The 41,546-nt window shown below is 29.4% G+C and carries 39 protein-coding genes and 3 tRNA genes (1 of these 42 running past the window's edge); 32 read left to right on the forward strand and 10 right to left on the reverse strand.

Features of this window, described 5'->3' with window-relative positions:
- The 18 genes from BM335_RS13605 to BM335_RS13685 all read left to right on the forward strand — a co-directional run.
- On the forward strand, positions 1-1,353 hold the 3' portion of the coding sequence (locus BM335_RS13605) for an FAD-dependent oxidoreductase (RefSeq protein WP_090229209.1). 45 nt of this gene lie to the left of the window's left edge; 1,353 of the gene's 1,398 nt are visible here — the last part of the coding sequence; its start codon lies off the left edge, out of view; its stop codon occupies positions 1,351-1,353.
- A 38-nt stretch (positions 1,354-1,391) separates the two neighbouring features.
- Positions 1,392-3,446 carry an HD family phosphohydrolase gene (locus tag BM335_RS13610; RefSeq protein ID WP_090229214.1) on the forward strand — a complete coding sequence of 685 codons (2,055 nt, stop codon included), beginning with the start codon at positions 1,392-1,394 and terminating at the stop codon, positions 3,444-3,446.
- A gap of 101 nt (positions 3,447-3,547) precedes the next feature.
- Positions 3,548-3,631: transfer RNA gene (locus BM335_RS13615), tRNA-Ser, on the forward strand.
- A 13-nt stretch (positions 3,632-3,644) separates the two neighbouring features.
- A tRNA-Pro gene (locus BM335_RS13620) sits at positions 3,645-3,719 on the forward strand.
- 27 nt (positions 3,720-3,746) lie between these two features.
- Positions 3,747-3,820: transfer RNA gene (locus tag BM335_RS13625), tRNA-Arg, on the forward strand.
- 678 nt (positions 3,821-4,498) lie between these two features.
- Entirely contained in the window at positions 4,499-5,182 is a 684-nt protein-coding gene (locus BM335_RS13630; RefSeq protein ID WP_090229217.1) for a DUF4386 domain-containing protein, read from the forward strand.
- A 300-nt stretch (positions 5,183-5,482) separates the two neighbouring features.
- Entirely contained in the window at positions 5,483-6,709 is a 1,227-nt protein-coding gene (locus BM335_RS13635) for an amidohydrolase family protein (RefSeq protein WP_245780674.1), read from the forward strand.
- A gap of 46 nt (positions 6,710-6,755) precedes the next feature.
- Positions 6,756-6,977 carry a beta-lactamase family protein gene (locus tag BM335_RS15925; RefSeq protein WP_245780675.1) on the forward strand — a complete coding sequence of 74 codons (222 nt, stop codon included), beginning with the start codon at positions 6,756-6,758 and terminating at the stop codon, positions 6,975-6,977.
- Positions 6,978-7,808 carry a serine hydrolase domain-containing protein gene (locus BM335_RS13640; protein ID WP_245780676.1) on the forward strand — a complete coding sequence of 277 codons (831 nt, stop codon included), beginning with the start codon at positions 6,978-6,980 and terminating at the stop codon, positions 7,806-7,808.
- A 25-nt stretch (positions 7,809-7,833) separates the two neighbouring features.
- On the forward strand, positions 7,834-8,178 hold the full coding sequence (locus BM335_RS13645; protein WP_090229297.1) for a 5-carboxymethyl-2-hydroxymuconate Delta-isomerase: 345 nt from the start codon (positions 7,834-7,836) through the stop codon (positions 8,176-8,178).
- A gap of 133 nt (positions 8,179-8,311) precedes the next feature.
- The gene (locus BM335_RS13650; RefSeq protein WP_090229300.1) at positions 8,312-9,175 is read left to right on the forward strand and encodes an ABC transporter ATP-binding protein; all 864 of its coding nucleotides are present in this window, start codon (positions 8,312-8,314) and stop codon (positions 9,173-9,175) included.
- A gap of 11 nt (positions 9,176-9,186) precedes the next feature.
- Positions 9,187-12,360, forward strand: a complete 3,174-nt coding sequence (locus BM335_RS13655) for an ABC transporter permease/M1 family aminopeptidase (protein ID WP_245780677.1) — start codon at positions 9,187-9,189, stop codon at positions 12,358-12,360.
- Positions 12,361-12,397: 37 nt separating this feature from the next.
- Entirely contained in the window at positions 12,398-13,486 is a 1,089-nt protein-coding gene (locus BM335_RS13660) for an alpha/beta hydrolase family protein (RefSeq protein ID WP_090229447.1), read from the forward strand.
- On the forward strand, positions 13,486-13,953 hold the full coding sequence (locus tag BM335_RS13665) for a GNAT family N-acetyltransferase (protein ID WP_245780678.1): 468 nt from the start codon (positions 13,486-13,488) through the stop codon (positions 13,951-13,953). Before BM335_RS13660 ends, BM335_RS13665 begins: the two co-directional genes overlap by 1 nt.
- A gap of 5 nt (positions 13,954-13,958) precedes the next feature.
- The gene (locus BM335_RS13670; RefSeq protein ID WP_090229308.1) at positions 13,959-14,420 is read left to right on the forward strand and encodes a nuclear transport factor 2 family protein; all 462 of its coding nucleotides are present in this window, start codon (positions 13,959-13,961) and stop codon (positions 14,418-14,420) included.
- 22 nt (positions 14,421-14,442) lie between these two features.
- On the forward strand, positions 14,443-15,102 hold the full coding sequence (locus BM335_RS13675; protein ID WP_090229311.1) for an SDR family NAD(P)-dependent oxidoreductase: 660 nt from the start codon (positions 14,443-14,445) through the stop codon (positions 15,100-15,102).
- Between the two features lie 158 nt (positions 15,103-15,260).
- Complete coding sequence (locus BM335_RS13680; RefSeq protein ID WP_143102430.1) at positions 15,261-15,515, forward strand: hypothetical protein; 255 nt, start codon at positions 15,261-15,263, stop codon at positions 15,513-15,515.
- Between the two features lie 98 nt (positions 15,516-15,613).
- The gene (locus BM335_RS13685) at positions 15,614-16,519 is read left to right on the forward strand and encodes a carbohydrate kinase family protein (protein ID WP_090229317.1); all 906 of its coding nucleotides are present in this window, start codon (positions 15,614-15,616) and stop codon (positions 16,517-16,519) included.
- A gap of 17 nt (positions 16,520-16,536) precedes the next feature.
- Here the strand turns inward: BM335_RS13685 and BM335_RS13690 are convergent, their stop codons facing one another.
- From BM335_RS13690 to BM335_RS15765, 8 genes are all read right to left on the reverse strand, one after another.
- On the reverse strand, positions 16,537-17,169 hold the full coding sequence (locus tag BM335_RS13690) for a Crp/Fnr family transcriptional regulator (RefSeq protein ID WP_245780679.1): 633 nt from the start codon (positions 17,167-17,169) through the stop codon (positions 16,537-16,539).
- Positions 17,170-17,198: 29 nt separating this feature from the next.
- A complete protein-coding gene (locus tag BM335_RS13695; RefSeq protein WP_090229322.1) occupies positions 17,199-17,828 on the reverse strand; it encodes an NAD(P)H-dependent oxidoreductase in 630 nt (209 codons plus the stop codon).
- Position 17,829: 1 nt separating this feature from the next.
- On the reverse strand, positions 17,830-18,561 hold the full coding sequence (locus BM335_RS13700) for a GNAT family N-acetyltransferase (protein ID WP_090229326.1): 732 nt from the start codon (positions 18,559-18,561) through the stop codon (positions 17,830-17,832).
- Between the two features lie 7 nt (positions 18,562-18,568).
- On the reverse strand, positions 18,569-19,018 hold the full coding sequence (locus BM335_RS13705) for a DMT family transporter (RefSeq protein ID WP_090229329.1): 450 nt from the start codon (positions 19,016-19,018) through the stop codon (positions 18,569-18,571).
- Between the two features lie 12 nt (positions 19,019-19,030).
- The gene (locus BM335_RS13710) at positions 19,031-19,432 is read right to left on the reverse strand and encodes a DoxX family protein (protein WP_090229334.1); all 402 of its coding nucleotides are present in this window, start codon (positions 19,430-19,432) and stop codon (positions 19,031-19,033) included.
- Between the two features lie 12 nt (positions 19,433-19,444).
- Positions 19,445-20,065, reverse strand: a complete 621-nt coding sequence (locus BM335_RS13715; protein WP_090229338.1) for a hypothetical protein — start codon at positions 20,063-20,065, stop codon at positions 19,445-19,447.
- Between the two features lie 76 nt (positions 20,066-20,141).
- Entirely contained in the window at positions 20,142-20,648 is a 507-nt protein-coding gene (locus BM335_RS13720) for a Crp/Fnr family transcriptional regulator (protein WP_317041043.1), read from the reverse strand.
- A 438-nt stretch (positions 20,649-21,086) separates the two neighbouring features.
- Entirely contained in the window at positions 21,087-21,338 is a 252-nt protein-coding gene (locus BM335_RS15765; protein ID WP_177219219.1) for a hypothetical protein, read from the reverse strand.
- A 47-nt stretch (positions 21,339-21,385) separates the two neighbouring features.
- On the opposite strand from BM335_RS15765, the gene BM335_RS13730 reads away from it, so the two are divergent.
- Positions 21,386-21,625 carry a hypothetical protein gene (locus tag BM335_RS13730; RefSeq protein WP_090229345.1) on the forward strand — a complete coding sequence of 80 codons (240 nt, stop codon included), beginning with the start codon at positions 21,386-21,388 and terminating at the stop codon, positions 21,623-21,625.
- Positions 21,626-21,805: 180 nt separating this feature from the next.
- On the opposite strand, the gene BM335_RS16005 is transcribed toward BM335_RS13730, so the two are convergent.
- Both BM335_RS16005 and BM335_RS13735 read right to left on the reverse strand, forming a co-directional pair.
- Positions 21,806-22,027, reverse strand: coding sequence for an RraA family protein (locus BM335_RS16005; protein WP_218157822.1), 222 nt, complete (start codon positions 22,025-22,027; stop codon positions 21,806-21,808).
- Entirely contained in the window at positions 21,928-22,314 is a 387-nt protein-coding gene (locus BM335_RS13735; protein ID WP_218157820.1) for an RraA family protein, read from the reverse strand. Before BM335_RS13735 ends, BM335_RS16005 begins: the two co-directional genes overlap by 100 nt.
- Before the next feature lie 94 nt (positions 22,315-22,408).
- Between BM335_RS13735 and BM335_RS13740 the strand changes: the two genes are divergently transcribed.
- From BM335_RS13740 to BM335_RS13800, 13 genes are all read left to right on the forward strand, one after another.
- Positions 22,409-24,727 carry a chondroitinase-B domain-containing protein gene (locus tag BM335_RS13740; protein WP_090229348.1) on the forward strand — a complete coding sequence of 773 codons (2,319 nt, stop codon included), beginning with the start codon at positions 22,409-22,411 and terminating at the stop codon, positions 24,725-24,727.
- Between the two features lie 58 nt (positions 24,728-24,785).
- On the forward strand, positions 24,786-27,050 hold the full coding sequence (locus tag BM335_RS13745; protein ID WP_090229353.1) for a heparinase II/III family protein: 2,265 nt from the start codon (positions 24,786-24,788) through the stop codon (positions 27,048-27,050).
- A gap of 90 nt (positions 27,051-27,140) precedes the next feature.
- Complete coding sequence (locus BM335_RS13750) at positions 27,141-29,426, forward strand: alginate lyase family protein (protein WP_090229356.1); 2,286 nt, start codon at positions 27,141-27,143, stop codon at positions 29,424-29,426.
- 11 nt (positions 29,427-29,437) lie between these two features.
- The gene (locus BM335_RS13755) at positions 29,438-29,797 is read left to right on the forward strand and encodes a cupin domain-containing protein (protein ID WP_090229367.1); all 360 of its coding nucleotides are present in this window, start codon (positions 29,438-29,440) and stop codon (positions 29,795-29,797) included.
- A gap of 477 nt (positions 29,798-30,274) precedes the next feature.
- Positions 30,275-33,328 (forward strand): SusC/RagA family TonB-linked outer membrane protein, encoded by a 3,054-nt coding sequence (locus BM335_RS13760; RefSeq protein ID WP_090229372.1) that lies wholly within the window; start codon positions 30,275-30,277, stop codon positions 33,326-33,328.
- Positions 33,329-33,358: 30 nt separating this feature from the next.
- Positions 33,359-34,735 (forward strand): RagB/SusD family nutrient uptake outer membrane protein, encoded by a 1,377-nt coding sequence (locus BM335_RS13765; protein WP_090229375.1) that lies wholly within the window; start codon positions 33,359-33,361, stop codon positions 34,733-34,735.
- 32 nt (positions 34,736-34,767) lie between these two features.
- The gene (locus tag BM335_RS13770; protein ID WP_090229381.1) at positions 34,768-35,622 is read left to right on the forward strand and encodes a PKD domain-containing protein; all 855 of its coding nucleotides are present in this window, start codon (positions 34,768-34,770) and stop codon (positions 35,620-35,622) included.
- Positions 35,623-35,646: 24 nt separating this feature from the next.
- Positions 35,647-36,558 (forward strand): polysaccharide lyase family 7 protein, encoded by a 912-nt coding sequence (locus BM335_RS13775; RefSeq protein WP_090229386.1) that lies wholly within the window; start codon positions 35,647-35,649, stop codon positions 36,556-36,558.
- A gap of 183 nt (positions 36,559-36,741) precedes the next feature.
- Positions 36,742-37,446, forward strand: coding sequence for a FadR/GntR family transcriptional regulator (locus BM335_RS13780; RefSeq protein WP_090229390.1), 705 nt, complete (start codon positions 36,742-36,744; stop codon positions 37,444-37,446).
- 191 nt (positions 37,447-37,637) lie between these two features.
- Complete coding sequence (locus BM335_RS13785; RefSeq protein WP_090229394.1) at positions 37,638-38,927, forward strand: MFS transporter; 1,290 nt, start codon at positions 37,638-37,640, stop codon at positions 38,925-38,927.
- Between the two features lie 31 nt (positions 38,928-38,958).
- Positions 38,959-39,723, forward strand: a complete 765-nt coding sequence (locus tag BM335_RS13790; protein WP_090229397.1) for an SDR family NAD(P)-dependent oxidoreductase — start codon at positions 38,959-38,961, stop codon at positions 39,721-39,723.
- 10 nt (positions 39,724-39,733) lie between these two features.
- Positions 39,734-40,774, forward strand: coding sequence for a sugar kinase (locus BM335_RS13795; protein ID WP_090221646.1), 1,041 nt, complete (start codon positions 39,734-39,736; stop codon positions 40,772-40,774).
- A 109-nt stretch (positions 40,775-40,883) separates the two neighbouring features.
- The coding region (locus tag BM335_RS13800; RefSeq protein ID WP_090221647.1) for a bifunctional 4-hydroxy-2-oxoglutarate aldolase/2-dehydro-3-deoxy-phosphogluconate aldolase at positions 40,884-41,546 on the forward strand (663 nt) is incomplete at its 3' end.

Below are 41,546 nucleotides of genomic sequence, written 5' to 3' on the forward strand. Positions count from 1 at the left end.
GGAGGTTCTATATCAGGCTCGGAAGCTGCTAATGTGTTGGCTCAGAATGGATTTAGAGTAGTAGTTTTTGATATGAATAAGTTGCCATATGGTAAAATAGAAGATGGTTTACCAAATTGGCATGTAAATTTAAGAGATCGGCAAATTGCTGAAATAGATTCAAAATTGGATCAAGAAAATATTCGATTTGTACCATGTGTAAAGATTGGAAATGATATTGATTTTATAGATTTAGTAAATAATTGGGGTTTTTCGGCAATTATTTTAGCAAATGGAGCTTGGCAAGATAGAACACTTCAAATTCCTTCTACCGAAAAATTTATTGATAGAGATATTATTTATCAAAATTCATTTATTAATTGGTTTAACCACAAACATGAGCATGATTATTTTGGTAAAAATTATTTTATTAAAAACAATACGGTTGTAATTGGTGGTGGTTTAGCATCATTAGATGTTATAAAAGTAGTTATGATTGAGTTGGTTAAAAAACAATTGTATTTAAAAAAAGGGATTGATATAGATCTATTTACGTTAGAAAAGGAAGGTATTTTAGATATTTTGCAAAAAAATAATACCACATTAAATGAATTAGGAATAAAAAAAGCAACATTGGTTTATAGACGAACTGCAAATGATATGCCTTTAAAATCTCCAAAAGATGAGCGTATTGAAAGTGTTGAAAAAGCAAAACTAGTTTCAGAAAAGTTGTTAAATAAATATGTTGAAAAATATCAATTCAATTTTATTCCGTTATCAATTCCTGTTAAATTAAGTGAAAAAAATGGAAAACTTTCAGGTTTAATTTTACAAAATGTAGAAATTATAAATGGAAATGTAGTTCCTATTGAAAATAGTTTTAATAAAGTAATTTGTGAAATGTTAATTTCATCTATTGGTAGTATTCCTGAGAAAATAGAAGGTTTAAATTACACTAATTCTTCTTTGAAAATGAGAGATGAGAGAGATTATCATGTGTATGGATTTGAAAATGTTTTTGCCATTGGAAACGCTGTTACTGGTAGAGGAAATATTCAAGAATCTAAACAACACGGAAAGCAGATGACTGAAATTATTATAGATAAACATTTAACTGAAGATGCCTTTGAGAAATGGTTAACAAATCATAACAATCAAATAAAAAGTAAGGTTAAAAAACAATTAAATTCTATAATTGAACAAATTAAAATACAAGAAATTAAATCCGAAGAAATAACGCAAGAAATTTTAAATAAAACTGCAGCTATTCATAAAAAATTAAATTATACTACTTATAAAAATTGGATTTTTAAAAATACGCCTATCAGATTAGAAGATATCTTAAAAAATAAAGATGATTGCAAATGTTCATAAAATAATTATTGCTATTTTTGAAATGCAAAAATAACTTCGTGAAAAACACTATAAATAAATTACTTGTAAACCACTCCTTATTTTACAAAGCACTTTTATATGTTGCTACAGTAATTTTAGTTGTGTATTTATTTCCTAAAAGTGGACATTTTAAATATGAATTTCAAAAAGGAAAACCTTGGCAATATGAAAATTATTATGCTCCTTTTGATTTTGCCATTCAAAAAACACAAGAAGAAATAGATAAAGAAATACTTGAAACCAAAGAATTTTCTAAACAATATTTTTATTATAATGAAGACATTGTTGCAAATGTAAAAGCAACAATTAATGAATTGGTTGAAGAAGTAGTTTCAGCATCAGATCTTTCTAAAGTTGAAAAAAATACTTTAATTGAAAAGTCAAATCAAATTATTGAAAAGGTTTATGAATTCGGGTATTTAGAGAGTTCTAGTGAGCAAAAAAATGAACAAACTATAATTACCTTACGAAAAGGGAATAAAATTCAGGAAATTCAACTTCATAAAATATTTTTATCAAACCAACTATTAGATTTTATTCAGGCAGAAATCGGTAAAGAACCTTTCAATGAAACCGAAATTACTGTTATTAATATAATACATAAAGAGCTAAAACCAAATGTAAGTTTTGATGAAAGTTTTACTCAAAAAGTGTTGAATGAAAATTTAAGCAAAATATCATATACAAAAGGACTTGTGTCTGAAAATGAACGAATTATTTTTAAAGGAGATATTGTTGAAGGTAAAAAATTTATGATTTTAACGTCGTTAAAAAATGAGTTTGAATCGCAAGTTTGGAGTAAATCTAATTATAATTGGATTGTTACAGGTTACACATTATTAGTCGCGTTATCCTTTTTAATGATATTTTTATTTTTAAGAAAATATCGTTTAGATATTTTTGAAAATAACACCAAAGTATCGTTTATATTTTTCAATATAATTTTAATAATATTACTAATTACATTTATAGTAAAGTACGATGCAAAGTACGTTTATATTGCACCAATAGTGATATTGCCATTAGTTCATAAAGCTTTTTTTGATGCTCGTTTAGGATTATTTACACACGTTTTAACAGTATTATTGTTAGGTTTTATAGTACCTAATAGTTTCGAATTTATTTTCTTACAAATTATAGCTGGGATTGTTACAATATTAACAATTTCTGAATTGTACAAAAGAGCCAATTTATTTATATCAGTATTGCAAATTACCTTTGTATATTTTGTAGCGTATTTTGCATTCTCTATAATTCAAGAAGGAAATGCACAAAACTTAAATTATGAAAAATTTGTTTACTTTGTTTTAAACGGAGCTGCTACATTATTTGTTTTACCGTTAATTTATATATTCGAAAGGTTATTTGGTTTAGTTTCAGACGAATCGTTAAAAGAATTATCCAATACTAATTCAAAATTATTAAGAGAATTAGCAGAAAAAGCACCTGGAACTTTTCAACATTCTTTACAAGTTGCAAATTTATGTGAAGCATGTGCAAATGAAATTCATGCAAACGCAATGTTGGTGAGAACCGGAGCATTATATCATGATATAGGAAAAATGCTAAATCCAATGTATTTTACCGAAAACCAAACAACTACAGTAAATCCACATAGTGATTTAACGCCAAAAGATAGTGCGCAAATAATTATTGACCATATTATAAATGGTGTAGAATTAGCTAAAAAAAATCATATACCAGACAGAATAATTGATTTTATAAGAACCCACCATGGAACAACATTAGTTTATTATTTTTATAAAAAAGAAGAACAATTTGTAGGTGGTAAAGTTGAATTAAACGATTTTCAATATCCAGGACCCATACCATTTTCAAAAGAAACCGCCATTTTAATGATGTGTGATTCGGTTGAAGCAGCTTCAAAAAGCTTAAAAACACCTAGCTCACAATCTATTGATGAGCTGGTTGATAAGATTGTAAATAAGCAAATGGAAGATGGTCAGTTTATGAATGCAGATATTACTTTTAAAGAATTACAAACCATTAAAAAGGTGTTAAAGAAGAAGTTAAAGAATATTTATCATTTGCGAATTGAATACCCAGAATAAATAAACTTATTTATTCTGTAAAAAAAGTAAAAAAATGTTGTGTAAATGCTTTTCTAATGCTACATTTGCACTCGCAAAAATAAGTTCATAAACATATTTTAGGAGAGGTGCCGGAGTGGTAACGGAGCAGATTGCTAATCTGTCGACGGGTAACTGTCGCCAGGGTTCGAGTCCCTGTCTCTCCGCTTTTTTTATTTTCGGGGTGTAGCGTAGCCCGGTTATCGCGCCGCGTTTGGGACGCGGAGGTCGCAGGTTCGAATCCTGCCACCCCGACAGATAACCAGGATTTTTAATCCTAATGGTCGCGTAGCTCAGCTGGATAGAGCATCTGCCTTCTAAGCAGACGGTCACAGGTTCGAATCCTGTCGCGATCACAATTGGTTGAGTTAACCAAAAAAACTAAGTGCTATTGCATAGTTAAAACGCTATGTTTTAGCACTTTATTTTTTTAACTCAATAAATCCAATTTTTTAAATGAACACTTCAGAAGCGATCACTTTGTAAATCCGTAACTGTATTTTTTTCAATTGGTTACGTTTTTTTTGTTTTGCTAAATTCACAACGGCTTCACAACTGAAATAGCTTTTAAAATGAGTTAATGAGTGTTAATTTATTTTTTAATAAATTATTTTTAGTTATTTTATTAAAAATTTATCTATGAAAAAATACAACTCTAATTCCTATATTAATAAATTAAAAATCTACGAATTAAAAGTAGTATTGTTTAATAAAAAAAGTTCACCATTACTAGAACGTAATCTCTTAGAATCTTCATAAACTTTTTACTTCATTTCTATTGCTTTCTGAAAATCATTAATATTTTCTATAGTTTTTGGCTGTTTTTTTTATTTTAGATATTAAATTATTTAAACCGCGTTTTTACCTTTTAATTCTCATTTTTTTCTTTGTTTTAAGTTGCGAAAAAAACAAATAAGTGCACAAATGCCAAATTTCAAAAGAAGATGAATGCTGTAGCTTGTTTTTATTAACTAAAGTCAATTAAATCTAATTTATTTGCCAGTAATTTTGCATAAAATTTAATATGTGAAATTATGAAACAGATAGCGAAAATTTCTGGTGTAGCGTATATAATGATTTTTCTAGCTGGTTTTTATGCCAATTTTGCGGTGCTAGAAAATCTTATAGATAGTGATGATATGCAGATAACAACAGTAAATTTCATTAATAATCATTTACAATTAGGGTATGGATTAATTGGTTTTATTATTATGTTATTTTTTGATGTATTATTGGTTAGGTCTCTTTTTGATTTGACAAAATCAATAAGCAAAAATATATCTTATTTAGCTTCTTTTTTTAGGTTATTACACGCTGTATTTTTTGGTGTTGCTTTATTTAAGTTTTTGGAAATATATCAGCTTACAAGAGAAAGTAATTCTACAAACATACAAAATAGTGTAGCGGAGTTATTATTAGATTTTGAAAAACTTTGGACAGTTGGATTGCTTTTTTTTGGAGTCCATTTAATTGTTTTGGGGTATCTAGCAATAAAATCAACATATATTCCTAAAACATTAGGAGTATTGTTGCTACTCGCAGCAATAGGTTATATAATAGATGGACTGGCAAAACTATTCATGTCAAATTATAGTGACTATAAAGATGTTTTCGAAGTTATAGTAATTATGCCTTCGGTTATAGGTGAGTTCTCGTTAGCCGTTTGGCTTTTGATTAAAGGGTTTAATAAGAAACAATTTAAAATTCTAACCACATAAATCTTGTAACATTTGTGGATGTTTTTGAGTCTTAAAATAAACTAGCAAAGATATCAAGGTGGTTTCTTAAGGTATCTTAAGATTTTTTAGAAATCAACTAACTAATTTTATCAAAACCAAAATACACATATAGCAATGCTATTTATAACAAGGATATTAAAATCATTTTTTTTAATTGTAGATTTTAGATTTCATAATCTTCATAAAATCAAGTTGATAATATTAATGCTTGGTTTTATAAGAGGGGCTCATGCACAGAGAAATGACACTATTTTGATTGAAAATGTAAATGTTATTCCGATGAATAAGGAGATTGTTTTAAACAATCAAAATATAATAATTGTTAGTGGTAAAATAATTTCTATTGAACCTTATAAAAGAGAAATAAATTACACCTCACATCTAGTAATTGATGGAACAGGAAAATATGTGATGCCTGGATTTAGTGAAATGCACTACCACTGGCGTAATAAACAAGGAGGCATAGATCGTGATTTTAAATTGCTGATTGCTAACGGTGTAACAACCGTTAGAAATATGGCAGAGTATGATTGGCAAGACCATGTAGCCATTAGAGATAGTATTTCAAAAGGAGAAAAATTTGGTCCTAATTATTATACCGCTGGACCTTATTTAAATTCTAATGATTTAAAAACAATAGTTGATGCTATTGCGGTTGTAAAGAGTCATAAAGTTAAAGGATATGACTTTTTAAAATTAGCAGATAATTTACCTAAAGATGTTTATTTAATAATATTAGAGGAATCTCAAAAACACCATGTTTCGGTAATTGGTCATGCACAACGAGAAATGCCTTTAGAATTTTCACTGCGTTTGAAGTCTATAGAACATGTAGAAGAATTTGTGTATATTTTTAAGGATGAGCAAAGAAATGATGCTTTGTTTTTAAAACAAGCAATTGAACAAATTAAAGTAAGTGGTTCTACAATAGTTCCAACCTTAGTTGTTTTTGATATGATTGTTAAAAGTATTGACAATCAAAAGTTTAAAACACTCAATCAAAATAAAAGCGCACAATATATGTTGTTAAATGATTTTAATTATTGGAGTTCCGATGAAAATCCCTATCGAAAGAACTTAAAAGGAAAAGTTATCAATGGACAAGACGCTTTACCGCTTTTAGAAGGGTATTTTAAATGGATGAAAACATTCATAAAAATGTTAGCAGATGCAGGCGTTCCATTAATGACAGGTAGTGATACGTTTGGGTTTGTAGTACCTGGGTTTTCATTGCATGAAGAATTTCAGTTTTTACAAGATTGTGGTTTATCATCTTTTCAAATTTTAAAAGCAACTACAGTAACACCAGCAAGATATTTAAATACTATAGCTACTGAAGGAACTGTTTCAGAAGGTAAAAATGCAAATTTGGTATTACTTAACAAAAACCCATTAAATGATATTGAAAACACAAAGGCTATTGAAGGCGTTTTTCTAAAAGGAAGATGGCTCGATAGAATTAAGCTAGATAGTCTATTAATGGAAACAAAAACATTAAATAAATAATCAAAAAACGAACAAAATGAAATCAAAAAATTTAAAAACAATTTTAATGCTTATAATAGCCTTATTGATTGTACAGATTACCCAATCACAAACTTTAGAGACTCAAATTGATAGTGTTCTATTGGCTGTATTTAAAGCCTCTGATGAACCTGGAGCAGTGTTTTTGGTAGCTAAAGATGGAAAACCTATGTATCGAAAAGCTTTTGGTAAATCTAACATTGAATTGGATGTGAATATGAAACCAGAAAATATTTTTCAAATAGGTTAGATGACCAAACAATTTACAGCTATTGCCATCATGTTATTAGTAGAACAAGGTAGATTAAACGTGAATGATGCGATTTCAAAATACATTTCAAATTACCCAAACGGAAAAAATATAACTATTCATCATTTATTGACGCATACATCTGGTATTAAAGACTTTACTAAGATGAAATCCATTATGAGTATTGCAAAAAAAGACCTTACACCCAAAGAATTGGTCAATTTTTTTAAAGATGAACCTGTAGATTTTTTGCCTGGAGAAAAATTTGATTATAACAATTCTGGATATGTCGTATTGGGATATATAATAGAATTAGTGTCAGGAGAGACCTATGAACACTTTATAGAAAATAACATTTTCGAAAAGCTTGGAATGAACAATTCCCGTTATGCAAGTGATAAAGAAATAGTAAAGAATAGAGCTTATGGTTATCATAATAGAGGCGAGTTTTCAAACAAAATGCAAATTAGTTTAAGAATCCCTTATGCTTCAGGCTCATTAATGTCTAACGTTGATGATATGTTGAAATGGCAAAAAGCCATTAAGAACAATTCATTAATCACAGAAGCATCAAAGGAAAAAGTATTTACTAATTACACCCTAAACAATGGAGAGCATATTAAATATGGTTATGGTTGGCATTTAAAAGATATTAATGGCATACCAACAAGAGAACATGGTGGAAGTATATTTGGATTTAAATCGATGGGAGTTTATGTGCCAAGCTTGGATATTTATGTAATAGGATTTAGTAATTGCGATTGTAATTCGCCAACAAAAATAACAAGGGATATTGCCAAACTGGTTTTAGATTGGATTCAACCACAATAATTGTATAACTTAAAAACAAAAAATTATGCCACATTTTATTATAGACTGCTCAGAACAGGTCATAAAATTAAAATCACCACAAGAAATTATACAGAACGTATATAATACTGCAGAATCAACTGGGTTGTTTCTTCCCGAAGAAATTAAAGTGAGAATCAATCCATTTCAATATTACACTATTGGTAATTCAAAAGATAACTTCATACATGTTTTTGGGAATATCATGGAAGGAAGAACCAGCCAACAAAAGTTTAATTTATCAAAGAAAATTGTTTCAGAACTCAAAGCAATGTTTCCAAAAGTGCCTATTATTTCCATAAATATTCGGGATTTTGAAAAAGCTACCTATTGTAATAAAGAAATGGTTTAAATAATATCTTTTTATGAAAAATCAAACGCTAGATAGAGGTAAGTGCGCTATATAATCTTTTGTTAAATAATAGATTTAGAAAGGTTGTGAAAAGAAAAACAAGAGCGATTAACACTATTAAAAAAATTAAAACATGAACACTTTAAAAATTAATAATCTAGAGCTGATCTATAAAAACGGACATCAAGCAATTAGAAATATTTCTTTAGAAATAAAGAATGGAATGTTTGGTTTATTGGGCCCAAATGGTGCTGGTAAATCTTCTTTAATGAAAACCATTGTTGGATTACAAAAACCCACGTCTGGCAGTATTAGTTTTAATGATGTTGATATTGTTAGCAATCCCGATAATATTAAAAAGAATTTAGGGTTTTTACCTCAGGATTTTGGAGTGTACCCTAAAGTTAGTGCTTCTAATCTTTTAAATCATATTGCTCTTTTAAAAGGCGTAAAAGATAATACAGAGCGTAAAAACCAAATTCATTATTTGTTAGAGAAAGTAAATCTATGGGATTTTAGAAACAAAGAAGTACATACATTTTCAGGTGGAATGAAACAACGTTTTGGCGTAGCTCAAGCTTTATTAGGAAACCCAAAAATAGTTATTGTTGACGAGCCTACTGCAGGTCTTGATCCAGAAGAGCGAAACCGTTTTAATATGTTGTTGAGTGATATAAGTAATGAGGTTGTTGTAATATTATCTACACATTTGGTTGAAGATGTAAAAAATTTATGCTCAGAGATGACCATTATGAACAAGGGGCAGATTTTAAAAACAGGTAAGCCAAAAGAACTAATTTCTGAACTAGAAAATAAAATTTGGTCAAAGTCAATTAAAAATGATGACCTGGAAAATTATCAATCAAATTACCAGATAATTAGTAAGCAATTAATTGAGCGTGTATTAAATATTACCATCTTTTCTGAAACAAAGCCTAAAGGTTTTGTAGCTATAACACCTTTACTGGAGCATGTATATTTTAAAACACTTGCCTAAATAATTTTTTTATGATGAATGCTATATTTCAATTCGAGTTAATTCAATTAACAAAACGATGGATTGTGTATCCAATTTTTTTGGTCATTGTATTTATAGGAGTTTTTTGCGGTAATAAATTCAATCTAACTGCAGGAGAAGGAATTTATCTAAATTCTCCATACACTATTGGTTTTATGATTGGAATGTTAAGTTTGTCTATAATCTTTTTTGCCATTCTATTTTCAAATCAATTACTATTTAAAGAATGGGATGCAAAATTTGACATTCTATTTTTTGCACTTCCGTTCTCTAAAATGACTTATTTAAATGGTAAGTTTTGGTTTCTTTTTCTTAAAACAGCTTTAAGTTTTGTTTTGTTGATTTTAGGCTTTGTAATTGGTCAAAATTTGAGAAATGGAAATGAAATACAAGCTACTTTTAATATATGGCATTATTTGTATCCACTACTTATTTTTGGCATACTTAATTGTTTTTTGGTTTGTAGCTTTTTGTTTTTCATCGCTTATTCAACACGCAAAAAATTATTAGTGGTTGTTGGAGGACTTCTACTTTATGTACTTTATATGGTGCTTTTAATTTTTTCTAACTCTCCATTCATGTCAAGTAGTTTGCCGCAGTCTATTGAAGCACAACAAATTTCTGCGTTTATTGATCCTTTCGGGTTATCAGCTTATTTTTATGAAGCAAAGACATTTTCGGTACAACAAAAGAATGAGTTTATTTTGCCATTGAGTGGGTTACTATTAATAAACAGATTAATTGTAGTACTAGTATCTGGATTCTTTTTATGGATGAGTTATAGATTGTTTACTTTTTCTAATAGTAAAACACATAAAAAGAATAAAAAAATTGAATTAGCAAAGTCAAATTCAGGAATAAAATTGACTGTTTTAAAAACACCAAAACTTAGTTTTGGAAATTTGGTGAGTTTTAAATCGTTAGTATCTTTTGCAAAAAATGATATAATGTATCTTTTTAAGAGCATTACCATTGTTGCAGTTTCTATGCTGTTGTTATTTTATATAGGAATGGAAATGTTTGCTGAAATAGATAAAGGAATTCGATTACCCGAAAAATACGCGAGCTCAGGACTTTTAGCTACGTCAATTTCTAAAAACTTTTATTTATTTGGATTATTGATTTTGGTCTATTTCATTAATGATGTTTACTGGAGAAGTCACGCTTCAGGATTTGAATTAATTGAAAAAAGTACTTATTTATCTAAAAATAAGTTAAAAGGACATTTTGTTTCCATAAGTATTTTAGTATTTTTTTTCACTTTTATTTTAATTGCTGAAGCTTTAGTATTTCAATTTAGCTATAATTACTTTTATATTGATTGGTATGCATATCTCGGTGTTACTACCTTTAATACAATTCCTTTAATAATTTTTTCAGCTTTTTTATTGTTGATAAACGATACTATAAAAAATAGATTTGTAGCCTTAGGAGTTTCAACAGTAGCAGTTTTTATATTAGCAACCCCTTTGGCTAAAACAATTATTTCATATCCATTAGTACATATATTTTCTGGTTTTAAAGGAAATTATAGCGATTTTAATGGATACGGAATTTACATTGCAGCTTTCTCACAACGATTATTTTTTGGATTCGGTTTTATTGCTTTATTATGGGTTTTAAATGATTTCCTAAAGACAAGAGTGTGGCAAATTGGAAAATCTATTTTTGTTACTGTTTTAGTGATTTTGAGTTTTTTTAGCGGAACTCATTTTATGAAATGTTACACTCCAAAGGATGAAGAAAAAGCTATTGCAGAAGCAGTACAATACGAAAAAAACTTTCGAAACTATCAAACTTTAGCACAACCAACAATTACAGATGTAACTACGGAAATTCACCTTTACCCTTCAGAAAACGCATATCAAATACATGGAGAATATATTTTAAGAAATTTAACAGAAAAACCTATAACCAATGTATTAATCAATTTTCATCCAGATTTAAAAATTGAATCGGCTTTATTTAACAATACTAATGAAAGTGTGAAAATAAATGATTATGTATCTGAAATAAAACTAAAAAAAACATTATTACCTAATGAGGAAGCAACTTTAAACTTCACGTTATCGTACAAGTGGTTTGCTGTTAATGGCCATCAATCTTTCAATGCTATTGTTAAAAATGGATCTTTTATGCGAATTAGCAACTTTTATCCTACTATTGGTTATCAAAGTGATCGAGAAATTGAAGATGAACAAAAGCGTAAAGAATTTCAACTAGGAAAAGCTTCTGAAATAAAGAAATTGGAAGCACCAGAAGTTTCTAAAAACGATTTTATAAATTTAAATATGACGCTTTCAACGGAAGCAAACCAAACGGCAGTAGGTACTGGAGATTTAGTAAAAAAATGGTCTGAAAATAATAGAAATTATTCAAGTTATGTAGCAGAAAAGTTACCATTTAGATTTGCTGTGTCATCTGCTGACTATGAGCGCAAATCAATTCAATATAAACATATAAATATCAATGTGTATTACACCAAAAATCATTTTGAAAATGTAGACCATTTGCTAGGTAATGCTAAACTAACATTGGATTATTGTACAGATAATTTTGGACCATACCCTTTTAAGAGCATCAATTTTGTTGAAGTTTCATCTTTTACAAAAGGCTTTGCTGGTACTGCGTATCCTTCAGCAATCTTTATGACCGAGGATATGATTTTTCATACAAACATTCAAACCGACACAAAACAAGATGTTATTAATGAGTTGGCAGGACACGAACTTTCACATCTTTGGTGGGGCAATAGTCAAATCAACCCAGACAATAGAGAAGGTGCTACAATGCTTACTGAAACTTTGGCAATGTATACAGAAATGATGCTGTATAAAAAGATGTATGGTAAAGAAAAAATGATGGAAAGATTACAAATTCATCAACAAATTTATGATAGCGAAAAAGGATTGTATGGCAATCACCCTCTATATAAAGTGAAGCATGGACATTCACACATTGCATATTCTAAAGGAGCAATTGTTATGGTACAATTAAGTGAATTAATTGGAGAAGAACAAGTAAATATTGCGCTCAAAAACTTCCTTTTGAACAATCAGTATCCTAAAAAACCAACATCGTTAGATTTACTTAAGGAGTTTTATAAAGTTGCACCAAATAAAACTATAAAATCTGAAATTGATAAATTATTTAAGATAATTTAAAATGAAGATTAATTACATAAAACTAAAATCACATGAAATGAAAGACATTATAAAATTATTAGGGGTAATAGGAATTTTTACTATCTCTATTTCTTGTTTTGCAAACAGCAATTTGCGTTATAGAGATTCACTGTCAGTTGACTTAATCATTAAAACAAAAGAGGTTAAAATTGGCGGTACCCTAACTATACCAACAGATCTTAAAACGTCATCCTTGGTTATAATGCTATCAGGAAGCGGTGATCAGGATAGGGACGAAACATTAGAAAGCTTTAAAATAATGAAGATTATAGCCGAACATCTAGCTTCTCAAGGAATTGCATCTTTCCGTTATGACGATAGAGGTGTAGGAGAAAGCACAGGTGATTTTGTAAATAGTACAATTGAAGACCATTCAAAGGACTTGGAAAACATAATGAACTATTTTAAAACTAGCAAAGAGCATTATTTTAAGGATTTTGTTTTATTTGGACATAGCCAGGGCGGCATTCTTGCTGGTAAAGTGGCTGTTGGGAATGAATCAGTTAAAAAGGTGGTTTTAATGGGGGCACCAGGAGTACCATTAATCGAAGTAGTAACTTATCAGGTGAGACAAGATTATGAACAAACAGATTTACCTAAAAATTTAATTGAAGCAGATGTGACTGCACATAATAAACTCATGAGGGCTATCGAAGATGATAAGAATATTAATGAAGCTTACCAATTATTCAGACAAACAACTGAATCTATTTTATTTGAAATGGATGTAAAAAATAGCGTTGATTCCGTAAAAATAAAGCAACAAGCAATAGCAAAAGCCGATGAATTTAAAATTATTTATGGGCTACCTTCTCTAACATCATTTCTTTATTACGATCCTTCAAAAGATTTAGAACAATTGGAAGTACCTGTATTGGGTTTATTTGGAGGTTTAGATTTTCAGGTTCCTATTCACCAAAATAAAGACCGAATGGAAAATGCCCTTTTAAAATCAGGGACGGATTATCATTTCATAACATTTGAGAATGCGAATCATTTTTTCCAAAAAGCAAAAACGGGTAAAAGAGATGAGTACAGCAAACTTGAAAAGAAATTTGTAGACAATTTTTTAGATGAAATTTCAAATTGGATCATCGAAAATTAATGAATTATTTAAAGCAATATAAAATGAAAAATAGAATTGACTATATAGATAAAGTTGAATATAGAGAAGTTGTAGATGTTTGGGAAGCATCTGTAAGAGCAACTCATCGCTTTTTAAAAGAAGAAGACATCGCCTATTTCAAACCTTTAATTCTGAACACTTATTTAGACGTTGTTGAATTAAGATGTTATAGAGATGAGAATTATAAAATTATTGGGTTTGTAGGTGTAGCTGATGGAAATATAGAGATGCTATTTATTCACCCAGCACATAGAGGTAGAAGAATAGGTAAAACCTTGTTGAATTATGCACTCAAAAATTTGAACGTTACCAAAGTAGATGTGAATGAACAGAATGAACAAGCTGTCGGATTTTACAAACACTGTGGCTTTGAAACCATAGGGCGATCTGAATTGGATGCCTCTGGAAAACCCTATCCAATTTTACACATGGAATTAATAAAATAAAAAACATGAAACTAAAATTTATTTTTATCACGCTATTGTTTAGTGTTCATAATATGGTTCAAGCACAACAAAACAACATAATTACACATAAAGATTGGCTCAACTATACTTTAAATCAGTATTATAAGCTCAACCTAATAGTATTTCAGCAAAACTCAACCTTAAAAGACATCGATAAAATCTTTGAACTGTTTACCGATGATTTCACTTATGTGCATCCAAACTATGGTGGTGTTTATACACGTGAAGAGCTTTACAAAGGTTACAAGAGAAATCAAGGTAATGGAGGCTATGACGGAAGTGTTGTTGATATAAAAATCCAGAACATTATTTATGGCTTAAATGCCATTACAGTAAGTAAACGCTTCATCACAAAAGAAAATGGTAAAATGGTTGAAGGTAATGAACAAATGGCACTTTTTAAATTTAAGCATGGGAAGATTTTTATGATTAAGGAGTATTGGTAACATTTTAAAAAATTGAGTAATCATGAAACACGGAATAGTAACAGGAAGTAGCAGAGGTATTGGTTTGGCAACAGTTGAGTTGTTGACCAAACATTCAAATTTTAAGGTGATTGGCTCTTCTACTTCAGGAAATCATCTATTAGATAACGTTAATTTTAAATGCTTTAAACTTGATTTAGCTAATAGCGATTCTATTGCTGAATTTGTAGAGAATTTAGGCGATGTAAAACTTGACTTTTTAATCAACAATGCAGGAATATTACTAGAAAAATGGGATGAGTCAAATATTAATATGCGGCAGTTAAAAAATACTTTTGATATTAATTTTTTTGGAACAATCGAGTTAACTGAAAAACTTTTACCATTATTAAATAAAGAAGCTCATATAGTAAACATTACTTCTGATTGGGGATCTTTTAGTGAACAGAATTTTGATGCTTTTCAGCCACATTATAAAATGTCTAAAGCAGCTTTAAATATGTATACTAAATTATTAGCAAAAAGATTAGATAACAAAGAGATAACAGTTTCATCACTAGATCCAGGATGGACACAGACAGATATGGGAGGCCAAGAAGCATCTCGTAAGCCTGAAGAAGTTGCTAATGATATTTTAAATTTATTAAGCAATAATGTTAAAAGTGGACAGTTTTGGCATCAAGGTAAGATTAGAGAATGGTAGTTAAATAGAAAATGGTTCTTAACTAAAGTCAATGAATAAATTTTAATCACATAATACTTTTGCTTTATAATAAAAATAAAATCATGAATATTAAAAAAGTATTATTTGGGATGTTAATTTGTTTGTCAATATCATCCTGTTCAGTGCAACAATTTGCGGTGAATACAGAAACACAACCATTTGAAAATGGAGGAAAAGTGTTTGGAGAAAAAACAAAAGAATTAACCTTTAAAAAAACAAGTGATTTGCATGTACTAGGTATCAATGTTAAGGAAAGTAATGTGGAAGCACTTGTTGAAGAACTGGATGCTAAAAAGTATACCATTGAAACAAAATCTAGTTTATGGCTTCAAATTCTTTCATTAGGAATAGTTGATTTTAAAACTGTTAAAGTAATTAAAAGAGAAATATAATACTCTCAAGTTAATAGTAATAATTAAGAAGTTCTGGGATTTATTTCTAGAACTTCTTTAAATTGTTGTAAAAAAAGGCAGACCTAAAATTCAATGATATGAAAGTTAAAAGAAAGAAAATATTCATTTGTGGTGGTGTTTCTTATAATTCTATAATTTCCTTGCCAGATTTTTTCGAACCCAAACCTCAAACTATTCATTCTTGTGTTTACAATGAAACCATTGGTAATACTGGAGCAGGGAAAGCTTTATCTCTTTCAAAATTAGGATTTGATACTACCTTACATTCATTATTAGGTATGGATGATTACGCAAAAAAAGTGAAAAACTATTTAACGCTTCCTAATCTTGATTTTATATATTTTATAGATCCTAATGGAACAGAAAGACATTTGAATATCTTAAATTCAAAAGGCGAACGTATTTCAATTTTTACAAATCCTAGCTCTGAAAATCCATTAATTAATTATGAAAAATATCGTAAAAATATTAATGCATCTGATTATGTAGTAATTAATATTTCAAATTATTGCAGAAATTTTCTACCTATGTGTAAAAAATTAAACAAAGAGGTTTGGACAGACTTACACGATTATGATGGAAGTAATGCATATCATCAAGATTTTATAGATGCAGCTGATTATATCTTTTTAAGTTCTGAAAATATTAAAGATTATAAATTATTTATGCTAAAAATGATTGAAGCTGGCAAAAAACTGGTTGTTTGTACTCACGGTAATAATGGTGCAACAGCTTATACCCAAAAAAAAGAGTGGTTTTATGAACCTGCTATTTTAGATTTTGAATTAATTAACAGTAATGGTGCTGGAGATAATTTTTTCTCTGGATTTCTTTATGCATATTCTAATGGAAAAACAATTCAACAATGTTTAAAATTTGGAACTATTGCTGGGGGATTATGTGTTAATTGCAATGAATTGGTTTCAGAAAAATTAAGTAAAAACATTCTGAATTTATTTTACCAAGAGTATTTTAATGAATAATTTTAGATGTAGATAAGTTATTTTTTGGCTATACGTTTTCTTATGCGACTCAAAGATTCTGGCTTTACACCTAAATAGCTGGCCAAATAGTATTGAGGCACACGTTGAATCAAATCTGGTCTTGATTCTAATAAGGTTTTATAACGTTTCTCTGGGTTTGAAGTTATAAATTGTGATAAAGTCTCTTGTTGATCACCAAAATCATTTTCCATAGTCATTCTACATAATGATTCATATTTTGGTACTCTTCTAAATAATTCCTGTTCTTTTTCAAAATTTAAAACAGCTAATCTACAGTCTTCAACACATTCAAAATAATGATTTGCAGGCGTTTTATTCTTGTAACTTTGTAATGAAGCTATAGATTCATCTTCAACATAAAACTCTGTTGTTCGTTCTTCACCGTCAATAATATAATACTTTCTTACACAACCTTCAATAACAAAATAAGAATCTCTAGAAACTTGTCCCTCTTTTAAAAGTAGTTCGCCTTTTTTAAAATTTTTAATTGGAATACATTCCATAAAGGCTTTACTCTCTTCGTCGTTTAAAGTGAGAAATCTAGAAATAAGTTTTACAATATCATTTTCTACTTTCATAATAGTTATGATTCTAATAGTAGCTAAAATAAAAAAAGTTTGAGTAATCACCCAAACTTTAAAATAATAATATGTTGTTATTACAATACTTCAAATAATTGATCTATTGGTTTTCTAACTTTTGGAAGTCCAATAGTGTAATCATCAAAATGTCTATATCCTATAGTTGCTATAACGTAAGCATTTAAACCTTTTTTATTCAAACCAAGAATTTTATTATATTCTTTAGGATCAAATCCCTCCATAGGGCATGCGTCTATTTTTAATTCTGCACAAGCGCTTAATAAGTTTCCAAGTGCTAAATATGTTTGTGATTTTAGCCATCCTGTTTTTTCTTCCTGAGACTTTTCAGCTAATTTAGATTTTATAAAATCACCATATCCATTTAGTCTTTCTAAATCGAGATTTCTAGTTTCAGCTGTATGCTTTATAAAATCATCTATGGCTTCAGGAGTGGCATCTGTATAATTACAAAAAACAAATAAGTGAGAGGCATCTGTTATTTGACTTTGATTCCATGAAGCTGATTTTAACCTTTCTCTAATTTCTGGATTTTCAATTATTAAAACTTTATACAACTGCAAACCATATGAAGAAACCGATAATTGAATAGCTTCCTTTATCTTGTTTAGATCGTTTTCAGACACCTTTTTTGTAGTGTCAAATTTTTTTGTGGCATAACGCCAATGTAAATTTTTAATTAATTCCATTTTATTGTGTTTTTAATTTATAATTATTCATTGTAAAGTCTATTTTAAATCCAAGGTTTTCATACATTTTTTTTGCTATTGAAGAAGCTTGCAAAGTTGCGAGAGTTGCACCTTGTTTTAAAGCTTCATTTAAAATAAAGTGCATGATTTCTTTGGCATAGCCTTTTCCTCTCATATCTGGTAAAACACCTAAACTGTGTATGCCTGCAATGTTATTGTTTTGATGTAATATGATAGTACCAATCACTGTTTTTTTGTCATAGATTATATAGTATTTGATTTTATCCATACTTTTTAATACTGTTTCAGCGCTAATTAAATATCCAAAAGCTTCCTTGAAAATAGAACTCCATTTTTTAGCTTCAGCTTTATTTGTTACCATTTTGAGATTTATCCGTGTTGATTGTGGGAAATATTGATTTAGTTTTAAGCTCATTCCAGGTAAAGAAGAAGTTAATTTAAAGCCTAAACTTTCTATTAAAGTAGTATTATTAACTTCTAAATTTTCAAAATTTACAAATCGAAGATTAGCATTTGAGTTTTCTGAAATTTCTTTAATGCTTTGTATAATATCAACAGATAACTGTTGTGTTGTCCAAATTCTGTTTGGCCATTCAGCATTATTTATTTGACAACAACTAATCAAGTGGTCAGTTGCAAAACCATTAAATGGTTTACTAGCAATAGTCCATAAATTTGTTAAATTATTTATGTTGTTTTTTATGTTTTCCATGATAATTTTATTTTGTATTTATGAGTATTATTCCGATTAACATAGCTACTGTTCCCAAGAGCCTTTTGGTTGTTATTGGTTCCACAGGTAAATTAAGCCAACCGTATTTTCCAGCTATTAATGAAAAGATGAGCTGTCCACAAAGTCCAAGGGCAATCATTTTAGATATACCAATTTTAGGAATGGTATAGAAATAAATGTAAATTCCAATAACACTAAACAATCCGCCAATAAACCATAAATACCATGGAACTTGAGTTGTAACAAGAGATTGAACGCTCACTTTTTCAAAGAAGAAAAGAAATATAATTCCAAAAACTACACTACTTATGGATGAGGATATAACTGCAAGTACAGGTTGTTTTAGAATATTTCCTAATTGTGAATTGAATCCAGCTTGAATGGCAAGAAAAATACCTCCTGTTAAGGCTAAAAGAGTTAGTATATATAGTTTCATATCAAATATATTTTAATCCCATTTGTTTTTTGTTGATAAAGCATATTTACCAGCACCACTAATAAATAAAGAGAGTCCAAACATCATGTATATGAAAATTAGACCAATTGCCCATCCTCCAAATTCGTTTAACTTTAGTAAGTTTGGAAGCTGAACCATTAAAATTGCTACAAGACAATTAATAGCAAATATTAGCCCTGCTAATTTTGTTCTAAATCCGATAATAATTAAAATTGGTGCAATTATTTCTCCTATATAAACTCCATAATTAAGAAATGATGGAAGCCCATACTGGTTAAGTAAGCTTGTTATAAATTCATTCCCAAAAATCAATTTGGTAATACCGTAAACTAGCATTGTAAAAGCAATGCTTACTCTTAAAATCAAGAGTCCTATTTGTTGTTTTGTATTCATAATATGTAAAATTTAAAAGTTGTATTTTGCAAATATTCCATAGTTTTCTAATGTCTTATTAGCCTTAGTAAATTGATCGAAATTAAAGGCTCCACCCATAATAAGTTGTTGTTTTTTGACTCCAACTCTCAGTTGTTGTATACCTCTGTCTAATTGTTTTAAATCTGTGTTAACTACAGCGAAAAGATTTATATAAGCCTTGGTTTTTTGAGTCAAGTTTGGAGTAAAGTTCGTTGATAGTGTTTGCTCTAAAGTAAATCCATTTTGAAAGGTACTACCAACAATATAGCTCAATTTAAAATTAGTAGTATTATATTGGTATTGTGAATTTAGAGTTGCAAATGCTCCTGGGTTTTTAATGCCAAAAGCAGCATTAGCTTTAAAATTTTTATTTAATCCATGCGACAACATATTTCTTATAAAAAAAATATTGTTTTTATCATTAACATGCTCCGTATCAAATAAGGAAACATTATTAATAGACCATTTGTCATTAAAGCTGTATTCAATGAAATGCTGATAGGTAGTGGAACGATTTCCAATTACCATTTCTGAAGAAAAACTAATACTTTGTGCATTTGATACTAGTGTTCCAAATATTATATATACCAATAAGTTTATAAATCGTAACATAACCCATTTATTATTTTATGGGTCAAAATTAGAAAGCCGTTAGAAGAAAAAACTTAAGATATCTTAAGAAGCTCAATTAAGAGTGTTTTTTTCGTAAATAACTTAAGAATTCTGGAGTCACTCCAAGGTAAGAAGCAATTATATATTGAGGAACGCGTTGTTCAATATCACGGTAAGATTTTCTAAATTTATCATAACGTTCATAAGCATCATCACACATACTATCAATTACCCGTTCTTGTACCGCAACATAAGCACTTTGTATTTTAATACGGAAAAAATTTGATATTGCAGGAACTTCAATATAGAGTTTTTCTAATTCTACTTTAGGTAATCGTATTAGGTGAGTTTTTTCTAATGCTTGAACATACATCCGAGATTTTTTTCGACTTAAATAACTGTATAAATCATTAATCCACCATTCTTCTATCCCTAATTGCAAGGTGTGTTCTTGCCCATTTTCATCTAAATAATAACTACGCATAGAGCCTTGAACAATAAAATTCATGGTGTTTGCAGTTTCTCCAGGTTTAATTAAAAATTCTTTTTTATTTAATTCTTTGAATTTTATAATTGAAGTCAATTTTTCTATTGCTGATTTATTAAGAGAAACCTCTTGTTTAAGATGCTTAATTAATAACTGAGTTTGTTGTTTGAAGTCCATTTCATTAAAATTAATAACCTTGAGTGGGGTTGATAATTGATTGAAAATTCAACTTTTTTAAAAGCTAATTTATTGTAACCAACTTTTATAGTAAAACAGTCAAAAGTTTCATTAATCAAATCAAATTCTTATTTGCATAATTTATTTTTTGAAAATATAATTACTTATTTTTTAATCAAATTTAACTAATTAACACCTACAACAACCTATTTTCTAGCTTAAAATTTTTGCAATTTATTAGGTGTTTTTCAGAAAGTGATAAAGTTAACTTATTATTTTAGCGTGTAGCTTTTAATTAAAATTGTTTAAAAATACCATTTATAACATCTGTTTGTTAATATAATATACCAATGCAAATCACTTCAAAATCATAGCAATATTACAATTCTTTAATAAGAGTAATAATTCTGAAAATGAATATTTTAGTGATAATATTACAGAAGAAATAATAAATGCACTTACTTCAACAGAAGGTTTGAAAGTTATTGCTAGAACTTCATCATTTGCATTTAAAGGTAAAAACATTGATATACGTGGTATTGCTGAAAAGTTGTGTGTGAAAACAATTTTAGAAGGAAGTGTAAGGGTAGTAAAAATAAGTTTCAACATGTGATATTTATTGATGTAAGCCACTAATCAAGTAAACAATAAAAACTATGAAATTACAAGAAGCGTTTAACTTTTTTAAAAGTTTAAAAACAAAAACAACTAATAAGTATGAAATTAAAGTATACAATAAATTTCTTTATATACTATCTGATTTGCAGACAAGAGAGTTTACAATTGATGAAATAGATTTTATAGAAATGGAACTTGATAGTTTAAATTTAAACTCAAATCCTGAAAACAGAAAAAATACTTTAGGAAAGCCTTATGAAAATTTGAAAAATAGTTAAAGGATACATTTTCTTTAACAGCTAAAGGGTATTACACCAATCTTGGTTTAGGTTTAGGAGCTTCTTTTGGAATTCTTTTTGGAATTCTTTTTTTAAACAGTTTTTAGCGGTCTTTAAGCATAGCTTTGAGCTTAAGTATTGGAATGATAATTGTGTTATTATTGGTCGATATTTGGATACTCAGGCCAAAACTGCAGGAAAAACTGCTACATCTCCACAGCCAATAGGCACGTTTATATCTAATGCTTGATGTAATGTTAAATTTGTAGGAGCCGAGGGTTGTTGATGATAAGAAGGGAAATTTAATGCAGCAATTTCGGCCGAATCTCTAAATCCATCGTCTGTAACAATTCCTGCAGCACCTCTACAATTAATTGAGTAACCAAAATTGATCCTGGCGATGCGGCTCTTGCGTTATTTCTTAACACTGAACCTTCAGGGCATTCTTCAACAGCAATTCTCTGTGGATGTTTTGGGTCTTTAAAAGCACTAATAGTATTCAAATCTTCTCTAGCTGGAATATAACGTGATGTAAATGCAGTTCCCACCATAGTTGGTTTTCCTAACTTTAGAGGTTTTACATTTTGTATAAACTGATTTTTAAATCCACGTTTAAATAAACAAGTTGCAATTGTAGCAGAGCTTACTTTTTGTAACTTTTGCTTAGTTGTTATAGAAAGTGTATACATTTTTTATGTTAATTTTAAAGAATAGTATGGTTACTTAAACAAATATACATATATTTGGTAAACCAATTTGGTAAACCAATTATATTTTTTTAATATGAAATCAAAATTATTATATTATTTATGCTTTTTTATTATTTTTTCAATTAGTATTTCTTGTCAAAAATCAGTAGTTTCTATTGTGTTAGTTCATAATGTTGATGAATACAATAATGCTGTAACAAACGCAAAAGCTGGTGATGAAATTGTTTTGGCAAACGGAATTTGGAAAGATGTTGAGTTAGTTTTTAAAGGTGAAGGGACTTTAGACAACCCAATTAAATTAAAGGCAGAAACTGCAGGTGAAGTTTTTATTGAAGGCGCTTCTAACTTAAAAATAGGAGGGAAGTACTTAGAAGTTAGTGGTTTGTATTTTAGAAATGGATACACACCTTCTAAAACAGTAATTGAATTTTTTGCCGATAAGGAAACTTTTGCAAATAATTGTAAAGTTACCAATTGTGTTATTGAAGATTATACACAACCTAATAAAGAGGATACAGATCATTGGGTAGAGTTTTGGGGAAGAAATAACGAGTTAAGTAATTGTTATTTAGCTGGGAAGTCTAATTTTGGTCCTACTATTCGAGTTTTTTTAAAAGGAAATGAACATATAAAAAACTATCATAAAATTATAAACAATTACTTCGGTCCTCGTCCAAGAAAAGGTGGTCCGCACGGAGAAACATTGCAAATTGGAGATAGTGGAACGTCTATGACTCCATCTAATACAATAGTTTCAAATAATTATTTTGATCGCTGTAATGGTGAGGTTGAAATTATTTCAAGCAAATCAAATAACAATGAATTTAGAAATAATATTTTCTTTGAATGTGAAGGCTCCCTAGTGTTGCGTCATGGAAATTATGCAACAATTGATGGTAATATTTTTATAGGAAATGATAATTCAAATTTTATTGGAGGAATACGTGTTATAAATACAGGACATTGGATTACCAATAATTATTTTTATAAAATTAATGGTTCTGAATTTAGAAGCGCATTGGCAGTAATGAATGGAATTCCTAAATCACCATTAAATAGATATAACCAAGTTACAGATGTTGTTGTTGCATACAATTCATACATAAATTGTAAATCGCCATTTAATTTTAGTGTGGGTGCAAATGTTGATAAAAAAGATGTTTTACCTGCTTCTGAAATTCGTTCTGAAAGACCAGAACGAACAATTGTAGCCAATAATTTAATTTATAATGAAACAAATGGTGAATATCCAATTGTAAATTATGACAAAGTTGATGGTGTAACTTTTAAAAATAATCTTATAAATAGTGACAATAAAAGCGACGTTAAAAGTGATGGTATAATTACCAAAAATTTTGAAGTAAATAAGTTGTTAGATTGGTTATATGTACCAACACAAAACAATGAAGATGTATACGTTGGATTTGATTTTGATACTATTAAAACCGATTTATTTGGAAATGTTAGAAGAGAATTAAACGCCGTTGGTGCAATTCTTGTGCCTGTAAATGAGAATAAAATAAAAATAAATAAAAAAGCTTACGGACCAAATTGGTTTACGGTTGAAAAAGTAAAACAAGATGCAAAAATAATAAATGTATCTTCGGATGTAAATTTGCAAAATGAAATTCAAAATGCTAGTGCTGGTGATGTAATTGTTTTAAATACAGGAGTTTATAATGTAAACCAATCGTTAGTAATTAATAAAAGAATTACTTTAAAATCAGCAGACAGCACTTCAAAAACTATATTAAATTTTATTGAAAATAAACAAGGTGCGGCATTTCAAATGCATCCTAAAGGAAATTTAATCTTGGAAAATATTTTACTTGATGGAAATTCTGATCAAGATGCAATAGCAACTCTTGATAAAAATATGTCAAGTGCATTTAATATTTGGATTAAAAATTCAGAAATAAATAATTTTAAAAGTGTTTTAAAAGTCTCTAAAGGTTCTTTTGCTGATACAGTTTATGTTGCAAATTCAACAATTAAAAACTGTATAAATGGTATTCAGCTAGCTGAAGAAATTGAAGATAAAGGTGATTATAATGCAGAGTTTTTATTTGTAAAAGATTCTAAGTTTGAAGGGGTTCAAAAAAATGTAATCAATTATTATAGAGGAGGTTATGATGAGTCTACAATTGGAGGAAACTTAAAAATTACAAATAGTGAGTTTACAAATTGTGGAAAATTAGAAGAAACAAATATTCTAATAAAATCAAGAGGAATAGTAAATGTAGAGATTTCAAACAATAAATTTTTAAATAATCCTGTAAAATTAATTGCCATTTTATGGGGAGAAAAAGGACAAAAACCTTTAAATAACACAATTTCAAACTCTGGAAAATTTGAAATTCAACAAAATTTAAAATTGAAATTAATGTATTAACTTTTGGTTTAAATGCTGTGTTAAAAAGATGTTTTTAAATAACGTATAAAATTTTATAATGAAATTAAAATATTCATTTTTAGTTGTCGTATTATTGATAAGTTTTATTGGATTTTCACAGAAAATTTCTGAGAGTTCAATAATTAGAAATGATAAATTGGCAAATTTTTTAAAAGCAGATGTTAAAGCTACTTTTAAAAATAAAAGAAATATTTCTAACAATGAATTAGCAGCATATTTTAGAGAAAAATTTGCTGAACGCTATTTTTTTAATTGGAAAAATTTTGATGTCAGATTTCAAAAATACCAGGAATATTATCCAAATTCTAAAAAGGTACATGATGAAAGGTCTGCTGATCATATGTCAAAATTTTCTGCAACTACAAAATGGAAATTGCCGTTTAATTATTTAAACGGACAAGAAGTGAATGCATATGCAGTGAGGCATTTGGCACGTCAACATAAAATGGTTGATATAGCTTTTCAATATCATTATACTGGTAAAAACCCAGCATATTTAAATTATTTCAAAAATCAATTAAAATCTTTAAATACTGCATTAAATTCCAATCAATTTGAGCAAATGGAAGATGGAAATGGTACTTATGAAGCTTTCCGTTCTGGTTATCGTGTATTAAATTGGTTACAAATTCATTCTTTTTTTCTAGGTGAAGAACAATATTCTGATGAAGATCAATTAACAACAATTGCAACTTTATTGCAGCACGGTGCAAACTTGTATGCTGAAAATGACTCATTTGTTCCTGGAAATCATCAAACCAGAGGAATGTCGGCTTTAGCAATGCTATCAATATTGTTTAGAGATTTTGAAGGTACAGATTTATGGTACAATCGTTCTATGAAATTGTTAGAAGAGCATTTAGCGAAAGAAATTAATGATGATGGTTTTCAGTTTGAGCGAAGTATTCATTATCATATGAGCGATATTGATAACTATTATTATGTTTACCAATTGGCTAAAACAAGTAGCCTTAAAATTAATGAGTTTTGGGAAAATAAACTAAAATCATTATTTACAACATTGGTAAAAATTGCTTATCCAAATGGTTATGCTCCTGTTCTACAGGATGATACTGATAATCCTTGGGCTGAAAAAAATGATATATCTGGAGCATTAACATTAGGTTATTTGCTGTTTGGCGATGCTGAAATGGGTTATTTTGCTAAAAATTCTGTTGATGCTAATATGTATTGGTTTTTAAATGATGAACAGTTAGCTATGCTAAATACTATAAAAAGCAAACAACCAGAAATCAACTCAGTTTCATTTCCAACTACTGGGTATTATATTTTTAGAGAAGGATGGAATGCAGGCGATAAAATGATGGTTGTTACCGCTGGATTAGATAAAGAAAAACCAGACCATCAGCATGGAGATATGTTAGGAATACAAGCTATGGCTTTTGAAAAAGTGATTTTACCAAATTACCAAGTGCGTTATTCATTACCTGATTATGAGTTTTTTAAAAATTCAACAGTCAAAAATGTAGCTTTGGTTGATGATGAGTTGCAAGGAAAAAAATATAAAGGAAATCAAGGTGGAAGTGGTTTTGGAAAGTTTGGTAAATTACCAAAACCAACTACAATTATGTGGAAAACTGGAGATGAAATTGAATATTTTGTAGGTTCACACAACGGATTTAATAATATTGGTGTAGATTATTCTAGACAAGTAATATCTGTAACTAATGAATTTTGGATTGTAAAAGATAATTTTGCATCTGAAAATACACATTTGTATAAACAAGTTTGGCAAGGACATTATTCCTTAGAAAATTCTCCAAAATTATTGCGTGCAACTTTTGATGATGCTACCGGAAATGATATTTTTCAATTAATAACAGTTGATGAGGTAAAATCTTCAGGAGCAAGAGGTAAACAATGGTCTGTAGTTTCTAAAAACAACGTAACTAATTTTAGCTTTATTACGGTTATTTATCCGTATAAAGGATTTGAAAATAGAATAGATGAAACTTTAAAAAACAAAGTTTTTAATGGTTGGAAATTAAATGATTCAAATTGGACTTTTGAAGGAGATAATCTTGTTTCCCTTTCAAAAGAAAATAAATTGTTAGCATTTTCAGTCAATAAAATTACTTTTGGCGATTTTAAAATTGAAACATCTAACAAAGCTGATTTTTATATTATAAATAAAGGCAATAAAGTGATTGTTCAATTAATTGGTGATAAAGATATTCAACTTCAACTTAGTGGTTTTAAGGAATGTTTTGTTAATGCTCAAAAAATGACTTCTAAAATTAATTTAAATATTGGAGATGAGGCAGTTATTTACTTAAATTGAATTAGTTATTGCCTAATAAATCACTTTTTTAAAATGATTTTCATCAAGTAAACTTTAATTCTTTAATAATTTTTAAATAAAAACGAATAAATGAACTTTATAAAAAATAGTCAAATTTTAATAGTTGCTTTACTTTTAATAAATGTCTCATGCAGCGCACAAACTAAAGTTTCATCAAAAAAGACAACAAATAATGTACATCCAAATTTAATTTTAACACAAAAAGGTGTTGTAAAAATTAGAGCAGAATTAGGAAAAGTACCACTTTTTGATGCTACACTAGCAAAAGTTAAAGCTGAGGTTGATGCAGAAATTTTAAACGGTATAGAAGTACCTATTCCAAAAGATTTTTCTGGAGGATATACGCATGAACGTCATAAAAAGAATTTTTTAATTGTTCAAAAAGCAGGTGTTTTATATCAAATTTTAGATGATGAAAAATATGCCAAATACGTAAAGGATATGTTATTTGCTTATGAAAAAATGTATCCAACCTTACCAATTCATCCACAAACTCGTTCGTATGCCCGTGGTAAACTTTTTTGGCAATGTTTAAATGATTCTAATTGGTTGGTTTATGTTAGTCAAGCTTATGATTGTGTATATAATTATTTAACGTTAAAAGAAAGAAAACAATTAGAAAATAATTTATTTAAACCTTATGCAGATTTTATCTCTAAAGGAAATCCTCAATTTTTTAACAGAGTGCATAACCATAGTACTTGGGGGAATGTAGCAGTTGGAATGATTGCTTTAGTAATGGATGATAATGAATTATTAAACAGATCTTTACATGGTTTAAAAGTAGATAATATTGATCCTAATGCAAAAGATAATGATGGTGGATTTATTAAAAAAGAAGGACAAAAAGTAGGTTTTTTAGCAAACATTGATGAACCTTTTTCACCAGATGGTTATTATACTGAAGGTCCATATTATCAGCGTTATGCAATGTATCCATTTTTAGTTTTTGCCGAAGCGTTACACAATGTTAAACCTGAAATGAAAATTTTTGAATATAAAAATGGGGTTTTACTAAAATCAGTAACTACATTATTAAATTTAACAGATGCTGATGGAGAATTTTTTCCTTTAAATGATGGACAAAAAGGAATGTCTTATTACTCTCGTGAGTTGGTTTCATCGGTTGATATTGCTTACTTTTTTGGAGAAAATAATCCAGAATTATTATCAATAGCCAAAGAACAAGGTGAAGTTTTGTTAGATGAAACAGGTTTAGCTGTAGCTATTGGGGTTAGAGAAGGTTTGGCAAAACCTTTTGTTAAAAAATCTGTTGAATATAGTGATGGAGCTGATGGTTTAAAAGGTGGTATTGGAATTTTAAGAGCAAAAGGATCAAATGATGAGTTAACATTAGTCGCAAAATATTCTGCTCAAGGATTAAGTCACGGACATTATGATAAATTGTCATTTTCATATTATGAAGGAGGAAACGAAATTTTACAAGATTACGGCTTAACACGTTTTGTAAATATTCAACAAAAAGGTGGTGGTAATTATTTAAAAGAAAATACTACTTGGGCAAAGCAAACAATTGCACATAATACCATTGTTCAAAATGAAACTTCACATTTTGGAGGAGATTTTGAAACAGGAAGTTTAAATCATTCTAATAAATATTTGTTTGATATATCAAACCCAAATATACAGGTTGTTAGTGCAAAAGAACCAAACGCATATCCAGGAACTGAATTGCATAGAATTCAATTTTTATTGAAGGATGAAGATTTTGAAAATCCTATTTTATTAGATATTTTTAATGTAACATCATCAAAAGAGAATCAATACGATTTACCATTTTATTATTTGGGACAATTAATTTCTACCAACTTTAACTATACTACTCCAAAATTTTTATGTCCATTAGGAAATGCAAATGGTTATCAGCATTTATGGAATGAAGGTGTTGGCAGTTCAACAAATAACAATGCAAAAATAACTTGGTTAAATAAAGAGCGTTTTTATACGCTTACAACGTTAGTTTCTGAAAATGATTCGCTAATATTTACGAGTATTGGAGCTAATGATCCTAATTTTAATTTACGTAAAGATTCTGGATTTATTGTTAGAAAGAAAAACACTAAAAATGCTCAGTTTATTTCGGTAATAGAATCACACGGACATTATAGTCCTGTTAGTGAAATAGCTACAAATGCTTTTAGTACAATAAAAAATATTAGAGTTGTATTTGCTAATGAAAATTATATTGCAATTTCAATAGAAACTGTAAATAACAACAAAAAATTAGTTGCAGTATCATTAAATGATGCTTCAAAAACATCAAATCATAAAATAGTAATAGAGGATAAGTTGGTTGAATGGACTGGTGCTTATCATTTTAATAATTTAAATTAAACTAGAAATATATGGAAAGTTTTGGATCAAGTAAAGAGTTTTTATTAGATGAAAACCAAGAATGGGAAGTTGTAGGTGAAGGTGTTAAGCGTAAAATAATGGGTTATGATGATAAAATCATGCTTGTTAAAGTAAATTTTGATGAAGGTGGTATTGGTTATAAACATGAGCATTATCATTCACAAGTTACTTATGTAGCAAGTGGAGAATTTGAATTTTCAATTGGTGATGAAACAAAAATTGTAAAAGAAGGTGATTCAGTTTATATTCCGCCAAATGTACTTCACGGAGCCATTTGCAAAAAAGGAGGTATTTTAATTGATGTATTTAGTCCAATAAGAGAAGATTTCATGGCGCCTAAAAAAGGATAACTTTTAAGCGTAATTAATACATTATATCGCACACAGTTAGATATTTAGCGTAGTTTCGAATATTTTCGTTAATTGTTTAAAAATAATGTTTCCAATATTTTTTTTTAACATTTATTTAATATATATTTGGTTATCCAAATTGGTAAACCAGTTTGGATAACCAAAAAAATATAATATTAATAATTAAAACTGTGTTAATAAATGAAATGTTAAAAATCTTTAAATAAAAAAAAAGGACAGGTGCACGCCTATCCTTTCTTAAAAAATTTACTTCTTTTAGGAGGGAAGTAAAATTAAAATTACATGTTATTACTTTTATAAAAACACGATTTAACAAAGTTACAAAAAACAATTCATAAATTCAGAATTGCTGTGTTTTTAAAAGGTGGAAGATTAAACAAGATTTAAAAATCTATTCTAAAAAATTAATATTCAAGCATATTAATTAAAACTAAACTCAAACATAAAAATTTTATTATGAATTTAAAAATCAAGCTAACGCTTCTGGTAATATTTTTGGTAAATATTACTTTAATTGCTCAGAGTAGCTTTACAATTACTGGTACAGTATTGTCCCAAACTGATAATTCACCAATTCCTGGTGCTAGTATAATTATTAAAGGAAGTACTAAAGGTACTTCAACTGATTTTGATGGTAAATTTTCTTTAAATATAACTTCAGGTGATGTATTAGAAATTTCTTTTTTAGGATTTACTACCAAGTTAGTTCCAATTGCTAATCAAAAAGATGTTACAATTGTTTTATCCGAATCAACAAATACTTTAGATGAAATTGTTGTTGTAGGTTATGGAACTCAAAGAAAATCACATTTAAGTGGTTCAATTTCAAAAGTTGTTAACGAAAGCCTAGATCAAATTGCAACCGCAAGAGCTGATGACGCTTTAGTTGGGCAAGTTTCAGGTGTAAATATTCAAGCTACAAATCCGGAAGCTGGTGAGGCTCCAACTATCCGTATTAGAGGTGTTGGATCTATTAACGCATCATCAAACCCATTATTGGTTATAGATGGAGTGCCTGTTGATATTGAGTTTTTTGGAAATTTAAATATGAACGATGTTGAATCTATTGAAGTATTAAAAGATGCTGCATCTTCTGCAATTTATGGTTCTCAAGGAGCAAATGGTGTAATTATGGTTACCACTAAGCAAGGAAAAGAAGGTAAAGTAAGATTTAGCTTAAGTACTTTTACAGGTTTTAAATCTGTACCAACAAATGACAATTACAATATGTCATTAAAAGAATGGACAGCAATGGAACTAGCAGCAACCGGTACACTTTCGTATCCTACAACTTTTAAAAATTTATTAGGAGTTGACCATAATTGGCAAGATGATATATATGACGGTGGTACTATAACAAGCCATAACTTAAGTGTGCGTGGAGGTACTGATAAAACAAAATTCTCAGCATCTTTAGGATATTTACATGATGAAGGTGTTATTATAACTGATGATTACAAAAAATACAATTTAAAACTAAAAGTTGATACTAAAGTTAGTGACAAAGTTTCATTTGGAGCAAACCTATCTCCTTCATTTACAGAAAGAAGACGTTTAGATGGAGATACTTATGGAGTATTACGTCAAGGACCTTGGTTGCCAATTTATTTAGATGAGCATACTATTCAATTTGTAAATAGAACATATTCTAACGGTAAATATGCAAACGTTCAAGTAGGTGATTATGCAATGCAAGATATGTTTAGAGATTATCCTGTAACTATTGATGGTGTTACAAAAAACACTAGCATCAGATATTCTGGAGATTCAAACCCTTTTGCACAGTTTAATGAGGTTAATTTTAATGAAGACAGATTTAGCTTATCAGGTAATTTATATTTACAATATAATTTAACAGATAACCTAAGCTTTAAAACATCTTTAGGAGGTTCATACCGTGCAAATAGAGATGAAAGATATATTGGTGTATTACAACACTCAACAGGTAAAGATAGAGCAAGTTCAAGATTTAGAAGTACTCATGAAATTTCATTAGTAAATGATAACTTATTCTTATACAACAAAGAATTTGGAAAACACGAAATTAATGCAGTAGTGGGTGTTTCAGCTCAAAAAGAAAATACTTTTAGAACAGAAACAACTGGTATTGGATATGAGTTTGATTATATTGAAACTTTAAATGCTGCAACAATTATTTCAAATGCAACATCATACGAAATTGATAGAAGAATGTTGTCATTTTTAGGAAGAGTTAATTATGCATATGATGGTAAATATTTAGTATCATTAAGTATGAGACGTGATGGTAGTTCTGTTTTTGGTCCTGACAAAAAATATGGTAATTTCCCTGCAGCTTCAGTTGGTTGGAATGCATATAAAGAAGACTTCTTAAAAGACAGCGACATTATTTCTAATTTAAAAGTTAGATTTAGTTATGGGGTAACAGGTACTGATGCTATTGATGAATACAAATACTTAGCTTTATTAGAAACTTCATCAGCAGTTGTAAATGGAAGCGTAACTTCATCTTTTAATCCTGCAAATATTTCTAACCCAGATTTACAATGGGAACGTTCTATAGAATGGAACCCAGGTGTTGATTTCGGATTCTTTAATAATAGAATTTCAGGTTCTATAGACTATTATAATAGAACAAGTGATAATTTATTACTATTCTTAGATATTCCTTCGGTTACAGGTTTTACAAACACAGATGTAAACCTTGGTCAAGTTGAAAACGCAGGTTTTGAATTAGAGTTAAGAACTAGAAATATATCAAAAGATAAATTTAGTTGGAATACTTCAATTTTAGCATCAAGAAACAAAAACACTTTATTAGATTTTGGTACAGCTAATGGATTAATATCAAGTGTTGATGAAAAAAGAGCTTCAGAGTGGATAAACCTTGTTGGTCACCCAATTTCATCTTTTTACGGATATGTAGTTGACAAACAAATTCCAACAGAATATTTAAAAGATCCATGGGCAGTTGTAGGTGGTCAAGCACAAGATGTTTATGTAAAAGATTTAAATGGTGATGGACTTATTGATGCTGATGATAAAACAATATTAGGTGATCCATATCCAGACATTGTTTGGAGTTTATCAAATGAATTTGTTTTAGGTGATTTTGATTTTAGCTTTATGTTCCAAGGAAGTCACGGAGCTGAAATTAGAAACATGGAAGTACAATATTATTACAATCATTTTAATAGCGGAATGGATTTTGATCCAGCTATTACTCCTAATCAAGGATTTATCCAAGAAAAAATATTTACAAGTGATATTATTCAAAATGCATCTTTTGTTGCACTTAGAAACGTAAATATTGGCTATAAACTTCCAGAAAGTATATTGAAGAAATTTCAATTAAGTAGTGCTAGAATTTATGCAACAGGACAAAATTTATTGTTCTTAACAGCAGATAATTATACAGGTGCTAATCCAGAAGCAATGCATGGTTATAATACAGTTACTCAATATGGGTATCATTTAGGTGGTGCACCAGTATCACAAACTATTTCTGTTGGTTTAAATTTAGAGTTTTAAGGTATAAATAAAAAAATTAAAAATAATATTATGAAACAAATACAAATCATAACATTACTTGTAATGGGGATATTAATCTCATCTTGTGGTGAAGACTATTTAGACCCAACTCCAGTTTCATCAATTGGAAGTAATGGATTTTATAAAAATGAAGCTGAAGTACAGGCAGCCGTTGTAAATATTTATGATGGTTTACAGTTAGCAGTTCAAAGAGAATTTGCTATTACTGAAATGAGATCCGATAATACTAAAACTAGAAGTAGTGAAGGAGATTGGGCACAGTTTGAAGATTTAAATGTAAAATCTACAAATAGTACCGTTGCAGATTATTGGGCAATGTTTTACAATGTAATTTTTAGAGCTAACACAGTTTTAGAAAATTTAGACGCCGCTGGTGACTCTGCACCAAAATTTGAAGGAGAAGCTAAATTTACACGAGCATTAAGCTATTTTAATTTAGTTAGATTATTTGGTGATGTACCTTTAATTGATAAAGTTATCGGCCCAACAGATACAGAATATTTTGATAGAGATAGTACTGCAGATATATATGCTTTAATAATTAGTGATTTACAAACTGCAATTCAAAATTTAGATAATACATATAAAGGTAGAGCATCAAAAGTAGCTGCTCAAGCACTTTTAGCAAAAGTATATTTAACATTAAAAAATTATGGTGATGCACAAGATTTATGTGAAGATGTAATTGGAACTAGTGGTATAGCTTTAGCTCCAACTTTTAGAGATGTTTTTTATACAGAAAGAAACAGTGAAATACTTTTTGCAATTGAATATGTAAATGATATTGCTGATAATAGTCAAGACTTTAGTTTAGAGTTCACTCAAAATGGTAGAGTTAGAGGTTTAAATTATGCAACTCCTGAATTAATTACAGCATTTAATAATTATGGAGGTGCTGCCAGAACATCAACTTCTTTAATTTATGATGATACTAGTACAGCACCAGCAATACCAGATCCATTGCAAGATTATAGATGTGGAAAATTTGTTTCTAACTCAACAGCTAACCAACAAAATGGAAATGATTGGATTGTGTTAAGATTGGCAGATGTACTATTAATGCACGTGGAAGCTATTTTAGCTGGTGGAGATGTAACAAGTAGCTCAAGCGCTATAGCATCATTTAAAAAAGTAAGAGATCGTGCAGGCTTACCAACAGGTTCAAATATTACTAAAGAAGATTTATTAAATGAAAGACGTGTAGAGTTAGCTTTTGAAAACCACCGATTTTTTGATTTAGTTAGATTAGGAGTTGCTGAACAAGTATTAAGTGATTTTGCTACTGCAAACGGTATTGTGTTTACTACATCAGATTTGTTGTTGCCAATACCAGAGAGAGAAATAGGGGTGAGTTTTGGAAAATTAACTCAAAACCCTGGTTATTAATTTAATTAATGATAAGGTAAAAAACAGATATTATGATACAAAATTGTAAAAAAATATTAAATAAAGGATTCGCATTTTTAAGTGCTATAATTCTTGTTGCTTCAATAAATTCATGTGAACAATTTGAATTGCCAGAAGCAGGATCAATGGCAGATTTAACACCTCCATCAGCAAATTTTTCAGCATCATTAAATGGTGATTATTTAACATATAAATTTGATAACTTATCTATAAGTGCAACAGATTATATTTGGGATTATGGTGATGGAAACACATCAACAGATTTTAATGGAGCTAACGTTTATGACGGCGAAGGAACATATACTGTTACTTTAACAGCCTCTGATAAATTAGGTGTTTCAAGTACTTATTCTAGTACAATAACAGTTGTAAAACCGCCAAAACCTGTGGTTTTATTACCGACAATTTTAGAAGCTGGATTTGAAGATTATGATTTACCAGATGGAACTGGAGATGGTCGTGATTCTTGGAGAACTAGTTTGGGCGAGATAATGCAAATTACAAGTAGTCCAGTTTACGAAGGTAGTCAGGCTGCAAAATTCCCATCAGATGGAACTAGAATTGCTTATCAAGAATTAGAAGTTTCTCCAAACGCTGATTATGTTTTAACATATTATTATACAATAAAAACATCACCAGTTGGATCAATTACTGTTTCTGTATTAGGAGGCGCTTTAACAGATCGTGCGAATGCTGCATCACAAACAATAGCTTCATTTAAAGGAACTGATCAGACAGATGATAGTACTTATGTGCAAGTAGATTTACCATTTAATTCAGGTAATAATACTATTGTTTCAATTTATGTAACTAATGAAGGAGCTGAAAGTAGATTAGACTCTTTTAGTATTAGAGTAGCAGATTAATTATAATTGGCAGTTTAAATTTATATGAAACATTTTTTTAAATATTGTATAGTATTTATTGCAATACTTTCTTTGAATCTTCAAGTAAGTTGTCAAGAAAAAAGTGCAGATGATTTATCTTTTTTTGAAAATTATCAAAATGAAAATTCTGATAATCAAAGTGGAAGCGAAAATGAGTTTAAACTGCCAAAAATTGATTTAAGCCATTGGAAAGTGACATTACCAATAGGTAGACCAATTGAAGTTGCACCTCCAGAAATTTTGAGTTATGCAACAAATGAAACGTTAAAACCATTTTTTTACAACGATTCAATAAAAGGAGCTTTAGTTTTTTACACCTATCCAGATGCTTCAACAGCTAATTCATCTTATTCGCGCACCGAATTAAGAGAGCAATTAGTACCTGGAAGTAATAGCACAAACTGGACATTTGAGCAAGGAGGAACCATGAAAGGAACATTAGAAGTTGCAGAAATGTCTAAAGATGCTAGTGGAAATTATTATAGAACCATAATAATGCAAATTCATGGAATTTTAACAAATGCCCAAAAAGAATTAATTGGTGCTGCAGATAATAATGCACCTCCAATGCTAAAAATATTTTGGGTTAATGGTCAAATAAGGATAAAAACAAAAGTATTGAAAGATTTAAATTCTACAGATACTGAAATGTTACATGAAGAAGCTTGGGGTGATGATAGTGGATATACATTTCCTGAATATGTTGGCTTTGATAAATTTACATTAGAAATAAAAGTTTCTAATGGTAGAATGGAAGTTATTTTAAATGAAAAAGCCTCAGTTGTATATGAAAGTATTCATATTCAAAAATGGGGAATATTTGAAAATTATTTTAAAGCAGGAAATTATTTTCAGTCTAAAGATAAAGAATCGTTTGCTAAAGTAAAATATTATGAGTTAATGGTAACTCATTAATAATGTAATTGATAGGTTTGAATTAGTTACTATTTTTGGTTAAGAAAAGCTGGTCTTTACTTTTAAAGACCAGTAATTCTAAAATAAAAAAATAGTACTTTTAGCATTAATTTTAATAAAAGGTTTTTTTAAAAGAGTTTTTTTTAAATTTATAATAAAATTTAGTTAACCAACTGTAATTGTATGAAATTAGAGGTCATTTCAAAAAGTGATAATAGAGAAGTTCAAAAATTAATAATCTCTAAAATTAGAGACCTAATTAATTATAAAAATTTAGAACCTGGAGATAAGCTACCTTCAGAAAGATCATTGTCCGAAAAATTTGAAGTTAGTAGAAGTAATGTTAGAGATGCAATTCAAAAATTAGAGTTTTATGGATTGTTAAAATCGATACCTCAAAGCGGAACTTTTGTTGCAAATATTGGTGTTATTGCAATGAATGGGATGATTGATGATATTTTAAGGTTAGAAGAACCAGACTTTAAATCATTAGTTGAAACTCGAATTTTATTAGAATTAAAAACGGCAAGGTTAGCAGCTTTAAGAAGAACTGATGAAGATTTAAAGCAAATGAGAGAAGCTTTAGAAGCTTATAGTGATAAAGTTTTAAACGGTAAAGATGCCGTGCAAGAAGATTTGTTATTTCATTTAGCTATAGCTAAAGCTAGCGGTAATAGTAGTTTAAACGCATTAATGTTAATGATTACTCCTGAGATTATTACAAACTTCGAAAAGCATCATGTTTGTGATAAAGGTATGGCAAGATCAGGTATTAAAGAACATCAAGATATTTATAACGCTATTAAAAATCGAAATCCAATAGAGGCGAAAGAAAAAGTAAAAGTACATTTTAAAATGTTGTACCAGTACTGTTATAATATCGAATAAATTGTTAAAGCAAAAATGCACGCTTTTGTTTTAATTTTAAAAATATAAGGAGGGAATTGTACACTTACAATTAAAATTTCTATTTAGTTTATAATTTGTAAACGTTTCAATTAATATCTTACTAAAAACAATTTTAGTTGTTTTTAGTATTAAAATATTATTATATAATTATAAGTAAAATTTCAAAATTTATGAAAGTTAAAGGATTAAGATGGGTTATTATTGGATTAATATTTTTAGCCACAGTTATAAACTATATAGATAGAAGTGCACTTTCCATTATGTGGGGTGGTGAAGATATTGATGGTTCAATAGCACAATCTCTGGGTTTAACAAAGTATCATTATGGGTTAATATCGAATGTTTTTATGGTTGCCTATGCTTTAGGTCAGCTTTTCTCAGGAAAACTATTTGATAAAGTTGGAACTCGTATTGGTTATGTTATTAGTATTGGAGTTTGGGGATTGTCATCATTTCTACATTCAACGGTTCGCGGATTTTTCTCGATTGCATTTTTCAGAAGTACTTTAGGTTTATCTGAAGCTGGAAATTGGCCAGGAGGCGTAAAAAGTAATGCAGAATGGTTTCCAATAAAAGAAAGAGCTATAGCTCAAGGGTTATTTAATGCCGGAGCATCTATAGGTTCTGTAATTGCACCACCGTTTATTGCTGCATTATTTGTGGCTTTTGGTTGGAGAATTACATTTATGGTAGTAGGTTCTTTTGGTATTTTATGGATTATTCCTTGGTTATTAATTAACAAAGCAGGACCAAAAAAACACCCTTGGATTACACAAGAAGAGCAAAAATATATCTTAGCAGGTCAAAGTTTAGCTGACCAAAATGATACAGAAGAAACGAAGGGAAAAAGTTTAAAAGAAATTCTTTCATATAAAGAATCTTGGGCTGTAGTTATTGGTCGATTTTTTTTAGAACCAATTTGGTGGATATTTGTTACGTGGATGCCAATTTATCTTTTTGATATTTATGGATTTAATGTAAAAGAAGTTGGAATGTTCTTATGGGTACCTTATGTAGGTGCTGCTGCAGGAAGTATAATTGGTGGATATGTTTCGGGTAAAATTATTGCTAAAACAAATTCAATAGATAAAGGAAGAAAAACAACAATTTTTATTGGTGGCATTATTATGTTATTAGGACTAATAGCAACTGTACTTATTGGTGATACTGCAGAAAAATTTGTGGCTATTGTATTCTTTGTACTTTTTGGATTTCAGTTTGCTATTAGTAATGTACAAACACTTCCAAGTGACTTTTTTAGTGGAAAATCTGTTGGATCATTAGCAGGCTTAGGAGGAATGATTGGAGTATTATCCGTAATTATAATGAACTTTTTAGTTCCAGTTATTGTAGATAACTTCTCATACACACCTATTTTTGTTGTTATTGCAATATTTGTTCCGCTTGGAGTTGGAGCCATTTATTATTTCGCAAGAAATATTCAATCAGTAGAAAAATAAAAAAATTATATAGAATTTAAAAAATTAAATAATGAGTAATTTAAATAGTAAAGTAGCTGTAATTACTGGTGCCACAGGTGGAATTGGTTTTGAAGTAGCTAAAAGATTAGGTAAAGACGGATATACTGTTGTTTTAAATGGTATTGAAGATGAAGAAGGAGCAAAAAGAGTTAATGAACTTGCTACTGAAGGGATTACAGCTGAATATTACGGATTTGATGTAACAAAAGATGAAGAGGTAACAGAAAATATCACTAAAATTGGTGAAAAATACGGTAGAATTGATGTGCTTGTGAACAATGCTGGAGGTTTAGGTGGAAGATCTAGATTTGAAGAAATGACAACTGAGTTCTATAGATTTGTGATGGCATTAAACCTTGATTCTGTATTTTTCGCTTCAAGAGCGGCTATTCCGTTCCTTAAAAAAGGAGAAAATGCTTCAATTATTAACTATACTTCAAATGCTGGATGGAATGCAGGAGGCCCAGGAGCTGGAATTTATGGTACTTCGAAAGCAGGTGTCCATGCAATTACAAGAGCTTTGGCAAAAGATTTGGCTGAATATGGAATCAGAGTAAATGCAGTGTCTCCAGGTACTATTGATACTCCTTTCCACGCTCAAATTAAAGCTACAAAACCAGAAGTATTTGCTTCTTGGAAAAATAATATTTTATTAGGTAGATTAGGTCAACCAGAAGAAGTAGCTTCAGTTGTATCATTTTTAGCTAGTAAAGATGCATCTTTTATCACTGCAGAAACTATCCAAATTGGAGGTGGACAAGCATTAGGAATATAATTATTATAAAATGAGTAAAGTAGTAACATTTGGTGAGATTATGTTGCGATTATCACCACAAGGATTTTTAAGATTTTCACAAGCGGACAATTTTGATGTTGTTTATGGAGGCGGAGAATCAAACGTAGCAGTTTCTTTAGCCAACTATGGTGTTTCAGTAGATTTTGTAACACGTTTACCAAAAAATGACATTGGAGAATGTGCGATGATGGAAATGCGTAAAAGAGGCGTTGGAGTAGATAAGATTGTTTGGGGAGGAGATCGTTTAGGAATTTACTTTTTAGAGACAGGCGCAGTTAGTAGAGGTTCAAAAGTTGTGTATGATAGAGCACATTCATCTATGTCTGAAATTCAATTGGGCATGATAGATTGGGAGGAAGTTTTTGCTGGAGCCGAGTGGTTTCATTGGACAGGCATTACTCCAGCAATTTCACAAAGTTCAGCGGATGTTTGTTTAGAGGCAGTAAAAGCAGCCAGCAAATTAGGATTAACCATTTCCACAGATTTAAACTATAGAGCAAAACTTTGGAAATATGGTGGAGATAGAGAAGCAATTATGACCGAGTTAACATCGTATTGTGATGTTATTTTAGGCAATGAAGAAGATGCAGAAATGCACTTTGGCATTAAGCCAGAAGGAGCAGCAGTTCAAACACACGGACATGATGTAAAGGCAGAAGCGTTTTTATCGGTTTGTCAGCAAATGATGGCGAAATTCCCAAGAGCTAAAAAAGTAATTACTACGTTAAGAGGTTCAATTTCAGCATCTCATAACACTTGGGCCGGCGTTTTATATGATGGAAAACAACTATTGCAAACACGTCAGTATCAAATTACTGATATTGTAGATAGAGTTGGAGGTGGAGATAGTTTTATGGGCGGATTGATTTACGGATTATTAACGTATCCAGATGATGATCAAAACGCATTAGACTTTGCAGTAGCAGCCTCTTGTTTAAAACACACCATAAAAGGAGATGCCAACTTAGTAACTGTAGATGAAGTAACTAAATTAATGGGTGGTGATGCCTCAGGAAGAGTAGCACGATAACAAAGAAGTATTATAATTAAGTTTGGTTAAATCGGAAAGTTGAGTCGTAGAAAACACGACTCAACAATCCATTTTAAGAAAAGCTTCATTAAAAAAAGATAAATAAAAAATGGCACAATTTACAAGAATAGAAGTTGCAACAGCAATGAAAGAAACAGGGATGATTCCTTTATTTTTCAGTAATGATTTAGAAGTAAGTAAACAAGTATTAAAGGCATGTTATGATGGCGGAGCAAGATTGATGGAATTTACGGCACGAGGTGATTTTGCACACGAAGTTTTTGGAGAGTTAACCAAATATGCGATTAAAGAATTACCAGGAATGATTATGGGAGTTGGATCCGTAACCGATGCTGGCGCAGCTTCATTATATATGGCTTTAGGGGCAAACTTTATAGTAACACCTGTTTTAAGAGAAGATATCGCAGTAGTTTGTAATAGACGCAAAGTATTATGGTCACCAGGCTGTGGAACATTAACAGAAATTGCTAGAGCAGAAGAATTGGGCTGTGAAATTGTAAAATTATTCCCTGGAGATATTTACGGACCACAATTTGTAAAAGGAATAAAAGGACCACAACCTTGGACGAGTGTAATGCCAACAGGAGGTGTTTCACCTACAGAAGAAAACCTAAAAAGCTGGTTTAGTGCAGGAGTAACTTGTGTTGGAATGGGATCACAATTAATATCAAAAGAAATATTATCAAGTAAAAATTATACAAAGCTAACAGAAGATGTAAAAAGTGCTTTGGAAATTATTGAAAAAGTAAGA

It is taken from the genome of Lutibacter maritimus (assembly GCF_900116115.1).
GTDB classification, from domain to species: Bacteria; Bacteroidota; Bacteroidia; order Flavobacteriales; family Flavobacteriaceae; genus Lutibacter; species Lutibacter maritimus.

Excerpts from the sequence above, each read along its gene's own strand:
- BM335_RS13755 (WP_090229367.1), top strand. The coding sequence starts at position 29,438 with ATGGAAAGTTTTGGATCAAGTAAAGAGTTTTTATTAGATGAAAACCAA.
- BM335_RS13670 (WP_090229308.1), top strand. The coding sequence starts at position 13,959 with ATGAAACTAAAATTTATTTTTATCACGCTATTGTTTAGTGTTCATAAT.
- BM335_RS13740 (WP_090229348.1), top strand. The coding sequence starts at position 22,409 with ATGAAATCAAAATTATTATATTATTTATGCTTTTTTATTATTTTTTCA.
- BM335_RS13770 (WP_090229381.1), top strand. The coding sequence starts at position 34,768 with ATGATACAAAATTGTAAAAAAATATTAAATAAAGGATTCGCATTTTTA.
- BM335_RS13700 (WP_090229326.1), bottom strand. The coding sequence starts at position 18,561 with ATGGAAAACATAAAAAACAACATAAATAATTTAACAAATTTATGGACT.
- BM335_RS13760 (WP_090229372.1), top strand. The coding sequence starts at position 30,275 with ATGAATTTAAAAATCAAGCTAACGCTTCTGGTAATATTTTTGGTAAAT.
- BM335_RS13655 (WP_245780677.1), top strand. The coding sequence starts at position 9,187 with ATGATGAATGCTATATTTCAATTCGAGTTAATTCAATTAACAAAACGA.
- BM335_RS13650 (WP_090229300.1), top strand. The coding sequence starts at position 8,312 with ATGAACACTTTAAAAATTAATAATCTAGAGCTGATCTATAAAAACGGA.
- BM335_RS13640 (WP_245780676.1), top strand. The coding sequence starts at position 6,978 with ATGACCAAACAATTTACAGCTATTGCCATCATGTTATTAGTAGAACAA.
- BM335_RS13705 (WP_090229329.1), bottom strand. The coding sequence starts at position 19,018 with ATGAAACTATATATACTAACTCTTTTAGCCTTAACAGGAGGTATTTTT.
- BM335_RS13780 (WP_090229390.1), top strand. The coding sequence starts at position 36,742 with ATGAAATTAGAGGTCATTTCAAAAAGTGATAATAGAGAAGTTCAAAAA.
- BM335_RS13665 (WP_245780678.1), top strand. The coding sequence starts at position 13,486 with ATGAATTATTTAAAGCAATATAAAATGAAAAATAGAATTGACTATATA.
- BM335_RS13715 (WP_090229338.1), bottom strand. The coding sequence starts at position 20,065 with ATGTTACGATTTATAAACTTATTGGTATATATAATATTTGGAACACTA.
- BM335_RS13635 (WP_245780674.1), top strand. The coding sequence starts at position 5,483 with ATGAATAAGGAGATTGTTTTAAACAATCAAAATATAATAATTGTTAGT.
- BM335_RS13685 (WP_090229317.1), top strand. The coding sequence starts at position 15,614 with ATGAAAGTTAAAAGAAAGAAAATATTCATTTGTGGTGGTGTTTCTTAT.
- BM335_RS13745 (WP_090229353.1), top strand. The coding sequence starts at position 24,786 with ATGAAATTAAAATATTCATTTTTAGTTGTCGTATTATTGATAAGTTTT.
- BM335_RS13730 (WP_090229345.1), top strand. The coding sequence starts at position 21,386 with ATGAAATTACAAGAAGCGTTTAACTTTTTTAAAAGTTTAAAAACAAAA.
- BM335_RS13645 (WP_090229297.1), top strand. The coding sequence starts at position 7,834 with ATGCCACATTTTATTATAGACTGCTCAGAACAGGTCATAAAATTAAAA.
- BM335_RS13710 (WP_090229334.1), bottom strand. The coding sequence starts at position 19,432 with ATGAATACAAAACAACAAATAGGACTCTTGATTTTAAGAGTAAGCATT.
- BM335_RS13660 (WP_090229447.1), top strand. The coding sequence starts at position 12,398 with ATGAAAGACATTATAAAATTATTAGGGGTAATAGGAATTTTTACTATC.
- BM335_RS13695 (WP_090229322.1), bottom strand. The coding sequence starts at position 17,828 with ATGGAATTAATTAAAAATTTACATTGGCGTTATGCCACAAAAAAATTT.
- BM335_RS13785 (WP_090229394.1), top strand. The coding sequence starts at position 37,638 with ATGAAAGTTAAAGGATTAAGATGGGTTATTATTGGATTAATATTTTTA.
- BM335_RS13675 (WP_090229311.1), top strand. The coding sequence starts at position 14,443 with ATGAAACACGGAATAGTAACAGGAAGTAGCAGAGGTATTGGTTTGGCA.
- BM335_RS13735 (WP_218157820.1), bottom strand. The coding sequence starts at position 22,314 with ATGTATACACTTTCTATAACAACTAAGCAAAAGTTACAAAAAGTAAGC.
- BM335_RS13750 (WP_090229356.1), top strand. The coding sequence starts at position 27,141 with ATGAACTTTATAAAAAATAGTCAAATTTTAATAGTTGCTTTACTTTTA.
- BM335_RS13775 (WP_090229386.1), top strand. The coding sequence starts at position 35,647 with ATGAAACATTTTTTTAAATATTGTATAGTATTTATTGCAATACTTTCT.
- BM335_RS15925 (WP_245780675.1), top strand. The coding sequence starts at position 6,756 with ATGCTTATAATAGCCTTATTGATTGTACAGATTACCCAATCACAAACT.
- BM335_RS13630 (WP_090229217.1), top strand. The coding sequence starts at position 4,499 with ATGAAACAGATAGCGAAAATTTCTGGTGTAGCGTATATAATGATTTTT.
- BM335_RS13795 (WP_090221646.1), top strand. The coding sequence starts at position 39,734 with ATGAGTAAAGTAGTAACATTTGGTGAGATTATGTTGCGATTATCACCA.
- BM335_RS13790 (WP_090229397.1), top strand. The coding sequence starts at position 38,959 with ATGAGTAATTTAAATAGTAAAGTAGCTGTAATTACTGGTGCCACAGGT.
- BM335_RS15765 (WP_177219219.1), bottom strand. The coding sequence starts at position 21,338 with ATGTTGAAACTTATTTTTACTACCCTTACACTTCCTTCTAAAATTGTT.
- BM335_RS13765 (WP_090229375.1), top strand. The coding sequence starts at position 33,359 with ATGAAACAAATACAAATCATAACATTACTTGTAATGGGGATATTAATC.